This is a genomic window from Parapedobacter koreensis (assembly GCF_900109365.1).
Taxonomy (GTDB): domain Bacteria; phylum Bacteroidota; class Bacteroidia; order Sphingobacteriales; family Sphingobacteriaceae; genus Parapedobacter; species Parapedobacter koreensis.
The window spans coordinates 807,403-863,506 of the sequence record NZ_FNZR01000001.1 but is presented as its reverse complement, the minus strand read 5'-3'; the positions used below and the strand labels follow the sequence as shown (position 1 = coordinate 863,506).

Genomic DNA, 56,104 nt, shown 5'->3' with positions numbered 1-56,104 from the left:
TCGGTGCTGATGGGCGTTCGTCCTTTCGGTGGCATGCGATCCGCATCGCCTTCCGGCAGTATGAGCCGGTGGTATAGTTCACTCGCTTCGGCATCGCCGGGTACTAGCACCTGTCCACTTTCTCCCCCACGCATCAATGCTTCCAAAGTATGCAACGCCAAATCCCCTTCCTGCTTCCTCGTGCCGTGACAGCTTTGGCAGCGTTGGTTAAAAATAGGCTGAATAATATCGGTATATATCGCCGCTTCCTGCACATTTTCGATAACCATCTGTTCGGGCTGCCATCCGAGGAGAAGACGTGCCCGCTCGGGGAGCGCCTCCGTTAGGTAGCCTTCGCCATGCGTGAGTGTGCCGCCGTAATGCCCCGCTACGCTTAGCAAGACCACCAATAAGGTAAGCAAGGCAAAACGGAATCTGCGGAGACGGCTAAGGACATCGCTTTCACCTAATGATTTCCGGTATAACAACCAGCATAGGATACTGACAAGCGCTGCGCTAATGCCCAATCCTTGGTGCAGGGACAGTGCGCTGGAGTTATATCCTCCGCTAAGTGACAACAGGTATCCCGAAATACTGGCTAGTACCGCCGAAACTGCCCCGAACAGCAGCGTAGCAGGTACAGCTGAAGACAACGTGGCATAAGTCGTTTTTCGGCTGAGCAAGGCAAAGGCGAAAGCTAAGATCAACATACCAATGGGAAGATGCACCAACAGGGGGTGCCACCTGCCAAGGAATAGGAGCATGTCGCCGTTGTTTTCCATTAATTGCCGAAACGAGATTTCAACAAATTGAGCATGTATTTATTGATTTCCCACTGGTCGGCCAAGGGTTGCCGTGTATACGGTAAAGTAGGGAGGTAATCAGGTGGGCCAAATTCGGTGGTAATGGTGAGTGGTTTGTGCTGCTCACGATGGGCGGCTGCAATGGTATCCCACCAGGCCAAGTGACGTTGTACGATATCTTGCCATTCCGGTGCGCGGGGATCGTTCACCTGAGGCCCTTCGGGGTGGCCTACGCGTGCATGAATATGTCCAGTCCGTTGTAGGGCAAGGGCTACAGCTTCCGGCTGGTCATCAAGCATGGACTCATGTACTGTGCACCAATGCGAAATGTCCAACGTAAGCTGGAGATAGGGCAACCGTTCCAGGTATTCGCGTGTCACATGGGCGGCAAAACTGAACCGCCCACGGTGTGTCTCGTGTGTAAGTGGAATGCCTGTTACACGGCTTATTGAGTCGGCAACGGCAATGAGGGCCTCATTTTGTGCAAAGCTGAAATGATCCTTGCCGGTATGGCTATTGATGAGTACGGGTTTAAGTGCAGCAGCCTGTATTAAGCCGCTTTTGTAAGCGCCGAGATAGGTATCAAAATCAGGGCCCGAACCCGTGCATAAGAAGATATAAGACAGGTCGTATTTGGTCAATGCGGCTTTCATTTCTTTACGTGTCGTGCTATCGGCGGGTACCCAGGTTTCCACGCCATCGAATCCGGCTTCTTTGACCTGCTTGCAAAATTCGTCCCAAGGGACGCTTCTCCCCCAGTCTGTACAGAAATACGAGATACCAGCAGTATGTGGTTGAGCATGGGCTGCCGAGCATACGCAAGTGGCTATCAGAAGCAGCAAAGTAAAGCGGATACGCATATTCATAGGCTGTATAAATTAAATGAGTGCTTGGATAAGGTGCCCCTCCACGTCGGTGAGCCGGAAGGGCCGCCCCTGAAATTGGTAAGTCAGTTTTTCGTGATCAAAGCCCAGGAGATGGAGCATGGTGGCATGTACATCATGGACGGCGGTACGCCCACTTACGGCAGAAAAGCCTATTTCATCGGTCTCGCCCCATGTCATTCCCTTTTTTACGCCGCCGCCGGCCATCCAGATGGTATATGCATCAGGGTGATGATCGCGCCCCGCGAATGGCATTTCTTGATTGTCTCGGTTTTCCTGCATGGGTGTACGGCCAAACTCACCCCCCCACACAACCAGCGTTTCATCAAGAAGGCCCCGCTGTTTGAGGTCAAGCAACAAAGCGGTCATCGGGCGGTCTATTTGGCGGCATTTGTTGCGGAATCCTAAGTCGAGCGCATCATCGGCACTGGTGCCATGGCTATCCCACCCCCAGTCAAACAACTGTACGAACCGTACGCCCCGCTCCACCAGTTTTCGGGCCAATAGGCAATTGTTGGCAAAGGATTCTTTGCCCGGTTGCGTACCGTAAAGCTCATGGATATATTCCGGTTCATTGCGGAGATCCATGACGTCCGGCACGGCTATCTGCATGTTGTAGGCCATTTCGTATTGGGCGATGCGCGCGAGGATTTCAGGGTCTTTATAGGTCTGATATTCTTCCATGTTGACGGTATTAATGGCGTCGATAGCCTTTCGTTTCAGATCGCGGCTTACTCCGTCCGGATCGCTGATATAAAGTACTGGATCTCCATGCGAACGGCACTGTACGCCTTGATATACCGAGGGGAGAAAGCCGCTGCCCCAGACGCTTTTTCCCGCATCCGGAGTTTTGCCACCAGAAGTGAGCACCACGAAGCCCGGTAAATTGCTATTTTCCGTCCCTAAGCCGTAAGTGACCCAAGAACCGATGCTTGGCCGTCCCAGCCGGGCATGACCAGTGTGCATGAAAAGCTGGGCCGGCCCGTGGTTGAACTGGTCGGTGTGGACGGCTTTCAGGAAGCTCACCTCATCCACTACCTTCGAAAAATGAGGGAGCAGGTCAGAAATCCATGCACCACTTTGCCCATATTGGCGGAATGTAGCTTGCGGTCCCAACATCTTGGGTGTCCCACGGATGAAAGCAAATTTTTTGCCTTCAAGCAACGACGGTGGGCAAAGATGGTTGTGCAGCTTGTGCAATTCGGGCTTATAGTCAAAAAGCTCCAATTGGGAAGGGGCTCCCGCCATATGTAGATAAATCACGTTTTTGGCCCGGGCTGCAAAATGCGGGGATTTAGGGGCAAGTGGGTTCATCGTGTCGATAAGCAGATCTCCGCTGGAGTTGCTTCCAGCACGCGAGCCCATGCATCCGCCAAGCATCGACCCCAAGGCAATGCTTCCTACGCCGGCGACGCATTCTAGGAGGAAATGCCGTCGGGTGACGGCTTTCAACGTTGTTTCCTGTGCTTCCTTGAATAGTTTTTCCATTGTTGCAGCGGGTTAAGATTTCGTAAGGAATTCATCAAGATTTAACAGTGCGCTGGCTACAACGGCATACGCAGCCGTATTGGCATTGTCGGCTGGCGGCCGCTGTATAGCTATGGTACCAAGTAGTTTAGTCGCCTCCTGTGGATGCTTTCGGTAATGTGCCGAAGTTTCCCGGAATAATTTTTCGAACACGCGGTATTTATCTTCGGGCAATGGCCGCTGCATCACGTGTAGATAAGCCGATTGGATGGCTTCTTTGATCTTCCCCTTTCCGGCGGTTTCCATTTGCTTCGCAAGGTGCAGCGCTGCTTCTTGGTACACGGGGTCATTAAGTGTAGTGAGCGCTTGTAGGGGCGTGTTTGTACGGATGCGATCCACCAGGCAAACCTCGCGACTGGAGGCATCAAACGTAATGAACGAAGGGTAAGGACTTGTCCGTTTGATAAAGGTGTATATGCCCCGGCGGTATTGATCTTCACCTTCGCTCTTTTTCCAGCTTTCACCACTGTACACGCTCATCCATACGCCCTCGGGCTGATACGGCATTACACTTGGGCCATACATCTTGGTGCTTAAAAGACCGCTTACGGCTAGTGCCTGATCACGTATTTGCTCGGCAGAGAGTCTGAATCGTGGCCCACGGGCGTAATACTTGTTGCCTGGATCCTTTTCTGCTAGTTCGGGGGGCAATACTGAAGATTGGCGATAGGTTGCAGAAACGACCAATTCCCTCAACAGGCGTTTCACGCTCCAATCCATGTCATGCATAAACTGCAGGGCTAGCCAATCCAGCAGTTCGGGGTGGGTTGGTGGATCACTTTGCGATCCCATGTCGACCAAAGGCTCGACGATGCCGTGGCCAAATAGCTGTGCCCATAGCCTGTTGACCAACGTACGGGCCGTCAGCGGGTTTTCTTCACTCACCAGCCATTGCGCAAACCCAAGGCGGTTACGAGGTGCCTCCTTGGGAAAATCGTGCAGAAATTGCGGCACTTCGGGTTCCACAGCTTTCCCCTGTACCAGCCAGTTTCCCCGTTCAAAGACGTGAGTTTCCCGTCGCATATCTTGCGGGTTTTCAATCATTATAGGGACGGACGGAGTGCGGGTATTCACCAATTCAAGAAAAGTTTGCTGCATCTGCTGATGCTGTGGTTCGTTGTTACCAGGTAATGCTTCCCGAAAAGCCATCCATTCGACCAAACATACTTCATAGTCCGTAGGTATCGACGGGTTTTTGAATTGTAAATAAATATCGCGCTGTCCGCCAAGCACCGCGAGGGGGATGGCAATGGTTTGCATGCCTTGGGTCACCGGCAGAGCGGATTTTGCTAAGAGGGCCCCATTAGGACTGTCTGCGCGTATTTCCAACTGGCCACCGGAAGATCCCGTGCTATAGTTGATATAAAACAGATCCTTGGAATCCAGCATGATGGCTGGCAGCCTGGCGCTGCCGCCATGTCTGATGCCCAGCCATTTGGTGTCTACCAATGCCCCATTGACCAACTGGTCACAAGCATGTGCATGGATTTTCGGCTCAAGCGTGTGCAGAAAGAGGTCAGAAGAAACAACGGCTTCATGGGTGTTATACTTCGCTATCCACTGCTTGATGAGCACGACCTTTGCACTGTCTTCTTCGTTATAAAAGCGGAGTGTGGGATAGTCCCCTGGTGTATCTTCATCCCTTGTATTGTTGAAAAAGGCCATGGATTTGTAGTATTCCTCAAACTTGATGGGATCATAGGTATGGCTATGGCATTGTGCACATTCAAAGGTCGTGGCCAGCCAAGTTTGGTAAGTTGTATTTACGCGGTCAATTACAGCGGCTACGCGAAACTCTTCATCTTCGGTGCCCCCCTCGTCATTGACCATGGTATTGCGATGGAACGCCGTTGCAATCAATTGATCTTTTGAAGGGTTGGGTAATAAATCACCGGCGAGCTGTTCGATGGTGAACGTGTTGAAAGGCATGTCACGGTTAAAAGCTTGGATAACCCAATCGCGATATGCCCATATTTGCCTGGAATTGTCTTTCTCATAGCCTTTGGTATCCGCGTACCGTGCGATATCCAGCCACCATGAAGCCCAGCGTTCGCCAAAGCGTGGTGAGGCCAGCAAGCTATCTACCCGGCGTTCATAGGCATCTTCCCGGATGTCGTTGGCGAAGGCTGCTACCTGTTCGGGTGACGGGGGTAGCCCGATGAGATCTAGCGATAATCTGCGGAGCAATGTGGCACGATCAGCCTCGGCTGCGAAATCCAACTTGAGTTTTTTATGTTTTTCCTGAATAAAATAGTCAATATCGCTATGCAGGGGCTTATTGCCCAAAAAGCTCAATAAGGATGCCATGGTAAGGCGGCCGCGCGGCACTTTTACTACTTTGGGAAGGGAATAGGCCCAATGTTCACCCCATTTGGCACCCTGTTCCACCCATCGGGTGAGTAGTTCGATTTCTTTTTTATCCAATGGCGGTGCATTGTAAGGCATGCGTTCCTCCGGGTCGTTCGCAGTAAGTCGGCGGATAAATTCACTATGTCGGGAATCCCCGGGAATAATGGCAGGTTTGCCGGACTCCGTCTTAGCAAAAGCTTCTTCTTCAAACAGGAGGCTAAAACCACCGTTTTTCTTTACGCCGCCGTGGCAGGTGATGCAATGCTTATTGAGAATCGGTTTTATCTCCGCGCTGAAGTCAACAGGTTCTTCTTTCCATTGCAGTAATGCCAGCATCATAACGGCTAATGCAATACAGACACCAATAGCCGCTTTTCCACGTTTCGCTTTCATGACCATGTTGAGCCTATTTGGGTAAAAGTCTGTTGTTTATTGGTTAAACATCCATCCCTTAAACCAGGATGACGGAAAAACAGATTCCAAGATACATACTTTTGTTGGACTTGCAAGCAAAAAGTTTATGCAATCGATTCCGTAAAAAATACCATTAGATAGTGACATATTACCCGTACATTTCATTATGGCGGGGTACCTTTGTGTCATGATGAATAATACAATTAAGACAATGGATACGACGACATCATTTAGCGCAGCGGTGCATGCTAAATGCCCACGTTGCCGCCAAGGGAATATCTTTATAGGCAAGGCCTATGGGTTGAAGATACAAAAGATGAACGAAACTTGTCCGCATTGTGGTCTACGTTTCGAACGCGAACCCGGTTATTTCTATGTAGCCATGTTTGTGAGTTATGCAATGGTTGTGGCTGAGTTGGTAACGGCTTGCGTGGGTACTTATCTGCTTACGGGATACATGGACGGCCCCTGGCTTTACCTGGTAGTGGCTTTTGCCACAGCGCTGGTGTTTGCACCGTTTAATTACCGGTATTCCCGGGTTATTTTGTTGCACTGGCTTACGCCCGGGCTGCACTACCAGCCGGAAAACAAAAATTAAACCTCCTAAATCCGCAGAAAAATGTTATACTTACAGCCCATGGCACAACAGGGCTATCCGGTATATGATATTGCGGGTTTGGGCACCTATCAGCCCGATATTTTGGTGCAGCCTTTTGCTCCGTATATCCATCGGCATCATAAGCTTCATATGCCCCATCGGCACAGCTTCTACCATATGGTGTACTTTATATCGGGTGGCGGATATCATACTATTGATTTCCAACGGTTTGAAGTCCGTCCGTTCCAATTGTATGCGATGATACCCGGACAAGTGCACCACTGGGATTTTCAGGGAAGTGTAGATGGGTATGTGCTTAATTTTTCAGCGTCGTTTTTCCAGTCATTCCTATTACGGCCCGATTACCTGGAAGAATTTGCTTTTTTCCGGGGCCAAGTGCAGCAAGCGGTACTGGATGTCCCACCATCAATGCGTGCAAAGGTGGCAAGTCTGTTTGGCGAAATGGTGTCATTGGTGTCGTCGTTGAATGCGCTCCATCTCGATCAACTACGCGTGCGTGCCTTGACCCTATTCCTGGAATTGGCAACACTGCAGGAGCGTTCCAGGCTAGCACCGCTTTCCTACAATGCGACCTTGCTCCGAAATTTCCAGAAACTCGTTGATCAGCATTTTGCTGAACTGCGCTTGCCCAAGGATTATGCAGCCCTGTTGTACATCACGCCCAATCACCTTAATGCCATTTGTTCGGACCTATTGGGGCAGTCAGCGGGAGAAGTGATTCGGGATCGTATCGTGTTAGAAGCCAAGCGCTTGTTAGTCAATCCCGAATTTTCGGTAGCAGCCATAGCCGATGCACTCAATTTCAAAGACAACTCCTATTTCAGCAAGTTTTTTAAGAAATACACGGGGAATACCCCTGAAGCATTCCGCAAAACAATAACGGTCGCGTTTGGTTAACTCATTTATTTAGTTGATCATCGTCACTTTTATCCAACCAAAACACCGCTATCTTTGTTATATCAAAAGCAAACAAAAAGTAATTCGATTATGGGAATGTTAATGGATAAGGTAGCTATTGTCACTGGTGCGGCCTCCGGGATTGGCCGGGCGGTAGCACAGGCATATGCGCGCGAAGGGGCGAAAGTGATTGTCTCGGACATCAGCGTGGGCGGTGGCGAAGAAACGGTGAAACTGATTAAAGATGCCGGGGGAGATGCTTTTTTTATTGCTGCTGATACATCCAAAGCCGATGACAATGAACGTTTGGTTAAGCAAACTGTTGAACAGTATGGTGCATTGCATATTGCTTGCAACAATGCCGGCATTGGAGGCCCCTCGGCTCCCACGGGAGAGTACCCCGTTGAAGGGTGGGACAAAGTCATTGCCATCAACCTTTCGGGAGTATTCTATGGCTGCCGCTATCAAATACCTGCCTTGCTGCAGGCTGGGGGTGGGGTCATTGTCAATATGGCTTCCATTTTAGGGCAGGTGGGTTTTGCCAATTCTTCCGCCTACGTGGCTGCCAAGCATGGTGTGGTAGGGCTTACTAAAAACATTGCGCTGGAGTATGCGGCTGGTGGTATCCGTGCCAACGCAGTAGGCCCGGCATTTATTAATACGCCGCTATTGAAAGACATGGATAGTGATACCATCAATTGGCTAGTCTCCAAGCATCCGGTAGGCCGGTTGGGAGAAGCTAATGAGGTAGCCGAACTCGTACTGTGGCTAAGTACAGATAAGGCTTCTTTTGTGAATGGCTCATATTATGCCGTGGATGGCGGCTATTTGACCCAATAAGTTTAACTACGTTAACCTTTATTTTTATATACCCCGGTGCCCAAGAATGCAATCGAAAGGGATTGCATTTGGGCACCTTATTTTCGTTAATCCCTGTCTTTGGAGCCGAAGATACTATTCAGGAGTAATTCAATCAAAGCCACGATGATGGCGAATACCGCCGCCCACCAGAAATTTGCAACGTCGAATTTGCTGCCCATGAAGTAGCTGGTAAGCTGTACCATGAGTACGGTAATGATAAATGAAATAAGCCCCAGTGTGAGCAGGTTGAGTGGAAACGTAAAAAACCGGAGCACAGTGCCGATGGTGGCATTTACGAATCCAATAATAAGTCCGGCTAAAATAGCCCAGCCAAACCCCGCGATGCTTACCGCAGAGTCGGGGAGGATTAAGGCTGCCAAAAAGATAGCCAATCCTGTCAATAATACGTCAATGATGAACCGCATGATGCTGTTTGTTTTGATTTTCTTTCGTCTGTAAAGTTAGTTTATCTAAGTTTGCCAATATAATCCATAAAAGGCAATACTTACGAAATTGTTTAGCTGATAGACAAAAATGATTTCAGAACCTACATATTTGGCTGCCAAGATGGTATCACATCGGATAGCCGCACACTTTTCAAAGCAGGTCAATGCTCCTGAGGCCGAGCATGTGCATGTACCGGATACACCGGTTATTGAAAGTCTTATCGATACTGCTTTTTGGGCGAGCCTACGTAGGGAGGAGGGGTATGAGCCCAAGATATCGCTAGCCTTTGTGCCACCAGATATGGCCGGCAACAGCTTGATTTTTAGCTACCAGCAGCGTTTTACCCCGTACAACCTGGTCAAGCTATCGCCTGCCGTTGTGCAACCGGGCATACACCTTGGAGTATGGTTGGAAGGTGACAATTTCCACATCTGGGGTACAGCTCATGACGTACCCCCACATTGTATGGTCGTAGAAGTGGTAGAGGCGGGTCTGTTGGTGGTGAAACAGAAGCATCACGACGGCACGGGGAAATTCATCAACGTAGCGGTGCTGAAAGGCAATCAGATCAAGGTTATCGATGATAACCATTGGGGTTTGATGGATTGTCCGGGTATGCTTTCTGCTTTATTGGGGCTATCCAATTCATCATCGGCTGATCGGTCAGAGAATATACTGATACAATTGGCTTTGGCAATGCGCAGCCACGGGCGCGGCGCGCTGCTATTGGTAGTGCCCCCCAATAGTTCAGCATGGCTGCACTCTATCGTCAAGCCAATTAATTATTTAGTCGAACCCCATATGATGCTGCCTCCTGATGACGGTGGCATGTTATCCGGCTATAGCTACCTAGATACCTTGCGCAAAATGATCCGTGCTGTAGGAGGATATTCTGCCATTGACGGCGCTACTGTGGTCACCCAAGATCACTGCTTGCTTGCATTCGGTGCGAAAGTAGCCCGCTCTCCCCACTCACTGCCTGTGACCCAATTGATGATTACCGAACCGGTTGAAGAGAGTGTTGTCCAGCTACTTGACGCTACCAATATCGGTGGAACTCGTCACCTCGCTGCCGCGCAATTCGTGCATGACCAGCATGACGCACTGGCCATGGTGGCCTCACAAGATGGTACGTTCACGGTATTTGTATGGTCTGAAAAACAACAAATGGTGCATGGCCATCGCATAGACACCCTGTTAATGTAATGCAGGTAATAATTCTGTGGAACAACCGTTAATTAAAACAAAGCATTTGCCATTGCAAGTTGATTGCAATACCTTAGCGCACTATCGCTACTGAATACAAAATTGTCTAATGAAAACTACCGTAAAGCTGTTAATAACTAATATTACTATTCTTACGTTACTTATTGTTATCCTCGGCGCTTGTACGTCTACGGAGAAAAGAAAAATTAAAGCAGCGCGAAAGCAACACGATAGGGACAGCTTAATGCTGGTATATGATGCAGCGAAAGCTGATTTGAATATAGACGAATTTATGCAGCGATTGCATAGCCGCTCTGGTTTTAACGGTAATGTGTTGATTGCTAAAAAAGGAAAGATTCTTTATCAAAACACATTTGGCTGGGCTGATTATTTGATGAAGGACAGTTTGAAAATTACCTCCCAATTTGAATTGGCGTCCGTGTCCAAGCCATTAACAGCAACGGGCATACTTAAACTTTGGGAAGAAGGCAAAATAAAACTGGAGCAGACTGTCGATGAATTTTTCCCGGATTTCCCGTATTCAGATGTAACCATCAAACAACTACTTACGCATCGATCGGGGCTCAATAATTACCTTTATTTCACGGACCAGGCAGAGATATGGCCAGATAAACATAAAGGCATGTCCAATATGGATGTGATGAATTTGTTCGCAAGGTATAAGCCGGATAAATATGGCAAACCAGATGGACGGTTTTTTTATAACAATACCAATTACATGATCTTGGCAGCGATCATTGAAAAGGTAACGGGCGAGGATTTTGCCATATATATGCAGGAAAATGTATTTGCTCCTGCCGGAATGAAAAACACGGCTGTATACTCCAAAGCGGTATATGAGAAGATACCCACAGGCGTGGTGGGGCATGATCGGGTGTGGCGACGGTCGGTAGTGCAGAATTTTCAGGACGGTCCTGTGGGTGATAAAGGCACCTACAGTACGGTGCAGGATTTATTTCTATTCGATCGTGCGCTGCGCGATGGCCGTTTACTGAAGCCTGAAACGTTGGATTCGGCCTACGCTGGATATAGTACACCTACAAAAGAACTCTTTAACTACGGCTACGGGTGGCGTACATTTGATCCTGGTGATCATAAAGTCGTATACCATACCGGATGGTGGCATGGTTTCCGCAATCTATATATCCGTGACTTGGAAGATGACATCACGATTGTATTGCTTACTAATCTTGCTAATGGCAGTTTACTTCACCTGGATGAGTTATACCAAATTCTTGGAATGCCTGTGATCCGTCAAGCGGCCTACTCCGCCCAAGGAGAATTTATGGCGCAATAAAACGGTCTTTTATCAGTGGCTTGATTCTTGATAATATGCATTAAGATTAATAAATAGGGACTATGAGACGTTCTATTTGGACACGGCTTGGCATATTGTTGATAATGGCGCCACTTTGGCATGCATGTAAGGAAGACAGTCCCCGGCCGGATGACAACAATGAGGTCAGGGGGGAGATGATTGACGATCTGCCGTATGGAGAAGAGAGGCTCCAGCAAATGGACGTGTATCTGCCCGAAGGCCGCTCTACGGCCAATACGGGGGTGATCATTTTGATTCACGGGGGGAGTTTTGTGGAAGGTGATAAGGGGCAGTTAGACGGTATGGCCACGAAATTGCTGGCCAATGGTTTTGCCGTGGTTAATATCAATTATCGTTTAGTAAATAGTGATGGACTATATAATACCCCTCCTTTACACCGTGCAAGTGATATTATAATTGATGATCAGTTGGAGGATGTGTCTGCTGCTATTGAGTTTGCATGGGATGAACGTAATGGTTGGGGAGTAGGCTCGGATAAGTGGTATATAGCTGGGCATAGCGCAGGAGCTACGTTGGCTATGCTGTATGCCTATGGCGACCGCAATGGCGATGCGCGTATAAAGGCGGTGGCTAATTGGGCGGGTCTCACGACTATCGCGTTTTCGGAAGAATCTGAAGTACAGGAACTGGATCCCGAAGCTAAAGAGCTCTTCTATCGAGTGGTAGGCGTTGAAGCCACCAACCAAAACAGGCAGGCTTATAGGGCGGCAAGCCCTTATTGGGTGGCCAGCAATAGCGGCGGTGTGCCTACCATCAGCGTGCGACCAGAAAACAATAGCCTCGATTTTTTGCCGGATTATAGCGAGGCACAGTATGAAAGCCTTACCGACTTGCTCAATAGTCGCGGGTCGGTGAGTACACATGTGATGATTCAAGGTGCCGATCACGCTTTCAACCCACCGAGTAAGCAGGATGAAGTGGTTGAAAAAACAGTGGCTTTTTTTAGGGCTCAATAATCGTGATAGTCTTGCAAGTTATGGAGAAAAAGAAGACGCTTATCCTTGGGGCAACAAACAATCCGGCGCGCTACGCTTACCTTGCTGCACATCGACTGGTGGCGGCTGGGCATGAAATCGTGAATATTGGCATTAAACAAGGAGAAGCAGCGGGAGTGTCTATACAACCTTATGGGGATGCACTGGTCGATATTCATACTATCACGCTTTACATAGGCCCGCAACGGCAGCCTCAGTATTACGATTATATCCTTAAAACGAATCCTAAGCGGATCATTTTCAATCCAGGAACCGAAAATTCTGAATTGGAGGCATTAGCCAAGGAACATGGGATAGCTACCATCCAAGCTTGTACATTGGTCTTGTTAAGTACCGGTCAGTACTGAGGATGGCATAAGCCTCGATTTTCATCAGTCCCTCACCCGTGCCCCATCCGCGTCTCTGCCGTGTCCTATTCGGTATATTCAGTAAAAGTACCTTGCATTTTACACAAATTTAATGTTGTTTTGAATTTGTGGTAGACAAACGATGACACCGAAGAAACCGAAATCAGAAAATAGCATTGTGGATGTTGCTAAAGCGTTGGGGATATCTCCGGCGACCGTATCCAGAGCACTTAACAACAATTCACGCATTAGTGAAGCTACACGTACGCGGGTGAAAGAGAAAGCGGCGGAGATGGGCTATCGCCATAATAGCATGGCTTCTTCCTTGCGAAATCGCCGCTCAAACACTATTGGGTTGATAGTGCCGCGCATATCCATGTACTTTCATGCTTTTTTCATTACCTCGCTGCAACGCCAATTGCAGACTGCAGGATATAACTTAATGATTTGTCAATCTAACGATTCCGTAGATGTGGAGAAAGAACTGGCCAACACCTTGTATTCTGCAAGAGTAGATGCATTGGTGGTATCACTCGCCCTTTATACAGAACATATCGGTCATTTCGATGGCTTTTTACGGCAAGGTATACCATTGGTCTTTTACGACCGGGTGCCTACGCTTCGGACGCAGGCTTACGTCATCAAAGGTGATGACTACAGAGGCGGGTTGCTGGCTGGCAATCATTTGATACAGGCGGGTTGCAAACGCGTCGCATATATCAGCGGCCCGTTATCCTGTAGTATTTACCAGGAGCGCACGCGTGGCTTTATCGATTCATTGACGAAATACGGGGTGCCATTTCGTGAAGAATGGACATACTACCATGAATTAACTGTCGAAAATGCATGGAGCAGCTTACGTCGATTATTTGCAGGCGATGTGATACCTGATGGTCTATTTGCTGCGAACGATACGACAGCCATTGCTGCCGTAGCGTTTGCAAGGGAGCGTGGTATCCGTATCCCGGAGGATTTGAAAATTATCGGTTATTCCAATGATCCAAGAACGGCCATTATTACGCCGGCTATTACTTCGATTGAACAGTACCCCAATGAAATGGCAGATAAAGTAGCAGAAACACTTATCAATGCTCTCCAGCATCGTGGCCCAAGTTCGTCAATTGTTGTCGGCGAACCATTGGTATGTCCCGTGGATTTAGTGCGGAGGATGACGACGTGATGGCACTGAGTTTTGTAGGATTTACTCTTTTTGTAGGGGTCTATGCCTGGATGCGCATGCGTAAAGATAACCTGAATACACAAGATGGTTATTTTTTGGGTGGACGGAGCCTGACGGGTGGTGTGATTGCTGCGTCTATGATCATGACGAATATCTCTACCGAACACTTGGTGGGCATGAACGGATCTGCTTATAAAAATGGATTTGTCATCATTGCCTGGGAGGTTACTTCTGCCTTGGCGCTTATTGTCGCGGCTATCTATTTTGTGCCGAGGTATTTGAAAATGGGGTTGACTACGATACCGGAATACCTCGAAAGGCGATTCGATAAAGGTACCCGTTCATTGATTGCAATGTTTTTGTTGGTTTCGTTTGCAGTGACTCTACTACCTATTGTGCTCTATACCGGAGCCATAAATTTGGAGAGTATTTTCAATATTTCGACCGTGCTGGGCGTAGATCGGGAAACCGGGCTTTGGATTACCGTGATGGTTGTGGGCTGTATCGGTGCGGCATATGCCATCCTCGGCGGGTTAAAAGCCGTTGCTGTATCGGATGTAATTTACGGATATGGCTTGTTGTTCGGTGGCTTGTTGATACCGGTACTTGCACTCATTTATATCGGGGCTGGAAACCCATTCCACGGACTAGCCGAGGTTTTTGAGCACAGCCCAGAGAAGTTCAATGTCATCGGCAAAGAGGATTCCGTAATGCCCTTTAGCACACTTTTCACGGGATTGATTATCAACCAGCTTTATTTCTGGTGTATGAACCAGACTATTGTACAACGGGCGTTGGGTGCAAAGAATCTGAAAGAAGCACAAAAAGGGTTGCTTTATACAGGAATGTTGAAAATATTGGTTCCCTTCATTATCGTATTGCCTGGTGTCATCGGGTATTATTATTTTCAGGAGACCTACTATGACAATCAAGACATGGTATACCCCGAATTGGTCAAGCGTGTCCTGCCGCCGCCATTGTGGGGGCTTTTTGCTGCGGTGATTGTGGGGGCTGTATTAAGTACGTTTAATGCGGTACTTAATAGCGCTTCTACCATTTTCAGTATCGATATTTATAAACGGTTGATCAAAAAAGATGCGCCAGAGCAGACCCTGGTAAGCATGGGGCGCGTCGTGGCAACCCTGCTCGCCATTAGCGCTATCATAGCAGCACCTTTCGTGGCAAATGCACCGGAGGGACTTTATCAACTCTTACAGGAATTGAATGGTATCTTTTTCATACCGATAGCATCCATTATGATTGGTGGTTTCTTTTTCAAAAGTATATCGGCCCAAGGTGCTAAAGTAGCTTTGTTTACTGGTCTGGCATTTTATGTGTGCTGCACCTTTATTTTTGAAATCGACCTTCACTTCGTGCACATCTGGGGGATAGAGTTTCTGTTGAATATGGCGGTGATGATGATTGTATCGCGCTTTTATCCAGCAAAAACAACAGTGGACGAATCCATAAATAGGGATGCGGTGCCCATGGAAGGTTGGCGATATACTCGGCCTTTTGCAGCGGTACTTGTTGCCATCACGCTGATAATCTATCTCTTACTGGGAAATGTCTAATCAGCATCCCGCGTTTGATTTCCTTTGTCTATGTGGGTTAATTTGATATTTTTGAGACGATTACGGGAAAAGCTAAAAATTATAAGGCTAATCGATGAAAAAAATCTTGGTGATCGAAGATGAAGCACATGTTGTCTCATTTATAAATAAAGGGCTGTCAGAAGAGGGGTTTGAGGTCAGTGTGGCTTTTGACGGTAATACAGGACTGCAAATGGCCCGTTCAACGGCGTTTGACTTAGTGATTTTGGACGTGATGCTACCGGACACGAACGGCATCGCGGTATGCAAATCCATTCGGGAAGCGAATGTGCATATTCCCATACTTTTTTTAACGGCATTAGGTACTTCGGAGAACGTGGTAATGGGTTTGGAGGCCGGGGCAGATGACTATCTTGTCAAACCATTTAAATTTATCGAGTTGGTAGCCCGTGTGCGTTCGTTGTTGAGGCGAGCTGCCCAGGCTGGGAATATCGCCGTAGATCCACAAGAGGATTATGTATTCCGCGTGGCCGATCTTGTCCTCAATGATTACACCAAAACGCTGGCACGCAATGGCGATCAGATTTCGCTGACAACAACGGAGTACCGGATGATGTATTTTTTTCTCCAGAACAAAAATAAGGTATTGTCGCGGGCAGATATTCTGGAAAACGTATGGGGCGTCAATTTCGATATGGGTACCAATGTGGTGGATGTTTATGTGAATTACCTCAGGAAAAAAATTGATAAGGTGCCCGGTCGAAAATTGATACACACGGTCATCGGGATGGGATATGTGCTGCGGGAATCCTGATTTTTCATACCCATGAGGACCAATCTGATGAATACGCAAACGAAGATAGCCAGTATGCTTATCGTTGCTTTTCTTGCAATCATCATGCTGTTTAGCGGATGGGTATATCTTTCCATACCTGGTTTTTTACATGACTACTATTACGATGTGCTGGAGATCAGAGCCCTTGCTGCTGGTAAAATGGAGTTGGATAAAGATGAGCGGGGGCTGAATGACCTGAGAAGTGTGTTTTCTGAAAAGTTGATGCATGAACAGGATTATTTCTTCAAAATTGACGTGGCGAAGGATTATAGGCAGGAGGCAGATAGCTTGGATATACCGCTTTCTTTCTTCGAAGCCGTGCTTAGCGAACATAATGCACGCCATCAAGACAACCAACTGTTCTATGTGGGGATAGTTTATTCGAGCAAACAGGGAGACTATATTGTTATCTCCCAAGCGCAGGATTACTTCGAAGAAAACTTTGTGGCCTACTTGAAAAAGACATTGGTGGCAGCTATTATCATTGCGTTTTGCGTGTCTCTTTTCATCGCTGTATATTACTCAAGATATATTTTCAAACCGCTTCGGGAAATTACCGAAAAAGTCCAGCAGATTAGTTCTGAAAATCTGCATCTCCGGCTTGATTCCCGAAACAGCAATGATGAGATGGACGAACTGATTCACACGTTCAATGACATGCTCAATCGTATTGAAACCGCTTTTGAAACGCAAAATAATTTCATCAGCAACGCCTCCCATGAATTGCGTACGCCCTTAACAGCGATCATCGGGGAGGCGGACGTCGTACTATCAAAAGAACGGACAGCAAAGGAATATGTGGAGTCTATCAAGATTATGTTGGAAGAAGCGGAGAAACTCGACGCAAAAACCAATGCGCTGCTGTCGCTTGCACAGACTGGCTTTAATGGCAAAATACAGCGATTTGAACGCCTTCGTATCGATCAGCTGATTTGGGACGTGAAGAATACGGTAGAAAAACTTAATCCAGAGAGCAATCTGCATATTGATATGAGCTTGTTGCCCGAGGACCCTACCAAACTTAAAATAAGGGGTAATGAACAACTACTTCACCTTGCGCTAGCTAATATTATTGCGAATGCCTGCAAATATTCGAACAATCGGAAAGTCAGTGTGTCTCTGGGGGCGTCCGACGATCACGTGGTAATTGTTGTAAAGGATAGGGGGATAGGGATACCGCCAGACGAGTTAAAATATATTTATGATCCCTTCTTCCGTGCATCCAATACCAAGAACTATGCAGGTTACGGTATTGGGCTACCATTGACAAGAAATATCATAAAAATGCACCAAGGGAAAATAAGTGTGTCGTCCTTACAAGATGGCGGGACAACCGTTCAACTGACCATCCCTGCTTGGCGCCGGAATGCCGAGTAATCCAGGTTTTCTCTTTTCTTATCTTTTTTTAATCTTCATGTGTGATTTCTAATGAGGTTTTAATGGTGGTTTTAAGCCAGTCTAATGCCCGTGATCTAATTTTGTTGCAGCGATTGGATTAAATTATTTATTAAAATCAAAATGTAATGGAAAAATACTTATTAATCCCCACTGATTTTACTATTGAATCATTAAATGTTGTAAAATCAGTGCTGAATGACAGGCCTTATGACTGTAAGTACCATATTGTTCTGCTGCATGGCGTTCAACTATCAGACTCAATCACGGATTTACTATTTTATTCGAAGGCTAAGGCGCTCGAAACGTTGAGCAGCCGAGCATTTGATGAGGCCTGTGGGGTTATCAAAAATAAATACGCGTCGGGTATCGCCTCCATGCGGGTCGACTTGTTTAATGGAGCTACACAGGCGGCATTCGACGGCTATTTGTCCGGCAACCGGATTGATGAGATTTACATCCCGGGAAGGTATCGACTTCGTAAACGAAGCGGAAAGAGTGTTGATATCCTTTCTTATATACGGAAATGTAGAAAACCTGTGAAATTGATCGACTGGAACATGGGAGTCATTCTACCAGAGAAGGGAAGTTTAGCAGAAATATTCTATAATGAAGCCACGGCTAGCTAGCAGATTTGCATGATGAAGCGATTGTCGGCAATTTACATCGGCGTGTTTGCGTTGACGCTGATGGGCTTTACTTGGATGATACGTTCGGTTACCAATCCCGAGCAGCTGATTATAGGCGAGTGGAAAGAAACCGGCTGGGTGTATGAGCGGCTCAATAAAGTAGGAGACGAGGAAAAAGTAAACCTACAGGGAAACCGACACGGCAATTTGGTGCTTCATAAGGCAGAGATATGGTCTTTCCTGCCAAAAGGGCGGTTGCAACTGCAGAAGAGCGGCGGTAGGGATGAGACTATTGGATGGGCGATAAAAGGGCGAGGAAATATATTGGAAATCAAATATAATAATGGACATAAGGAGCAGTACGACCTCTCACAACTGGTAGCCGACCGGATGGTGCTGAATTTTGAGCTGGATACGCAGGTGAAAGGGTTAGCCAAATTGACGTTCGAGCGGTTATAAGTACAAGCTTTATTTAAGTGCTAAATTAGAAATCGGTATTACTATGCTTCGTAAATTCAGCAATAGCAGGACATTGGGAGACAATATTAAACTCGGGACACTTACTGCGTTCTCGGCCGGGATGGTCAATGTGGTGTCATTGTTGCTATTCCTTTCGTTCAGTTCCAACGTGACCGGGTACTATGCAATATTGGCGGCAGAGATTGTCAAAGGCAATTGGTACCAAACAGCGATAGTGTTCGCTTGGATTTTTCTTTTCTTTTTCGGTGGTTTCGTTGCCAACTTCATGGTGATACACTTTAATAAGCAGAATAAATACTTTGCCCACTCATTACCTGTTTCGCTTGAAATACTTTGCATGCTTGCAGTCGGTTTTTATGGCGATTTTTTTTATCAGGAGACGCTTTTCGAAACCGAGATTTTGCTCGCGTTGATGCTCTTCGCGATGGGCTTACAAAATGGCCTTACAGCCAGTATATCGAATTTTGCTGTGAAAACTACCCATCTTACTGGTACAACCACGGACTTAGGGGTACTGTTCTCCATGTTTACTAAGGAAGAGTTTCGGTCGAATCCTGTGCTCAAAGGGAGGGCTTGGTTATTGGGTTCAATCATGCTTTCTTATGTCGCTGGGGCGATCGTTGCAGGAATCGCCTATTTCCATATCGGGTTTAAGTTGTTTTATGTCATCAGCCTATTTCTGGTAGTGGTCATCGGTTACGATGCATATAAAATCCGTTTAGTGCGCTATCATTGGAATTCGAGTCGAAAGAAATACCATCGGGCGAGGACAAATGATAAACATCAACGATTGGTAGGAGCACCTGCTCCTGATTTGGAAGAAGAACGGACGGCTTGTTAAAAAAGGGTTACTGACGGATTCATAATTTTTCGTATGTAAACGTTTGCGCTTTTCGGTTAAACGTTTATTTTTGGACGTAATTTAAGCAATGATTACACCATAAATAAACGGGTTATGATAGGATCTTTTTCAAAAAAAGCGGGATTTATGCTGATAGGGGTGTCGCTGGTCATCACAGCATGCCAAAATCAACCAGCTGGAACCACCACCGGTTTACAACTTAGTCATGAATTTATAGTTCAACAGCTTGACGACGCTGTAGCTCAGATTAAGGTATTGGCGGACAGCGTGCCTGCTGATCGGATGCCGCGCACCTTTCAGGGCGATACGATTGTGACGTCAGATACACGGTGGTGGACTTCTGGATTTTATCCTGGTTCATTGCTATACCTTTATGAGCATTCCGGCGATGAGCAATTGCTCCAATTGGCGAAAGATAAGTTGCGTATCCTTGAAAAAGAACAGCATAATAAAGGCACACATGATCTTGGCTTTATGCTGTATTGCAGTTTTGGTAACGCGCTGAGGCTTACAGGTGATACAGCCACCTATAAAACGATATTGCTCACCGGTGCCGAATCGCTAATAAGCCGTTATAATCCTACCGTCAAAGCTATCCGCTCATGGGAAGGATGGACTTACCCCGTCATCATTGATAACATGATGAACCTGGAGTTTCTCGCGCAGGCTTCCACGCTGAGTGGCGACCCAAAGTATCGTGATATCGCAATGACCCATGCCAACACCACGATTAAGAACCATTATCGTCCGGACTACAGCTCTTACCATGTGATTGACTACAATCCGGAAGATGGCAGCATCGTGGCGAAGAAAACAGCGCAAGGTGCATATGATGAGTCGGCATGGGCGCGGGGTCAGGCATGGGGGCTTTATGGTTATATTATGATGTATCGGGAAACAGGGGATGTTACGTACCTTGATTTTGCAAAACATGTCGCTGCATTTATATTAAACCATCCCAACATGCCGGAAGATTTGGTGCCATATTGGGATTTCAATGCGCCAGATCTAACTGCAGATAGTCCGTATGCTGCCAATTACAAAACCAATCGTGATGCTTCCACGGCGACCGTTCTGGCTTCGGCGCTGATTGAATTGAGCACCCATACCGAAAACGAGGAGCATGCAGACTATATGGTTAAAGCAGAACATATCCTCAAAAATCTTTCCACTGCGCCTTATAAAGCTGAAATTGGTACAAACGGTGGATTTATCCTGAAGTATAGCGTAGGCTCCATCCCACATGGTAGTGAAATCGATGTGCCACTTACCTATGCCGATTATTATTATATTGAAGCTTTGATACGATACAAACGATTGTTGGAAGGAAAACCTTTCTCCGGAGAGAAAATTAAAAAATAATTCACTAACTATTTGATACTTAAAGTAAGTTTTCTATCTTTGCCGTCCCTTTTAAGGGGATGGTATGTCTTGAGCGAAGCCCTACTGCTTCGATGGACGTTAATAGATTAATAGAAACATGTCAGGAATTATTGGAAAAAAAGTAGGAATGACCAGCATTTATGACGCTGACGGGAAGAACATTCCCTGTACGGTGATCGAAGCTGGCCCGTGCGTGGTAACGCAGATACGCACGGAAGAAAAAGATGGCTATTCCGCTATTCAACTTGCTTTTGATGAAGCAAAAGAGAAGAACACAACGGCCTCTTTGAAAGGGCACTTCGCAAAAGCGGAGACTACGCCTAAGCGTAAATTGGTAGAATTTAAAACCTTCCCCGACGAGAAAACCCTCGGTGACTTGGTGACTGTTTCCATTTTTGAAGAAGGCGAATACGTAGACGTCGTCGGCACTTCCAAAGGAAAAGGTTTTCAAGGTGTCATGAAGCGCCATGGCTTCGGTGGTGTTGGTGGGGCTACCCACGGGCAACACAACCGCCTGCGCGCGCCTGGTTCATTAGGTGCATCATCATGGCCCTCACGCGTATTTAAAGGTATGCGCATGGCTGGCCGTACAGGGGGTGACCGCGTAAAGATTCAAAACCTGCAAGTGCTGAAGGTTTATGAGGATCAAAACTTGATCGTGGTCAGTGGTTCTATCCCCGGAGCCAAAGGTTCATACGTAATCGTAGATAAATAAGGAGATGGAAGTTAACGTTTTAAATATATCAGGTAAAGAGACAGGTGCCAAGGTGCAACTTCCTGAATCGGTATTTGGGGTAGAACCCAATGACCACGCGATTTACTTGGATGTGAAGCAATACCTCGCTAATCAGCGTCAAGGTACGCACAAGTCCAAGCAACGTAATGAAATTGCTGGCTCTACGCGCAAGCTACATAAACAAAAAGGAACGGGTGGTGCTCGTGCAGGCAGCATCAAATCCCCATTGTTTAACGGTGGTGGTCGTATCTTCGGTCCGCAGCCTCGTGACTATAGTTTTAAGCTCAATAAAAAGCTGAAGGCGTTGGCACGTAAATCAGCGTTGAGCTACAAAGCCAAGGACAATAACATTGTGGTATTGGACGAAGTGAACTTCGATTCCATTAAAACCAAAAACTATGTGAACTTGGTGAATAGCCTAAACATCGCCAACGAAAAAACCTTATTGGTTTTACCTGCGCAAGACAACAACGTTTATTTATCAAGCAGAAATCTGAAAAAAGCGAAAGTAATCACCGCCGGTGAACTGAACACGTATGATGTGTTGAATGCTGGCAAGCTTTTGTTGACCACAGCTTCTGTTAAAACCTTGGAGGAGGCATTTGCCAAGTAGTAATATGGAAATTATCAAGAAACCCGTATTGACTGAGAAAGCATCATTGCTTACGGAAAAATTGAACCGTTATGCTTTCAAAGTGGACCACAGGGCAAACAAGATACAAATCAAACAAGCCGTGGAACAAATGTTCGGCGTGACAGTAGTAGCCGTGAATACCATGGTTATAGCTGGTAAGGCGAAAAATCGCTATACAAAGGCAGGGTTTGTATCGGGAAGAACCCCGAAATATAAAAAGGCCATCATCACAATCAAAGATGGTGAAACGATTGACTTTTACAGTACTATATAATTAGAAATGGCAGTTAAAAGATTCAAACCGGTTACCCCTGGTACTCGTTTCAGAGTAGGAGGAGACTATTCGGATATCACCACCAACGTTCCTGAGAAGTCGTTGGTCGTGAAGATCAAGAAGTCAGGAGGTAGGAATAATTCCGGTAAAATGACTATGCGTTACATCGGTGGGGGACATAAAAAAGCATACCGATTGATAGATTTTAAACGCGATAAGAAAGATATCCCCGCAAAAGTTGCCACAATAGAATATGATCCCAACCGTTCTGCACGTATTGCATTGTTGCATTATGTGGATGGTGAGAAACGCTACATCATAGCGCCTGAGGGATTGAAAGTAGGGCAAACGCTTGTATCCGGTGATACTGTCGCTCCCGAAATCGGCAACACCTTGCCATTGCAAAACATTCCTTTGGGTTCGATTATTCATAACATTGAGTTGAACCCAGGCCAAGGCGGTACCATTGCGCGCAGTGCCGGCACTTATGCCCAACTGTCTGCGCGCGACGGAAAGTATGCCATTATTAAATTGCCATCTGGCGAAACCCGCTTGATCCTGGCGACTTGTCTGGCGACCATCGGTTCGGTATCCAATGCGGAAAAAGCCAATGAAGTATTGGGTAAAGCCGGACGGAAACGCCACTTGGGCCGTCGTCCACGCGTACGTGGTGTAGCTATGAACCCGGTCGATCACCCCATGGGTGGTGGTGAAGGTCGTGCATCCGGTGGACACCCACGGTCACGTAAAGGGTTGCTGGCCAAAGGTTACAAAACCCGTAGTAAGAAAAAGGCATCGAATCGTTACATCATTGAGAGAAGGAAGAAATAATGGCTCGTTCAATTAAAAAAGGTCCTTATATCGACCACAACTTAGAAAGAAAAGTTCTTTCTATGAATGAAATAAACAAAAAATCGGTAATCAAGACGTGGTCTCGTAGATCCATGATTTCACCTGATTTTGTTGGTCATACCTTCGCAGTGCACAACGGCAATAAATTTATTCCCGTATATGTAACGGAAAATATGGTAGGTCATAAGCTCGGTGAATTTGCGCCTACGCGTACATTCCGGGGTCACGCAGAAAAGAAAAAATAATTAGGCATGGAAGCAACACGAAAACTCAAAAAGTCTGTTATCATTAAACAGCGCAAAGAGCAGGAAAAGGCTCAAGTAGGAGGAGCTTCTACTGCCAAATTAGTAAACTGCCCTACCTCGCCGCGTAAGATGCGCTTGGTCGTCGATCTTATCCGTGGCGAAAAGGTGGAACATGCTTTGTATATCCTCAAGCATACCAACAAGGAAGCAGCGATCCGTGTGGAGAAACTGTTGCTCTCAGCTATCAAAAACTGGGAAGCAAAAAATGAAGACAAGTCTGTGGAAGAAAGCGGATTATTTGTGAAGGAAGCTTTCGTAGATGGCGGGCGTCAATTGAAAAGATTGCGTCCTGCACCGCAAGGCCGGGGATACCGCATTCGCAAACGTTCGAACCACGTTACCTTGGTGATAGACAGCAAGAATAACGTAGCACAAAACTAATTTATCAAGTAATGGGACAAAAAGCAAATCCAATAGGTAACAGGTTAGGAATCATCAAAGGTTGGGATTCCAACTGGTTCGGGGGCAAGAACTATTCCGATAAATTAGTTGAGGACGAAAAGATAAGAAAATACTTGTCGGTTCGTATCGCCAAAGGTGGTGTAGCCAAGGTAGTTATTGAGCGTACATTGAAACGCATTACAGTAACTATCCACACTGCGCGTCCTGGAATCGTTATCGGTAAAGGGGGCCAAGAGGTGGACAAAATTAAGGAAGAGTTGAAGAAACTGACGAAAAAAGATGTTCAAATCAACATTTTCGAGATTAAGCGCCCGGAACTGGAGGCTCATTTGGTAGCGGAAGGTGTTGCTAAACAACTCGAAGCACGCATCTCTTTCCGCCGCGCAATGAAGACAGCCATCGCATCAACGATGCGTATGGGTGCAGAAGGAATCAAAATCATGTGTTCTGGTCGTCTCGGCGGCGCTGAAATGGCCCGCACTGAGCAATATAAGGAAGGACGGATTCCCTTGCATACGTTCCGTGCAGACATTGACTATGCATTGGTGGAAGCATTGACCACTTATGGTAAAATCGGTGTGAAAGTATGGATATGTAAGGGTGAAGTCTACGGAAAGCGTGATTTGTCGCCCAATGTTGGACAGACGTCAGGCGTGAAGCAACGTACGGAAGGCGGCCCAAGTGATTTCCGCGGTGATAACCGTCGGGGCGGGGGTGATCGCCGTGGTGGTGACCAACGTCGAGGTGGTGGTGACCAACGCCGTGGTGGTGGCGGCGAACAACGCCGTGGCAATGATCAACGTCGTGGCGGAGCACCTGGACAACAACGCAGCGGTGGGAACCGTGGCGGCCAAAACAGGAGAGGTTAAGTTATTTTTTAGATTTAGATGACAACTGCGATAGGCAGTGTTAATTAAGATACGAACATGTTACAGCCAAAAAGGACAAAGTTCAGAAAGATGCAGAAAGGCCGCATGAAAGGCAACGCTACCCGCGGGTCGGAGTTGGCCTTCGGTTCTTTCGGTATCAAATCAATGGAGCCGGCATGGATTACCAGCCGTCAGATTGAAGCGGCCCGTATTGCGGTTACCCGTTATATGAAACGTGAAGGTCAAGTATGGATTCGCGTTTTTCCGGATAAACCCGTGACCAAGAAGCCAGCGGAAGTACGGATGGGTAAAGGTAAAGGTGCTCCCGAGTATTGGGTTGCGGTAGTACGTCCTGGACGTATGTTATTTGAAGCAGAAGGTGTACCGTTGGAAGTGGCCAAGGAAGCCTTGCGCCTCGCCGCACAGAAGTTACCTGTGCAAACGAAGTTTGTGATACGTAGGGACTACGTGTAAGCATAGACGTAACTGGCGCTGTCTGCCATTGGTCTTGCCGCCGTTACCGGCAAGCCGCCTCGGGGTATTAACCGTGGAAGTACGCTGATGGGGACATCCAGTAAAACAATAAATAGAAATGAAAAATTCAGAAATTGTAGAATTGTCAACGGGGGACTTGATAGCCAAAATCGCTGAAGAGAAGGCTGCCCTCACCAAATTGAAGTTTGCTCATGCTGTTTCAGCAATAGAGAACCCCAATCGGATCAAATATACGCGCAAAACCATTGCACGTCTATTAACCGAATTGACGAAGCGTAAGCATGCTGAGAAGGCGGCCAACGCTGCTAATGAAACAGCCGCTGAGGCATAAAAATCAACGTCGGAAATGGAAAGAAATTTAAGAAAAACAAGGATCGGCTTGGTAGTGAGCAACAAAATGGACAAGTCCATCGTGGTGGCTGTAGAACGTAAAGTGAAGCACCCCATTTATGGAAAGTTCGTGAAGAAGACTACCAAATTTAAGGCTCATGACGAAAACAATACGTGCGGTATCGGCGACACAGTATTGATCATGGAAACGCGTCCGCTGAGTAAGACCAAAAATTGGCGTTTAGTAGAAATTTTAGAAAGGGCTAAGTAACATGGTACAACAGGAATCAAGACTCAATGTGGCCGACAATAGTGGAGCTAAGGAAGTATTAGTGATCCGTGTATTGGGCGGTACCGGCAAGCGTTATGCATCGATTGGAGACAAGATCGTTGTTACCGTGAAAAGTGCTTTGCCTTCAGGGAACGTAAAGAAAGGAACCGTTTCTAAAGCAGTGGTCGTAAGGACGAAGAAGGAAATCCGACGTAAGGATGGATCGTATATACGCTTCGACGACAATGCCGCTGTATTGTTGAATAATCAGGATGAACCCCGCGGAACACGTATCTTTGGCCCAGTAGCTCGGGAATTGCGTGAAAAGCAGTTCATGAAAATTGTATCATTAGCACCGGAGGTATTATAATCATGGGACAGACAAAGACATCGACACATAAGATTAAAATCCGAACGGGAGATTTGGTAAAGGTCATTTCTGGCAATTCCAAAGGATCCCAAGGTAAGGTGTTGGAGGTATTTATAGCCGAAAATAGGGCTATTGTAGAGGGAGTGAATATTGTAAAGAAGCACACTAAACCGAGTGCTGCCAATCCTAATGGAGGCATTATCGAGAAGGAAGCTCCTATCCACATTTCCAATCTCGCTTATATCGATCCTAAAAGCGGTAAACCAACCCGCGTTGGACGTAAAGTGACTGAAGTAAACGGCAAGAAAAAAATCGTTCGCGTAGCGAAAAAATCAGGGGAGGTGATTGACTAATGGCATATGTACCAAGATTAAAGGCTAAGTATAAGGAGGAAATCCGTACTGCGCTAAAAGAAAAATTTGAATATAAGAGCGTCATGCAGGTTCCGAAGCTCGAAAAGATTGCTGTGAGCCAAGGCATCGGTGCTGCAACTTCTGACAAGAAGTTGATTGACAATGCAATCAATGAAATGACCATGATTACAGGTCAAAAAGCTGTAGCTACCCGGTCAAAGAAAGACGTCTCCAATTTTAAGCTCCGCAAAGGAATGCCAATAGGTGTACGGGTGACGCTCCGGGATAGTAAAATGTATGAGTTCCTTGACCGGCTGGTTGCGGTGGCACTTCCCCGTATTCGTGATTTCAGAGGAATCAACGATAAGGGTTTTGATGGAAGGGGTAACTATACGTTGGGTATTACAGAGCAAATCATTTTCCCGGAGATTGATATTGATAAAATCAATAAAATCCAAGGGATGGATATTACCTTTGTAACCAGTGCAAAGACTGACGTCGAAGCATTGGAATTGTTGAAACAATTTGGATTACCATTCAAGAATCAAAATACAGTAACTAATGGCTAAAGAAGGAATTAAAGCACGCGAGATAAAACGCGCTAAACTGGTAGCAAAGTATGCAGAAAAACGCGCGGCCCTAAAGGCAGCCGGTGATTATGTTGCACTTGATAAGTTGCCAAAGAATGCGTCGCCTGTGCGTTTGCACAACCGCTGCAAATTGACCGGACGTCCAAAAGGCTATATGCGCCAGTTTGGCATTTCACGGGTGACGTTTCGTGAAATGGCTGTGGCCGGGAAAATCCCAGGAGTGAAGAAAGCTTCCTGGTAAGATAAGAGTCGGGAGTCGCAAGTTGAGCGTAGCGGTTTGTTGCCGAAAGCTGATGACCGAATGTGAGAAAAAAAGAATTTTTAACAGGTAATAGGTCCTAAAGCCACGGTGGCCGAAGGAAACCGTTATCACAAATGAATACCATAAATGAATACAGATCCAATAGCGGATTACCTTACCCGAGTAAGGAATGCCATTAAGGCCAACCATAGGGTTGTAGAAATTCCTGCATCAAACCTTAAAAAAGAGATCACGAAAGTACTCTTTGATAAGGGCTACATTACGAATTACAAATTCGATGAAGACACCGTACAAGGTACTATCAAAATTGCATTGAAGTATCACCCGGTGAGCAAAGTCCCGGCAATCCGCACCTTGAAACGTGTGAGCAAACCTGGTCTGAGGAAATATGCAGGAGTGGATGACATGCCGCGTGTGTTGAATGGCTTAGGAATCGCTATCCTTTCAACTTCGAAAGGTGTAATGACCGACAAAGAAGCCCGTCTTCAGAATGTTGGTGGCGAGGTTTTATGTTACGTATATTAATCAGGAGGAACACACAAGATGTCAAGAATTGGAAAAGCACCTATCGCTATCCCCGCTGGGGTGACGATTACGATATCGGATAAAAACTTAGTGACCGTAAAGGGGCCGAAAGGTGAATTAACGCAACAGGTTGATAAAGATATCACCGTAGGACAGGAAAACGGTCAGTTGTTGGTAAAGCGCCCTACGGATCAGAAAAGGCATAAAGCGCTTCATGGCTTGTATCGCTCGCTGCTGAATAACATGGTCATTGGCGTTACCGAGGGTTACAAAACTATTCAAGAATTGGTAGGGGTTGGTTATCGCGCCAATGCGCAAGGAACTACCCTTGATCTTACACTCGGATTTTCACACCAAGTTGTACTCATTCTCCCAAAAGAGGTGAAGGTAACGACGACGGCCGAAAAAGGAAAGAATCCTACCATTACATTGGAGTCTATAGACAAACAATTGCTGGGACAGGTTGCCGCTAAGATCCGATCATTGCGCGCACCAGAACCATATAAAGGAAAAGGTATTAAGTTTGCTGGTGAGCAGTTGAGGAGAAAAGCAGGCAAATCAGCATCTAAAAAATAGTAACGATCATGGCAGGAAAAAAAGTATCGCGTAGGGAGCGTATCAAAAAGGGGATTAGGAAACATCTATCCGGATCGCCGGAACGCCCACGCTTGTCTGTATATAGAAGCAATAAGGGGATCTATGCTCAGGTGATTGATGACAAAGCTGGAGTGACATTGGTTTCGGCGTCATCTTTAGCTAAAGATTTTTCGGCATCAGGCAACAAAGTTGAGCAGTCTAAGGCTGTTGGAAAGTTGATAGCTGAGAAAGCGTTGGCAGCCGGAATTAGTAAAGTAGTTTTTGACCGTAACGGATATTTGTACCATGGACGGGTGAAGTCACTTGCCGAAGGTGCCCGTGAAGCTGGTTTGGATTTTTAATCATCGAGAACATGTCATTAAGCAATATAAAACGAGTAAAATCGAGCGAAATCGAATTGAAGGATCGCTTGGTGAGTATCCAACGGGTAGCTAAGGTAACCAAGGGTGGCCGTACATTTAGCTTTTCAGCCATTGTGGTTGTCGGCGATGAGAATGGAGTGGTAGGCTATGGCCTTGGAAAAGCCAAGGAAGTTACGGAAGCCATTACCAAAGGGATTGATGATGCCAAGAAAAACTTAATCAAAGTGCCTATTATCAAAGGCACCGTGCCCCATGAGCAAAATGGCAAGTTTTCTGGAGGCAATGTGTTGATTAAACCTGCGGTACATGGTACAGGTGTATTAGCGGGTGGTGCGATGCGCGCTGTTCTGGAAAGTGCTGGCGTAACGGATGTATTGGCTAAGTCACTGGGGTCATCTAACCCGCATAACGTAGTAAAGGCAACCATTGATGCGTTGCTGAAGATGCGTGATGCTTATACGGTGGCTCAGCAACGTGGTGTTGATTTAAATAAGGTATTTAACGGATAACTGTCATGGCAAAGATCAAAATTACGCAAATCAAGAGTATCATTGATAGAAGTGAGCGCCAAAAGCAGACCATGAAAGCATTGGGCCTCCGCAAAATCAATCATACCATCGAGGTAGAAGCAACTCCATCGATTATCGGTATGGTGCGTAAGGTGAATCACCTTATCGCAATAGAAGAAGTATAATTACGTTTAATCGTTGTACCTGTATAGTGAAAGCGAAGGTATGACACAATATCAGATTCAGATGAATTTAAGTAATCTAAAACCCGCAAAAGGATCAATTAAAAGTAAGAAACGCATAGGCCGTGGTACAGGATCTGGTCGTGGCGGTACGTCTACGCGGGGACATAAGGGAGCGCAATCCCGTTCTGGGCATACTTCAAAAGTAGGTTTCGAAGGTGGGCAGATGCCTTTGCAACGCCGCGTGCCTAAATTTGGTTTTAAAAATCCTAACCGCATTGAGTATGTTGGGATCAATTTGGACGTGCTTCAGGGATTGGTCGAAAAATTTGAATTGTCTATTATAGACTTCGAAACGCTAAAATCGCATGGATTGGTTTCCAAAAATGATTTGGTGAAAATTTTAGGTAGGGGAGAACTAACGTCTAAGATAGAAGTAAAGGCGCATGCGTTTTCTGCTACTGCACAGCAAGCGATTGAAGCTGTTGGGGGTTCGATTGTAAAACTTTAATACATGAAGAAGCTAATCACAACCTTAACCAATATTTGGAAGATCGATGATCTGAGGACGCGTATATTGAATACGCTTCTATTCCTTTTGATCTATCGTGTTGGATGCCACATCGTGTTGCCCGGTGTCAATCCTGCTGCGCTTCAGCATGAAGCAAAGGAAGGATTGCTTGGCTTGCTCGATATGTTTGCTGGGGGATCTTTTTCCCGGTCGGCGATATTCGCATTGGGTGTAATGCCTTATATCTCGGCGTCTATTGTGGTTCAATTGCTTGGAATAGCAGTACCGTATTTCCAAAAAATGCAGAAAGAAGGTGAAAGCGGTAGAAAAAAGATGAACCAGATTACCCGGTATCTTACGTTAGCTATCACGTTGGTACAGTCTATCGCCTATGTCCGCACACAAATTGATGGCGGAGCCAAGATGATTGCAGACCCTATGTTTACCATATTAACTGCTTTTGTTTTGACGGCAGGAACACTCTTTGTCATGTGGTTGGGCGAAAAGATTACCGACAAGGGTATCGGAAACGGTATCTCATTGATTATCATGACTGGGATTATTGCCCAACTGCCTAGCGGTATTACAGCTGAATGGTTTTCCAGAATGAGTACTGGTGGAGGAGGTCCTATCCCCTTATTGTTGGAGTTTATAGCCTTGTTTTTTGTTGTGATTTTCACTATTCTTATTGTGCAAGGCGTACGCAAAATACCGGTGCAATATGCAAAGAAAATTGTTGGTAATAAGCAATACGGTGGTGTCAGACAGTATATACCGTTGAAAGTAAATGCTGCAGGGGTAATGCCGATTATCTTTGCACAGGCCATTATGTTTGTGCCGATGAGCCTTAGCCAGTTTTTTCCAGATTTACAGTCATCTTTCCTGACGTCGTTGAGCAACTATACATCCGTAGCATATAACGTAACTTTTGCTGTCTTGATCATCGCATTTACGTTTTTCTATACGGCTATCATGGTCAATCCACAGCAGATGTCCGAAGACATGAAAAAGAATGGTGGGTTTATCCCCGGCGTAAAGCCCGGACAGGCTACTAATTTTTATATAGACAGCGTGATATCAAAGATCACGTTACCTGGAGCGATTTTCTTAGCTGTTATTGCCATCTTGCCTGCAATTGCTAGTTTATTCGGCGTGAATAACCAGTTTGCTCATTTTTACGGCGGGACATCGTTACTTATTTTAGTAGGCGTTGTATTGGATACATTACAACAAATTGAAAGCCATCTATTAATGCGTCACTATGATGGGCTGATGAAGACCGGCCGCATAAAAGGACGTACTCCTGTGGCTTCCGGCCCCACCCAATCGGTGATATAACCTCCATGTCTAAAGTATACTATAAGTCGGCCGAGGATATTGAACAACTGCGAAAGTCAGCTACAGTGCTTTCGCAGTTGCTTGGTGAAATAGCCAAGGAGATCAAACCGGGGATTACCACCCTATCTTTGGATAAGTTGGCTTATGACTATATCCATGATCATGGTGGTCGGCCAGCTTTTTTGAATTACAACGGATTTCCTAATTCGTTATGTATTTCAGTGAATGATCAGATTGTTCATGGTATTCCAAGCAATTATGAGCTTCGGGATAGTGATATTGTGTCTGTGGATGGTGGAGTTGATTTGAATAATTTCATCAGCGATTCGGCATATACGTTTGCTGTAGGTGAAGTGAGGCCAGAGGTAGAACAACTTCTCCGCGTGACATTGGAGTCGCTTAATTTGGCTATCAAACAGGCTGTTGTAGGGAAGCGAGTAGGCGATATAGCCTATACGGTACAAGAACATGTAAACCAATATGGCTATGGTATCGTTCGTGAGTTGGTAGGTCATGGGGTGGGATACAAACTTCATGAAAAACCGGAAGTTCCTAATTATGGGAAACGGGGTACGGGAACCAAGTTGGAAATGGGATTAGTCATCTGTATAGAGCCCATGATTAATATGGGCAAGGCAGGCGTGAAATTTTGGGATGATGGGTGGACAGTAAGCACAAGTGATGGTAAGCCTTCAGCCCATTATGAGCATATGGTGGCCGTACGCAAAGGGACACCGGACGTATTGACTACTTTTGCTTATATTGAAGAAGTTTTGAATAAAAGGGGTTGATATTCAATTTTTTTGCTTATCTTTGCATCCCTGTTTGTGCAGGGGCATAATTAGATAATAATCAAGACTATATGGCTAAACAAGCCTCAATTGAACAAGACGGGGTTATTAAGGAAGCACTTTCCAATGCGATGTTTCGTGTGGAGTTAGAGAATGGGCATGAAATCATCGCTCATATTTCAGGAAAAATGCGCATGCACTACATCAAGATTTTGCCAGGTGATCGTGTAAAATTGGAAATGTCTCCTTATGATTTAACAAAAGGAAGAATAACGTATCGATATAAATAAAGAGGAAGCAACAGTGCTTCGTTAGTAATATAAGATCATGAAAGTCAGAGCATCCATCAAGAAGCGTAGCGCGGATTGTAAGATTATCCGTCGCAAAGGCAAGGTATTTGTAATCAACAAGAAGAACCCGAAATTTAAGCAACGGCAGGGATAGGGAATCGTAAATCACTAAAATAGTATATGGCACGGATTGCAGGTATAGATTTACCTAAAAACAAAAGAGGCGAGATAGGCCTCACATACATTTACGGGATCGGCCGCTCGACGGCACAACGTATTTTGACAAAAGCAGGCATCGATTTTGATGTCAAGGTACAGGATTGGGATGATGACCAATTAGCGGCCATTCGTGCCGTGATCAACGATGAGATTAAAGTGGAGGGTGCGCTCCGTTCGGAAGTGCAGTTGAATATCAAACGCTTGATGGACATTGGTTGTTACCGTGGGCTTCGCCACCGTAAGCACTTGCCAGTTCGAGGCCAACGGACAAAGAATAACTCACGTACCCGCAAAGGGAAACGTAAGACTGTCGCAAATAAGAAAAAAGCTACTAAATAATAATTGAGAAGAGACAATGGCTAAGAGTAAAAAAGTAAGCAAGAAGCGTATTGTTGTCATTGAGGCGGTTGGCCAGGCACACATAAACGCTACTTTTAATAATATCATCGTTACGCTTACCAACAATCAAGGACAGACCATATCTTGGTCAAGTGCTGGCAAAATGGGTTTTAAGGGCTCTAAGAAAAATACTCCTTATGCTGCTTCTCAAGCAGCCTCTGATTGCGGCAAAGTAGCACATGATTTAGGATTACGCAAAGTGGAAGTATTCGTAAAAGGTCCTGGTGCAGGGCGCGAATCTGCTATCCGGACATTGCAAAATTCGGGTATTGAGGTGATGGCTATTAAGGACATTACGCCGCTACCGCACAACGGTTGCCGTCCACCAAAACGTAGGAGAGTATAATACAATTTTTTAAAGCTAAGATTCGTCAGCTATAGGCTGAACGATACTTTAAAACCAACAACTATATGGCGAGATATACAGGACCAAAGTCCAAAATTGCCCGTAAATTTAGAGAACCTATTTTCGGGCCTGACAAAGCACTGGAACGTAAAAACTATCCTCCAGGGCAGCATGGGGTTTCAAAACGCAGGGGTAAACAATCTGAATATGCCGTTCAATTGCTTGAAAAACAAAAAGCAAAATATACTTACGGTGTTTTGGAGCGTCAATTTGCTAACCTGTTTGCTAAAGCTTCTTCCAAACATGGAATCACCGGTGAGGTATTCTTGAAACTTTTGGAAGCTCGGCTAGACAATACCGTTTATCGTTTGGGAATTGCCCCTACCCGTTCTGCGGCTAGGCAATTGGTAGGCCACAAGCACATTACTGTAAATGGGGAAGTGGTAAACATCCCTTCATACAGCCTTCGTCCCGGCGATATCATTGCTGTGCGCGAACGTTCTAAATCTCTTGAAGCTATTACGAATGCCGTAGCTGGCCGGAAAATAAATAAATTTAGCTGGTTGGAGTGGGATGCGAATGAATTAAAAGGTAAGTTTCTGAATTATCCAGAACGTACCGAGATCCCTGAAAACATCAAGGAAAACTTAATTGTCGAGTTATACTCCAAATAAGTAACGACTACAAAAAGCATAGCCTGCAATGGTTATGCTATTTCTGTGGTTTGGCATTTTTTGTAAACAAACATTAAGAATAAGTAAATGGCAATCTTAGCATTTCAAAGACCTGATAAAGTTATCATGCAGAAATCAACGGATTTCGATGGCACGTTTGAATTTCGTCCATTAGAGCCGGGTTTCGGTGTGACCATCGGTAATGCTTTACGCCGTATTCTATTGTCCTCGCTTGAAGGATATGCAATTACGTCGGTTCGTTTCTCAGGTGTATCACACGAGTTTTCTACCATTAAGGGTGTCGTGGAGGATGTTACCGAGATTATTCTGAACCTGAAGCAGGTTCGCTTCAAGAAAACCGGAGAAATGGGTGATTCTGAAAAAATCTTTATGGTTGTCAATGGACAAGATCAGCTGACTGCCGGGGATATCACCAATTTCTCTAACAACTTTACCGTGTTGAATCCTGATTTGGTGATCTGCAATATGGAAAGCTCCGTTACCCTCGAATTGGAACTCAATGTGACAAAAGGGCGTGGGTATATTAATGCAGAGGAAAATAAGGTTGTAGACGGGCCTGTTGGTCTTATTGCGGTGGATTCGATTTTTACGCCGATAAAAAACGTAAAATACACAATCGAGAATTATCGCGTAGAGCAGAAGACAGACTACGAAAAGTTGTTGTTGGACATATCAACCGATGGGTCTATTCATCCGGAAGATGCGTTGAAAGAAGCTGCGAAAATCCTTATACAGCACTTCATGCTATTCTCAGATGAGAATATGTTGCTTGAATCACAAGCCAAGGAAGAGACGAAAGTGGTGGATGAGGAGATCCTGCATATGCGTAAAATTTTAAAGACCGAATTGGTGGATTTAGATTTATCTGTACGTGCACTTAACTGCCTAAAAGCAGCAGATATCCGTACGCTAGCCGAATTAGTAACGTATGATGTGGCGGATATGCTCAAATTCAGGAACTTCGGTAAAAAATCATTGAGCGAGATCCAAGAGTTAGTAAAATCTAAGGGGTTGTCATTTGGAATGAACTTGTCCAAATACAAGCTTGATGAAGAATAATAAATAATTAGCGACCTGTTGCATAATTCCCCCCGATAATAGTAATAGTAGGGGACGGTATGCACAAATTTTAAAGAAAAATGAGACACGGAAAGAAAATTAACCATTTAGGCCGCACAGCAAGTCATCGCAAAGCGATGTTGGCAAACATGGCCACTTCGCTGATTAAGCACAAGCGTATTACCACTACGTTGGCCAAAGCTAAGGCATTGCGCCAGTATGTGGAGCCATTGATTACCAAATCCAAAGAGGACACTACGCATTCACGTCGGACCGTATTCAGTTATTTGCAGGACAAGGAAGCAGTGACCATATTGTTTCGGGAGATTTCTGAAAAGGTAGCCAATCGCCCGGGCGGGTATACACGTATTATCAAGTTGGAAAACCGTTTGGGGGACAACTCCGAAATGGCATTTATCGAATTGGTTGATTACAATGAGGTGTACAAGAAAGATGGAGTTGCAACCGAACGTAAATCTACGCGACGACGTGGTGGTAAGCGAAAAGCTGATGCAGGAGCTACTGAAACGGTCGTTGCCGAACCAGTAGAAGTTGAATCTCCGGCTGCATCGGAAGAGGCAGTTGCCGAAGCAACTGATGTGCAAGAAAACACCACAGAAACGGAAGAAACTCCAAAAGAAGATAAGAAAGAGGATTAAGCAATTAATCAAGTGTAAAGAGTTGAGCCCGTTTTTTGATATCAAAAAACGGGTTTTTTTATGATGATTGAATATTTGGTGACTATTTTAATTTTTTATAACACATGAACCTATTTGACGTATATCCTATTAATCCCATTGCTATCACCAAAGCGAAAGGCAGCATTGTATGGGATGCCCAAGGAAATGAATATCTTGATTTATACGGCGGTCATGCCGTGATTTCTATTGGCCATACCCATCCTCATTATGTAAATCGAATCACTGAGCAGTTGAACCAAATCGGCTTTTATTCCAATTTTATTGAGATACCCCCGCAACGGCAGCTGGCAGATTTGCTGGGAAGGGTTTCGGGTAAACAGGATTACCAGTTGTTTCTGTGCAATTCGGGCGCGGAGGCAAATGAAAATGCATTGAAATTAGCATCGTTCCATAATGGCAGAAAGAAGGTCATCGCTTTTACGGGTGCATTCCATGGACGTACATCTTTGGCGGTGGCAGCTACAGATAACCCGAAGATCGTCGCTCCCGTGAACGAGACGGACAACGTTGTTTTTTTGCCTTTCAACGATGTTGAAGCATTGGAAGCTGCTTTTGCTGCATACGGTGAAGACATATCTTCCGTTATTATCGAGGGAATTCAGGGAGTTGGAGGGATCCGAGTGGCTTCTGATGAATTTTTAAGGAGTATCCGGGATTTAACCGAACGATATGGTGCGGTGTTCATCGCTGACGCTGTACAATGTGGGTACGGGCGGACAGGCAAATTTTATTCACATGACCACGCGGGGGTGGAAGCAGATATCTATAGCATGGCCAAAGGCATGGGCAATGGGTTTCCTATCGGTGCCATTGCCATATCGCCCAAGATTCAACCTTGGTTTGGTATGTTGGGTACCACATTCGGCGGCAACCACCTTGCCTGTGCTGCCGCATTGGCTGTATTGGAAGTCATGCAGGAGGAAGCGTTGATTCACAATGCTGCTGAGGTGGGCAGTTACCTAATCGGCGAACTACGTGGATTTGATCACATACAGGAGATACGTGGTCGTGGATTGATGATTGGTATTGATCTTCCGGCGGAGTTAAGTCCGATCAAGAAAGATTTGTTGGTTAAAAACCGTATCTTCACCGGCGAAGCCAAGCCGAATGTGATCCGGCTGCTTCCAGCCTTGAGCATGACCAAATCTCATGCAGATCGCTTTTTGGAAGCGTTGGATGAGCGGCTAAAAGAATTTTAGATTGACCATTTTTGATACAGTCAATAGTTAGTACCCATGAAGCAATTTTTTTCGGTCGCGGACGTAGCTGACCTTTCTAATATCGTGGATGAAGCCCTGCGCTTAAAAAGCAATCCCTTTGCTTATGAACATTTAGGTAAACGGAAAACCTTGGGCTTGGTTTTCCTGAATCCGAGTTTGCGTACGCGCTTGAGTACGCAGAAGGCAGCGATCCATCTGGGTATGGATGTGATGGTCATGAACATGGATAAAGATGGATGGGCGCTTGAAACAAGAGATGGGATAGCCATGAATGGCACCACTGTAGAGCATATCCGGGAGGCTGCAGCTGTTATGGGGCAATATTGTGACATATTAGGCATACGTTCATTCCCGAAGTTGGAGGATCGCGATGTTGATTATGGTGAGGATTTGTTCCGGAAATTTATAGCCTTCTGTGGTGTGCCGGTGGTCAGCCTGGAAAGCGCTACCCGTCACCCATTGCAAAGCCTTACCGATCTCATCACGATCCGTGAGCATTGGCACCAACCCCGGAAACCGAAGGTTGTGATGGCATGGGCACCTCATGTGAAGGCGCTACCGCAAGCAGTACCCAATTCATTTGCCGAATGGATGTCCAGGGCGCAGGCGGAAGGTCTTATGGATTTCACGATAGCTCATCCACCGGGATATTCGTTGTCCGAGCAATTTACCCAAGGTGCTACAATGACCAATTTATTGGATGAAGCATTGGAGGGTGCTGACTTTGTATATGTGAAAAATTGGTCATCTTACGAAGATTACGGAAAGGTTCAGCACATAAGCGAGTCGTGGATGCTGGATCATGCTAAACTGGCATTGACGAACCAAGCTAAGGTCATGCATTGCCTACCTGTGCGCCGCGACGTGGAATTGGCCAGTGAAGTATTGGATGGGCCGCACTCATTAGTCATTCAGGAAGCGGGTAACCGCGTATGGGGTGCTCAGGTTGTACTGAAGCGAATGCTTGAACAATTATTGTTAGACAAATAAGTATTAAAATGTCAACAAAATTATGGGTGATTAAGATCGGTGGGAATATTATCGACCATCCCGAAGGGCTAAGTCGTTTTCTCGAGCGCTTTTCTTACCTGAAAGGGAATAAGATTTTGGTACATGGGGGGGGCAAGATTGCAACCCGGATGGCTGCTGACCTTGGCATCGAAGCTAAACTAGTAGCTGGTCGTCGCATTACCGATGAGGCCATGTTGCGTGTGGTTACGATGGTATATGCTGGTTTAACGAATAAACAATTGGTGGCGGAGCTACAATCACACAGGTGCAATGCTATCGGACTGAGTGGCGCGGATGGAAATGCCATTAAGGCCGTGAAGCGGCCAGTAAAAGAGATAGACTATGGATTTGTTGGCGATATCCTGCCTAATTCGGTGGATGCAGATGCCATAGCGACGTTGCTGGAGAATGATTTTGTACCCGTGTTTTCCGCAATTACCCATGATGGTCATGGGCAGTTGCTCAATACCAATGCGGATACCATTGCTTCGGCCTTAGCGGTGGCTTTATCTGCCCGGTATCTCACTTCCTTGGTGTACTGCTTTGAGAAACAGGGCGTACTCCGTGATATTAATGATGAAACTTCGGTCATACCCGAGATAAGGGCCGGAGAGTTTGAACAGCTAAAGGAATCAGGTATCATTGCAGATGGCATGGTGCCCAAGTTGCATAATGCATTTGATGCGATTGCCAAAGGGGTGAGCGAAGTATGCATCGGGCATGCTGATGATTTACATTTATTGCGCGAACAGCAGTTCGGCACACGGATGGTCCGGTGATTACGACTTTAGACTTATAACTTACGACTTAAAAAGATGAGCAAGATAACCATTATCGGAAGCGGTAACATCGGCCTTTCGTTGGCAAGGGGATTGGTAAACAAAAAATATTGCCAACCGGGAGAAATTACCCTAACGCGGAGAAACCTGAAATCATTGGGAGAAGAGGCTGCCAAGGGCTTCAAAGTGAGTGACAACAATAAAGTCGCCATTTATGATGCTGAGGTCATCGTACTGGCAGTGTTGCCTCAGCAACTGAAAAAAGTACTGGAAGAAATAGCACCTGCTGTATCACCCGAAAAACAAATTGTCGTATCTGTGGTATCAGGCGTCAGTTGTGCTAATGTACGTGATAAGTTGGGCAATAACATACAGGTTATCCGTGCAATGCCCAATACGGCCATTGCCATTGGCCAATCAATGACCTGTATTGCCTCTGATAATGCTTCTGATGAACAGCTTGACAGGGTGAAGCAGCTATTTGAAACGGTGGGCGCTGTAGTTGCCATTAATGAAGACCTCATGACTTCGGCTACGGCATTGTGTGCTTGTGGTATCGCCTTTTTCCTGCGCAGTATCCGCGCTGCATCACAAGGAGGGGTTGAGATCGGATTCCACGCCCACGATGCGCTGAAAATGGCTATCCAAACTGCTAAAGGTGCAGCCGATTTATTGTTGCAGACACAAAGCCATCCCGAAAGCGAAATAGATAAAGTGACCTCACCCAAAGGCTGTACGATTGCGGGGCTGAATGAAATGGAGCATAACGGTTTCAGTTCGGCATTCATTAAAGGTATAAAACTATCCGCACTCAAAGCCGGAGGACTGTATAATGATTGAGAAACTCATTCAGGATAGTACAAATCTATTGCGTGATCTTATCCGTATTCCTTCTTTTAGTAAAGAAGAAGGTCAAACCGGGGACGCCATTGAGCGGTTTTTGCAACAACGTGGGGTACGCACCAACCGTAAGATGAACAACGTATGGGCATATAATAAATTTTTCGATCCGACTAAACCCACCATCCTGCTCAACTCCCATCATGATACAGTAAAACCGAATACAGGCTATACCCGTAATCCGTTTTCGCCCGATATTGAAGATGGTAGATTATATGGATTGGGAAGCAATGATGCCGGTGGATGCCTGGTATCGTTATTGGCTACCTTTCTCCATTTTTATCCGCAGGAAGGGCTTAAGTACAATTTTTGTATTGCCGCGACAGCGGAAGAGGAAATCTCCGGCACGAACGGGTTGGAATTGGCCATCCCCGATTTGGGGCCATTGGATTTTGCAATCGTGGGCGAACCTACGCTCATGCAACTGGCAGTGGCCGAAAGGGGATTGATGGTGTTAGATTGCACAGCATATGGTAAAGCCGGCCACGCCGCCCGTGAAGAGGGAGATAATGCTATCTATAAGGCGCTTAAGGATATTGAGTGGTTTATAAGTTATCGTTTTCCTAAGGAATCTGAAGAGTTTGGTCCGATCAAAATGAGCGTCACGGTGATCCACGCAGGTTCGCAACACAATGTGGTACCCGCCACCTGTGAGTTTGTAGTAGATATCCGTGTAACGGATGCTTACCGTAATGAAGAAGTCCTTGATATCATCCGGCAACATGTAAGTTGTGAAGTAAAACCACGTTCCGTACGGCTCAAACCTTCATCCATACCCAAGAATCACCCCGTAGTGCAGGCCGGTCTTGCGTTCGAACGCACCACATATGGCTCGCCCACTACCAGCGATCAGGCGCTGCTTGATATTCCATCGCTCAAGCTTGGGCCGGGCGATTCTGCACGTTCGCACATGGCCGACGAGTTTATCTACCTGGATGAAATAGGCGAAGGTATCCGATTATATATTGCCATACTTGATAACGTGGTGGGTGGGTAAGCAACGTTAATTTTTTTTTCATGATTGGATAGGGGTAAGCCGCCTTTAGATTGTCTTGGTTTGAAATCAAGAACAACAAAAATATATGATCATGAAAAAAGTAATCTATTTAACGGCGCTAATGGGTGTTGCATTGGGACTATTGACAGCTTGTGATAAAGAAAGTATCGTGTCTGTTGATGGGCTTCCAGCCAATGCGCAAACTTATATTACGCAACATTTCCCGAGCTATGAAATCCTCCAGGTTATAAAAGAGCGGGATGATTTGAAAACCACGTATGAAGTGTATCTTAGTGAAGGGTATCACCTTGATTTTGACAAAAAGGGCAGTATACTGGGCATAGAAGGGACAAACAAATTGCCAGACAGTGTGGTGCCTGAAAAAATACTAGCTTACGTAGAGGCTACCTATCCCAGTGAATTTATTTTGGACTGGGAATTGGATAGCCGACGACAAGAAATAAAGTTGTCCAACCGGATGGAACTTGAATTTGACTTGAACGGTAATTTTCTGCGAATAGATTAATCAATACGTTGATCATGTAACTTTTTTCTTCGCTAGGCATCCAATTATAAAACGGATTGCTATGTTAGTTACGACAACACCTCAGGTAGAAGGAAAAAAAATTGTAAAATATATTGGCTTGGTCAGTGGGGAGACCATCATTGGAGCTAATTTTTTCAGGGATATTTTTGCTGGTATACGTGATATTGTAGGTGGGCGTTCGGGTTCATATGAAAAGGTGTTACGTGAAGCTAAAGAAACGGCTGTTTACGAAATGCAACAATATGCAGCTTCTTTAGGGGCTAATGCAATAGTTGGGGTAGACCTTGACTATGAAACCGTTGGCAGCGGCGGTAGCATGCTTATGGTAACCGCCAGCGGTACCGCCGTCGTTATTGAATAATGGTCGGGCTGTAAAAACGTTGCAGCCCTTTTATAAAGCTAAGTTGGCCTGTATCCATGTGGTCTAAGAAATTATAAATAAATGCGTTCAGGTACAAGTTTGGAATAGTGCGGTTGTTAAATAGGACGGTCAATTTTTGTATAGGGACAGTAGTCCATTCGTCATTTTCAAGACCACCAGCTGATATGATGACGTTCAATTTGTCCTTGGGACTATTTGAGGCAAGTCGTTCGGACAACTGATAGAGATAGAAATCGTTGTACCAGAGTGTGGGACTTGCTGATACGATATTGGCGAAAACCATTTGACGTTCTTGGGCTTGTTGCAACAGTGTGTAAAGTGCGAAGTAACCGCCAAACGAGTGTCCAAGAAGTGTGCGTTGTGTGGTATCCACCCGCAAATCAGCTTCCAAATGGGGTAAGAGTTCTTCAGTGATGAATCGATAGAAATTCAAACCTCCACCCGGAGCGTTTATCTCATCAGATTCCATTGCCTTAGGATAAAGGAAATCCCGTACCCGTAATGAATCCATTTTTTGAAAGTCGTTGTAACCAATGCCCACCAAAATAATTGGGAGCAATAATCCTGTCATTTCATATTGACGCGTTAAAGGTGCCATTGTAGGAAAATAAAAATCCCCATCCAGCAACAAGGCAATGGGGTAATGCCTGTTTGGCTCGGTTGAATATTCCTTGGGCTTTTGAATGCTTATAGTAAATGTGTCCTTTACCGCAGTTGAATAAAATTTAAAGGTTTGGGAAATCGCATAATTCTCAGGTTGATCCAGCTGTGCTATACCTGATAGCGGCGAAAATGAGAGCATTAGGAAAATAACGATATTTTTTTTCATGGTCTGCTGATTAATCGAGGATAAAAATAATCAGCTAACTCGCAGAAAAATAGTCATTTAACGTTTTTAACAACTTTTACATTTTTTAACAAAAACGCTGGTCAATGTGGTAAGGGTGGTTTGGCTCGTAGGTATTGGTCAGGCCAGGGGATATCTTCGCCCATTTCAATAGTGGCATGTAGCGCGAAATACGGATCACGGAGCAGCTCACGAGCGAATAGCACCACGTCGGCTTTGCCTTCGGCGAGAATAGCCTCTGCTTGCGGAGCGGTGGTAATAAGCCCTACAGCGGCTGTGCGTATGCCGCTTTCTTTACGGATACTTTCTGAAAAAGGTACCTGGTAACCTGGGCTTGTGGGAATGGCTACTCGGGGTACCATCCCTCCGGACGATACGTCCATCATATCTACACCAAGCTTGTTCAATAGGGAGGCCAGTTGGATACTCTGAGATAGATTCCACCCATTCTCCGCCCAATCGGTAGCCGAGATACGTACCCATAAGGATACATCCTTTGGGATGGTCGATTTGATGGCGTTTACTACTTCAAACAGCAAGCGGATGCGATTATTGAACTGTCCACCGTAATCATCCGTGCGCTGATTGGATAGTGGCGATAGAAACTGATGGAGCAAGTAGCCGTGGGCGGCATGTATCTCGATGAGTTGGTAACCTGCGTATACTGCACGTTGCGCTGCTGCGACGAAATCTTCCACCACTTTTGCGATAGCTGCGGTACTCATGGCCTGTGGTGTGTCGTCGTCTTCCGAAAAAGGAATGGCCGATGGAGCAAGTGTCCGCCAAGCACGTTCGCCCGTCTTGATTTGTTTGCCGCCGAACCAAGGCTTTTCTGTGCTGGCCTTCCGTCCGGCATGGGCGAGCTGGATGCCGGGAATAACTCCATGTTGCTTGAGGAATGCAGTAATGCGATGAAGGGCAGTTATGTGGTCATCTTTCCAGATGCCTAAATCGGCATATGTGATACGCCCTTCAGGGCTCACGGCAGTGGCCTCCTGGATGATGGCCGATACACCGCCGACTGCCCTACTGCCGAGATGGACAAGGTGCCAGTCGTTGGCATATCCATCTTCAGCGCTGTATTGGCACATGGGAGATACGACAATACGGTTTTTCAAGGTTATGCCGCTGTAGGGCAATGATAGTGGTGTAAATAATAATGCGTTCGATGACATATCCAAACTGATACTTGTGGCTCAAATGTAGCAATATCAGCTGTAGGATATGTCATCAGCTTGTCGTCTTATGGTTGGCCAAACGTAAGGGATTTGAAGTTAAAGCCTCCGGTTTCAGCGGTGATGCGCACCATGTGCTTTCCCATAGTAAACGCAGGTATTTGCACTACGAGGGTGGTCCATGTCTGGCCACTACCCGTGGCTGGCACGGCAATCGGTTCTGGCAGTGTTTCTCCGTTGACTGCCACCCTAATACGACCGCCGCCAGTTTCGCTATTTACCGCTAATCCCAGGTACATAATCCCCTCTTCCATTACATTCAGTGTGTATTGTAGCCATTCGCCGTCTTCAATGTGGAAGATGTGGTAACCCGAGGAATCCGGTTGGATATCTACTCCATCGTTGCGGTAGCTTCGGCCACGGTTGCCCTGCGTATCCATGCCGGGGGTATAGTGGTAGCTAGCGGTATCCGTGTCATAATAAGCCACGCGTTGCCGACCCAAGTCGAAGTCTATCGCGTGCAGTACCGAACCTTCGCGGACAGCATTCTCTTTGAAGGGGATGGCACCATGTGTGTAGACTTGCCGAAACATGGCATCCACCACATCGGGATGGAAAATGTTATTTTCCAGTTTGATGTTTTCCAGCCATTCGTTCAGGATACGTTGCGCGTCTTCATGCGAAGGTTTGCTGCCCCTGCCGGACCAATAGTCTAGCAAGGACGCATAACCTTCGGGCTGTTTTATTTCCAACGGCTGGTTGATACCCATCTTTTTATTTTGCCACCAAGCCCATCCGATGCCATTGCGTTCGCACAACTCGATAGCTTCTGTGAACCATGTATTCGAGTTTTCGCCCGATTCGCCCAACCACAGCGGGATATCATGTTCCTCGCGCAGATCGAGGAAGCGTTGGATGGACGCTTCGGTATTCGGATTGCCGTATTTGTGAAAACTCAACACCAAGTTGTCATCCCATTTCGGGAAAATGCCGTTATAGTTGTTGGCAAAGCCATTACCTTCCAAGAAGATAATGTGGTTGGTATCCACCTCGCGTATGGCACGGGTGACGTCTACAAGGAATTGCCGAAGAGGGACGTTTGTCTGCTCGGCTGTACCCCTGAAATCTGTAGAATCCTCGAATCCCCAATTCGTTTCATTGAGTACATCGTAACCGCCTATCCATTCTTCATCAACATAGCGGTCAGCGAGCTTACGCCAAAGAGCGATGGTCTTCTCACGGTTGGCCTCGCTCTCCCAGAAAGAGGGCTTATCCGGATTGCGATCGGAGATGTTTAGGTCGTTGCCCTGCCCCCCGGGAGCGGCGTGGAGGTCAAGGATGAGATACATTCGGTTAGCTTTGCACCATGCGAGCAGGCTGTCCGTCATCGCAAATCCTTTTTCCAGCCACGTGTTTTCGCCATCAACGGGTTCGTCTTCTACGGGTAGCGTATACAGGTTGTAGTGCATGGGTAACCGGATGGAGTTGAACCCCCAGGCAGCCATCGAGTCAATATCCACCCGGCGGGTATGGTTGGCCAGCCATTGCTCATAAAACCGATCTGTCTCCTCCTTGCCAATAATATCTTCAATGCTTTCACGGATACGATACTGACGTCCGAGAAAGCTGATTCTGAACATGTAGCCTTCCTGTAACATCCATCCTCCAAGGCCCATGCCGCGGAGAATGATGGTATCCCCGTGTCCATTCACGATATGATGACCCTGAGCGTGGAGGAAATTTTTTTTAGGAGTTTCGCAGGACATGAACAGGATACAACAAAATAGAGCTGCTAATGCGGGGAAGATGATAGGGCTCGCAGGAGGTTTAATGTGCGTGTTCATCAGAAAATACGGTTATATGTGTCAAAAATCTTGGTTTTTGTAACGTTAATCGTTTGGGATTCATCACCAATGGTGACGATAAATTTCCCTTCTTCGGTAATCCGATGGAGCTCATAATCGACAAACGAGAGATCTTTGCCATTCAGTTTGAAGATCACTTGCCGCGATTCTCCCGGTTGCAGTTCGATTTTTTCAAAGCCCCGTAGGCGTTTGTTGTCTGGTGTGATGGTAGCATATTCATCAGAGGTATAGAGCTGTACCACTTCTTTGCCGGCACGGCCTCCGGTATTGGTCACCGTCACGTTGACTGTGAAGTCCTCATCAGGAGCGATGGTTTTTCTGTCAAGCGTTAAACTGCTATACACGAACTCGGTATAGCTGAGCCCATGGCCAAAAGGATATTGGAACTCCACCGAATTTTGATAATTATAGACCCCATCCATGACCGTCTGTACTTCCGATGGCTTATAATCGTAGGTAATCAGGGCATTCGGATATTTGGGATAAGAGTAGGGAAGCTTACCGGATGGATTGATTTGCCCAAAAAGGATGGCGGATAGGGCATCACCACCGTAGTTACCGGGTAAATAGGCTTGTATTACCGCCTGCATGCCCGCTTCGAAGCGGCGGATAAGTCGCGGTCTACCTTCATTCAGCACGAGGACGATGGGTTTGCCGGTTGCTATCAGTGCTAAGGCCAGTTTTTCTTGATTTTCCGAGATGTATAGGTCGTTGAAGTTACCTACGGATTCGGTATAGGAGTTTTCGCCCAAACATAGGATAACAGCGTCTACACCTTGTGCGGCAGTAACAGCTGCATCGATGTCGATTTGATGCTCTTCATACCAGTCACCGTCGTCTTTATAGGATACGCCTGCTACATAAGTAGTATTGGCTTCGCCATTTTCCAACCGGATAGCATCGTAAATGGTATGGTAAGCCGAGGAGAACTCATAGACTTTTTCGCCTTGCCATGAATAGGACCAACCACCGTTGAGTGTGCGCATAGAATGGGCGTTAGGACCGGTAACAAGTAGTTTGTTCCCCGGTTTTAAAGGGAGGAAGTTATCCTTGTTTTTCAGGAGCGTGATGGATTCCGCGGCGGCATTGAAGGCCTCCTGCTGTGCCTGAGCGGAAGCAAACTCCGGATAATCAGTTTTTGCGGGCATGGGTTTCTCGAAGAGCCCCAATTCGACCTTAAGTCTCAGGATGCGCCTCACAGCGTCGTCTATGCGTGCCATGCTGACTTCCCCTTCTTTGACCAATGCAATGAGGTGATCACAAAAGTTAAAATTATAGGGTACCATGGACATGTCAATGCCAGCATTAATGGCGAGTTTGACCGCTTCCTTGTGGCTACTAGCGGCTTTATCTCGATTGTGTATATTCTCAATGTCTGCCCAATCAGTCACAATAACGCCTTTGAAACCCAACTCTTCGCGTAGCAGCTTGGTGAGCAGGCGGGGATTGGCGTGTACAGGTAGGCCGTTGATGACCCCTGAATTGATCATGATACTATGTGCCCCTGCTTGAATGGCCACCTTATAACCATCGAGAAAATATTCACGAAATTGGACTTCAGAAAACCAGGTAGGTGTGCGGTCTTTGCCCGATCGCTCGGCACCATAAGCTGGGAAATGTTTGATGGTGGACGCCACGGCTTTGGGACTGGACAGGTCGTTATCAGGACCTTCGTAACCTTTGATACTTGCTTCACCCATCTTTGCTACGAGGTAGACATCTTCGCCATAGGTCTCCCACATACGGGGCCATCGCGGATCGCGGGCCACATCCAGCAGTGGGCTGAAATTCCAAGGAATGGCAGAAGCGCGAGTTTCGTAGGCCGTGATTTCTGAACCTTTGCGGGCAAATGCAGTATCCCACGTAGCAGCGATACCGATTTGCTGTGGAAAGAAGGTTGCTCCTGCGGTATAGGTGACGCCATGGATGGCATCAATCCCATAAATGATGGGGATTCCCGTCTCTTGGATGGCCTTTTGCTGGATCTGGCCAATGATTTCATTCCACACATCCACCGTGCGGGCACGGTTGTTGGCTGTATTGAGCACGGAGCCGACCTTGTATTTGGCAAATGCAATATCAAGTTGTTGCGGATCCAGTACCAACGGTTCATCGCTGGCGAAGACATTCGGCCCTTTAGTGAGTACATCCAGGGTCACCTGAGTCATCTGGCCCACTTTTTCTTCCAAGGTCAGCTTTTGAAGGATCGCTTCTACCCGTTCGTCTATGCCTATTTCTTGGTTTGCGGTTAATAGTGATAGCGCGGCTGCTAAGGTGAAAGATTTCATGATTCGGTATTCATTTAATTTTCAATCATATTGTATACACGGACATAGTCTACTTCCATGCTGGCTGGAAAAGCGCTATCGTCTACCCCTTGTTGGCCACCCCAGTTCCCGCCCACGGCGATATTGACTAGCCAATGGAATTTTTTATCGAATGGCCATGCCCGGAATCCGGTACCCTCATTTGAAAAACTGAAGATTTGCAGATCATCCACATACCCACGTATATAGTTTGGGGTCCAGTCTATACGGTAGCGGTGAAAATCTGTCGTTGCATTTTCAATTCTCTTGGTGGAAGTCTTTTGGGTACCGATAGCATGGTTATATGCTTCAGTATGTACGCTGATGTGTACCACATCCTGATCGTAGCCAACATGTTCGAGGATGTCGATTTCACCAGATGCAGGCCAGCCACCGTACGCCCAATCGGTGGGCAACATCCACACGGCAGGCCAAGTACCGATGCCGGGAGGTACCTTAGCCTTTACCTCAAACCGGCCGTATAGAAAATCAGCTTTGCCGCGGCTTACTAACCGTGCCGAAGTGTAATCAAGACCCTCATAATCCTCCTTGATGGCTGTGATGGTGAGTACGCCATCTCCCACACGGACGTTTTCCAAACGCTTTTCGGTATAATATTGCAACTCATTGTTGCCCCAACCATTGTTTTCAGAGCCGATATCATAGCCCCACTTGCTTCCATCAGGAAGCCCTTCATAATCAAATTCGTCAGACCAAGACGGTGTATTTTCAAAGGTATATTCCTTAGCTTGCGGCGGTTCAGGGGCAGGGATATTTGGTTTTCTAACCTCTTTACTACAGGCAAAGAGCAATAGTGGAAATAATAAAAAGCTTGTCATGTGATAAGTATTCATCGGATATGTAGTGTGTGATTGTCCATGTCCTGCAGGCATAAAAGCAATCCAACGCGTACTAGTCGCGCCGGATTGCCGAACCAACCTAATTAATCGAACGTAAAGTGAATGTCCACCAGCCCGCACCGCCGATGTTTACGCCGATTTTTAAGATATCATAGCCCTCGCCATTTACGTTTTGTTCCATCGCAATGATGTCATAGGTGACCGAGTTGCCTACCGGGCCTCCCGGTGTTTCACCGCCGTTATGGGCTTTCTTTACGCCGATGTGTGCCCCGCGTCCGTTCAGCCGCAGTTGGCCAAGACCATTGATACCGGCACCTTCAATAACAGAAAAGGAGAATGTACCGGAATTCCAGGCCGCTTGGTCGCCAGTGAGATTGCTCGCTGGTTCGCATGCGGTTGAACCACTACCGAGGTAGCCATCGGCGAAGAAATCCCCCTTATTATCATAAGCGAACGTGCCTTGAGCATCAAACTTAAATGTAAATTCATCATTGAATTCACAAGCGCGCCCTGTGACTTCTGCAGCACCGCTTGACCACCAGTTGCCTGCATCTGGCCCCTGGTCGCCAACTTTGAATGCACCTGCCTCGGGGTTAAGGCGCCATACTTTCTCTGTACAGCCGGCAATGAAGCCCAGAGGCCTATCGGGGTTGCACGCGGTGGGATCGTTTTGGGCGATGGTGACTTGTTTTGTCACGGTTGTCGTGCCACCTTGACCAGCCACTAACAAGGTAACGTCATAAGTGCCTTCAAAGGTAAGGCGCACACTTGCGGTATCCCCCTGAAAGGTTTGACCCGTATTCTCAACTGTCCAATAGGCAATTGTGGGCACAGAAGTCGTATTAATCAGCTGTACTGTATTACTGCCTTCTGCAACCACAGCCTCGAAGTCGGCGTTGGGTAATTGACCGAGTGTAAGATCCTCATTTTCGTCTGAACATCCTGCCAGCGACGTGAACATCGTGGCTATATATAGCGTTTTTAAGACAACGCGTTTAATTCGTTTTTGATGAATGTGTATCATGGTTTTTTGATTGAGTGATTTCGATCTGTTATTTCGTTCCTCCCCACTCTATGCTCTGTTCGATTTGTGTATTCTCAAGTTCGAGTAGCGGAATGGGTAAAATTTCATGCTTTCCGGCGACGAAGCCCCGTGATGCCAATGCCGTGGCAGCGTCGCCCCACCGGATGAGGTCGAACCAGCGATGCCCTTCGCCCACCAGTTCCAGGCGACGTTCGCGTTTGATGTTTTCAAATGTTGCCGCTACCGGGCCCAAGCCTATGCGATCTCTTACAGCGTTGAGCAAGGCAGCCGCTCGCGTGGCATCGCCACCACCACGAACCAGTGCTTCCGCTTCGAGCAGGTAGGTATCAGCAAGTCGTATCTCGTACATGTTTTGTGGGAAGTTGAGCTCGGGGCTACCAGCGCCCGTCCAACGGTCTTTTTCCCGTCCAGCAAATTTTTCAAGGAAGTAGCCAGTATTCATGTATCCTTTCTCGTAAGTAGCTAGGTTATTGGCTTCCAAGCTGTCCAAATTGGCTACGGTATGTGGGTTGCGCGGATCGTAATGGATTTCAGCAAACAATTCCGGCGTGATGGGGAGGAAGCTCCAGCCGGAGACATAGTCGGGTGCGCCCGGTGTGGGATTGTAATTGCGGGGACCTACCATGATGTTCATCACATTACCTTCGGTACAAGCCACGCAACCCCAGTCGCCTACGGACGTGTTGGTAAATGATATTTCGAGAATAGATTCGCTGTTAAATTTATTGGACACTTCAAACAGATCCCCGAAATTGTCAAGTAGCTTGTACCCATATTGGCTGGTGCTGCCGGGCTGGCCATTTACTTGGGCTAGCTGTTCCGCCGCGGGAGCGAATTTTTCTTGTTGTAGGTACACTTTTCCCAGCAAGGCTCTGGCCGCACCTTCAGTAGCGCGGCCACCTTCTGTCGCCACAGGTACAGTAGATGGGAGTGCAGGCATGGCGTCAAGCAGATCTTGCTCGATCAGCGCATATACCTCTGTGGGGGGGACTTGGGTCACGTCATACATCTGATCGGTAGACACCGGTTCGATAAATAGTGGAATATTTTTGAATAAGCGCACCAAATCAAAATAAAAATACGCCCGCAGGAATTTGGTCTCCGCTATAAAGCGGGATTTTTCATTTTCATCCATGGGAATATCGGGTAGTTTCTGAAGTAAGATATTGGCCCGGAATATACCCGAAAATCCTTTGCGCCACAGTTCTTCTTGTGGTCCTTGTGCAGGACTGAGTGAATAATCCGACCACACTTGCAAGTTCGTTATGTCATTCGGGCCACCGCCGCCAGCATAGTGGTCGTCTGATGCAGCACTCACTGCATTGATTTTGGTGACATAGCCCCCGCCTTGCCAGCCGACTACATCGTAAACGGCCACCAAACCATTAAAAGCTTCCTGCCTGTTGCGATAGTAATTCGCTTCGAGATCAGTTCCCCGAGGTTTCACATCCAGGAATGAGTCGCTACATGCACCTCCCACTATAGCGATAGTGCAGCTGTAGAAGAAATATTTTAAAGTCTTATTCATCGTAATCTATCTTAAAAACCAACATTTAATCCAATCATGAACGAACGTGCCTGTGGATAAATCCCCCGGTCGATGCTCATCACTCCGCCACCTATCTCCGGGTCGTAGCCGGTATATTTGGTCAACGTAAAGAGGTTTTCACTCATGATATAAATCCGCGTTTTCTGTAGTCCCATTTTTTTAGTTAATTGAGCCGGCAATGAGTAGCCCAATTGGAGCGTTTTCAACCTGAAATAAGCACCATCTTCAAGGTAAAAGTCGGATGGGTTCGTGAAGTTGTCATTTGGATCGGCATCGTTCAAACGCGGAAAAGTATTGCTGGAGCCCGATCCGGTCCATCTACCCAGCGCTTTGCGTTGATAGTTAGCGGTAGTCATATCCAAGCGACGCAGCCCTTGGAAAATCTTGTTGCCTGCCACGCCTTGGCCAAAGATGACGGCATCAAAACCGCGCCATGCCAAACTGAGCGTGAGGCCATAGGTCCAATTGGGTGTTGGGTCGCCGATAAATGTACGGTCGTCTTCGGTAATGGAGCCATCGCCATCGATATCGGCCCATTTGAAATCACCAGGACTTGCATTGGGCTGGATCAAACCACCCTCGTTATTGACATAATTGCTGATCTCTTCTTGGGTCTGGAAAATACCCAATGTTTGAAAACCGAAGAACGAGTTAAACGCCTCGCCCAAAGCGGTACGTGTAATGGGGTAACTGGACGACTGGAAGCCTTGCCCACCCGAGAGGTAGCTAATACCAGTTCCCAGGTTCGTTACCTCATTCTTGAGGTAAGACACGTTGCCGTCTATGGAGAAGTTAAATTCACCCAATTGATTGCGGTATCCCAATTCCAGCTCTACGCCCGAATTGCTCATATCGGCAATGTTGGCAGCTGGATTTGAAATTGCTCCTACATAGCCAGGAATACGCGGATTCTGCAGGATGCCTGAGGTTACCTTACGGTACCAATCGAAAGTCAGGTTGAAGTTGCGCAGAAATATGGCGTCGAAACCAATATTAGTCTGGCTGGTCTCTTCCCAACGCAAATCGGGATTTGAGGGTGCATTGGGACTATATCCCACAAGGTAGCTGCCCGAATTGCCGATGGCATAATTCCTGCCACTTCCAATGGTGGACAGGAAAGCGAAATCGCCGATGTTGTCATTCCCAACTATACCATAGCCACCACGGATTTTCAACAAGTTGATGAGTTCACTGCCAGCGAAGAATTCTTCATTGGATACATTCCACCCCAATGAGAAGGAGGGGAAAACACCATACCGATTGTTGGATCCAAATCGGGAAGAACCATCACGGCGCACTAATGCTTCCACGATATAACGCTCTTGGTAGTTGTAATTTACACGGGCAAAGAGTGAGGATACTGTATGTCCTGAACCTTCCGATCCCGATGAATTCCGCTGATCCGTGGGTACGTTGTAATTGAGTGATGCGTCATCGAAATTATCAGCAGGTACGTTGAAGTAGGTCACGCTGAGCCCACGCGCTTGGCTGTCTTTATATGCACCTTGGCCTACCAGGAAGGTGAAGTTATGATTGTTAAATGCATGTGTGTAAGACACTGTGTTTTCGAGGTTCCAATCAAATCCGCGGTTCATTCCTCTGTTAAAGGAAGTCTGCGAACTGATGGTTGTGGGATTGAGGTAAAAGATAGGTGTGAAATTTTCCGAACCCCAATAAGATAGCTTGGTGCCGAACGTCGAACGGAATGTAAGCCCCTCGATGGGCGATATTTCGGTGTACACATTTCCTACGATATTGTCCGACCATCCGTTATTGCCCAAGCGGGTTTGGATGTAAGCCAGCGGGTTGGTCATCTCTTGTGCCACGATATCCGAAATGCCATAGGGGTTGCCGAATGCATCACGCACCACCGGATTATTTGCATATTTGGAGGCCGCCGCTTCCGCCGGGTCGGTAATCACCGCTTTTGTGATGGGATCCAGATTGATTGCTGAACTTAACGGACCACCAAATTCGCTGTTTGTATTACCTAGTCCGATAGATTTATCATGGGCATATCCCAAATTTTGTCCAATTTTCAGCCAATTCGTGATTCTATGCTCGGAATTGAGACGGATGTTCGTTCGGCGGTATTTGGAAATATCGGTGGCCACGATACCGTCTTGACCGAGGTATCCAAACGAAGCATAGAAGGTAGAACGGTCATTGCCCCCACTGATACTAAATTCATGGTTGTGCCGTTGAGCATTGTCATTAAAGATTTGCCCTTGCCAATCCGTACCTACGCCGTAAGATGCCGGATCGGGAAAAGGCATGCCATTTCCAGCGGCCATGGAAGCCTCATTACGTAAAGTCGCATATTCGGTGGCGTTGAGTAGACTGAGCTTTTTTGCCGGGGCAGATACCCCATAAAAACCATTGTAATTAATCCGGATGTCACCTGCTTGACCTTTCTTCGTAGTGACCAGGATAACCCCGGCAGCGGCGCGCGCACCGTATATCGCTTGAGAGGATGCGTCCTTCAGTACTTCGATGGATTCGATGTCTGATTGATTGAGGTAGCCGATACCGCCGGCATCTACGACCACGCCATCTACGACCCACAGTGGGTTGTTATTGCCGAAAGTGGTCATACCCCGCACGCGTATTGTCGAACCCGATCCAGGCTGGCCCGAGCTGGAAGCGATGGTGAGGCCTGAGGTACGCCCTTGTAGCGATTGTTCAATCCGTGTAATGGGCATGGTTTCGAGGTCGCTGGCCTTCACGCTGCTGATAGCACCGGTAACAACGCTTTTTTTCTGTGTACCATAACCTACGACGACGACCTCGTCCAAGGTGCTTGATTCTTCTTCTAAGATCACGTTAATGGGGCCACTTTGCTCGACCTCGATGTGTTGTGTCACCATTCCCAATTGGCGAAAGACCAATGTAGAACCAGCTGCTGGTACGGTAATGGTGTAATAACCGTCGTCATCGGTGCTGGTAGCTGTGGTTGTACCCTGAACAGTTACCGTGACGCCAGACAACGGCGTTCCATCCGTGGCTGCCGTGATCTTGCCTGTCACTTGCAAGGTCTGTGCGGCAAGTACAAACGGAGATAAGCAGGTACACAGCACCATGAATGCATGTAGAACTCCTTTTTTCATAATAGCTAAACTTGATTATTAATATGGTTAAAAAATTGGTTTCACTTTTATCCACACGATGGCGAAAAAAGCAAGAGCAAAACTATAAGGTAGGATTCGAATAGACGATATTCAGCAATCTACAATACCCCTACAAAATCTCGGTGATCAGCTTTTAAGCAGGGAAATACGCCTACAATACCACTACAATGTGGTTGTAATTTGTTGTTTATTAGTTTGTTGTGTTTGCTTACAGTACGGTAAGTAAAAAGAGCAATTATTTACCCTTTACCGGCCGGAATCTGGAGCAGAAATTCATAAAGGTTTTGTTCGGGCTCCAATTTGATTTTTTTACGTAGCCGGTATCGGCTTACTTCCACAGCCTTAATGGTAATGTTCATCAATTGGGCAATTTCTTTCGATGAGAGATTCATACGCAAGAAAGCACATAATTTCAACTCGTTGGGTGTTAGATCGGGGTACTGTTCTTTAAGGTTGGTAAAGAATCCTTGATTGACATGATTGAAATGGACGCTGAACTGTTCCCAATCTTCCTCGGTACGTTCAGCAGTACGGATAAGGCGGATCAGTTGCCTAAAATTGATGGTGCTATCCGAGAAGTCATGCCTTTTGACGACAGCTAATATCGTTTCCTTGATTTTAGTGAGTACTTCGCCACGCTGGATAAGATGCATCGTCATGTTGGCCAACTCTTTATTTTTAAAAGCAATTTCCGCCCCCAACTTTTCATTTTGGAGCCGTACCACTTCTTTTTCGCTCCTATCCAGCTCCAACTGGCTCAAGTACAATTCATGATCATGCCTGCGTTGCAGTTTTTTCCTTTGCCATTTGAAGAGTAGCAAAATAAGTAATCCGATTAAAACACCATAAACCGTATAACTTATTGGATTGCCGTACCAAGGTGGGGAGATAATGAACGAATAGGTGTCGATATCCGACTCGTTGCCATTGCTGTTCCTTGACTTAACCTTAAAAACATATTCACCTGGAGGAAGGTTGGTATATTCTTTTTCACTCCGATTGCTCCATGTAGCCCATGCCTTGTCAAAACCTTCCAACAGGTAGCTAAATTCAACGTTATCTTGTTGATCATATAGGGTAGTAGAAAAGGAAAAGTGTAGTGAGTTCGAACGATAGTGGAGTGTGGGTGCCGCCATGTTGGCGATACGGTGCCCACCGTATAATACCTGCGCTTGTTCCCCACTGTTGATTAGATTAATCTGGTTTAATAAGATATCAGGT

General features: G+C 46.4%; 65 protein-coding genes (2 of these 65 running past the window's edge). 51 read left to right on the top strand and 14 right to left on the bottom strand.

Annotation, left to right across the window (positions count from 1 at the left end; genetic code table 11):
* The 4 genes in view from BMW65_RS03640 to BMW65_RS03625 are tightly spaced (at most 17 nt apart) and all read right to left on the bottom strand, a layout consistent with a single transcriptional unit that may run on beyond the window.
* On the bottom strand, nt 1-743 hold the 5' portion of the coding sequence (locus BMW65_RS03640) for a c-type cytochrome domain-containing protein (protein WP_245747480.1). 643 nt of this gene lie to the left of the window's left edge; only the first 743 of its 1,386 coding nucleotides appear in the window; the start codon lies at nt 741-743; the stop codon falls past the left edge of the window.
* Nucleotides 744-760: 17 nt separating this feature from the next.
* Nucleotides 761-1,648 carry a sugar phosphate isomerase/epimerase family protein gene (locus BMW65_RS03635; protein ID WP_218145331.1) on the bottom strand — a complete coding sequence of 296 codons (888 nt, stop codon included), beginning with the start codon at nt 1,646-1,648 and terminating at the stop codon, nt 761-763.
* 12 nt (nt 1,649-1,660) lie between these two features.
* The gene (locus BMW65_RS03630; RefSeq protein WP_090602801.1) at nt 1,661-3,154 is read right to left on the bottom strand and encodes a DUF1501 domain-containing protein; all 1,494 of its coding nucleotides are present in this window, start codon (nt 3,152-3,154) and stop codon (nt 1,661-1,663) included.
* 12 nt (nt 3,155-3,166) lie between these two features.
* The gene (locus tag BMW65_RS03625) at nt 3,167-5,935 is read right to left on the bottom strand and encodes a DUF1553 domain-containing protein (protein WP_090603002.1); all 2,769 of its coding nucleotides are present in this window, start codon (nt 5,933-5,935) and stop codon (nt 3,167-3,169) included.
* 232 nt (nt 5,936-6,167) lie between these two features.
* On the opposite strand from BMW65_RS03625, the gene BMW65_RS03620 reads away from it, so the two are divergent.
* From BMW65_RS03620 to BMW65_RS03610, 3 genes are all read left to right on the top strand, one after another.
* Entirely contained in the window at nt 6,168-6,554 is a 387-nt protein-coding gene (locus BMW65_RS03620; protein WP_090602799.1) for a DUF983 domain-containing protein, read from the top strand.
* 21 nt (nt 6,555-6,575) lie between these two features.
* On the top strand, nt 6,576-7,472 hold the full coding sequence (locus tag BMW65_RS03615; RefSeq protein WP_245747479.1) for a helix-turn-helix domain-containing protein: 897 nt from the start codon (nt 6,576-6,578) through the stop codon (nt 7,470-7,472).
* Nucleotides 7,473-7,562: 90 nt separating this feature from the next.
* Nucleotides 7,563-8,312 (top strand): SDR family NAD(P)-dependent oxidoreductase, encoded by a 750-nt coding sequence (locus BMW65_RS03610; RefSeq protein ID WP_218145330.1) that lies wholly within the window; start codon nt 7,563-7,565, stop codon nt 8,310-8,312.
* 86 nt (nt 8,313-8,398) lie between these two features.
* On the opposite strand, the gene BMW65_RS03605 is transcribed toward BMW65_RS03610, so the two are convergent.
* Nucleotides 8,399-8,758: a phage holin family protein gene (locus BMW65_RS03605; protein ID WP_090602795.1), complete on the bottom strand. Its 360-nt coding sequence runs from the start codon at nt 8,756-8,758 to the stop codon at nt 8,399-8,401.
* Between the two features lie 109 nt (nt 8,759-8,867).
* Between BMW65_RS03605 and BMW65_RS03600 the strand changes: the two genes are divergently transcribed.
* From BMW65_RS03600 to BMW65_RS03365, 48 genes are all read left to right on the top strand, one after another.
* Nucleotides 8,868-9,986 carry a putative sensor domain DACNV-containing protein gene (locus tag BMW65_RS03600; protein WP_090602793.1) on the top strand — a complete coding sequence of 373 codons (1,119 nt, stop codon included), beginning with the start codon at nt 8,868-8,870 and terminating at the stop codon, nt 9,984-9,986.
* A gap of 109 nt (nt 9,987-10,095) precedes the next feature.
* On the top strand, nt 10,096-11,304 hold the full coding sequence (locus BMW65_RS03595) for a serine hydrolase domain-containing protein (RefSeq protein ID WP_090602792.1): 1,209 nt from the start codon (nt 10,096-10,098) through the stop codon (nt 11,302-11,304).
* A 62-nt stretch (nt 11,305-11,366) separates the two neighbouring features.
* Nucleotides 11,367-12,302, top strand: coding sequence for an alpha/beta hydrolase (locus tag BMW65_RS03590; RefSeq protein WP_090602790.1), 936 nt, complete (start codon nt 11,367-11,369; stop codon nt 12,300-12,302).
* Nucleotides 12,303-12,322: 20 nt separating this feature from the next.
* Nucleotides 12,323-12,688, top strand: coding sequence for a CoA-binding protein (locus BMW65_RS03585; protein WP_090602788.1), 366 nt, complete (start codon nt 12,323-12,325; stop codon nt 12,686-12,688).
* A gap of 142 nt (nt 12,689-12,830) precedes the next feature.
* Nucleotides 12,831-13,868 (top strand): LacI family DNA-binding transcriptional regulator, encoded by a 1,038-nt coding sequence (locus tag BMW65_RS03580; RefSeq protein WP_090602786.1) that lies wholly within the window; start codon nt 12,831-12,833, stop codon nt 13,866-13,868.
* Complete coding sequence (locus BMW65_RS03575) at nt 13,832-15,442, top strand: solute:sodium symporter family transporter (RefSeq protein WP_090602784.1); 1,611 nt, start codon at nt 13,832-13,834, stop codon at nt 15,440-15,442. Before BMW65_RS03580 ends, BMW65_RS03575 begins: the two co-directional genes overlap by 37 nt.
* Before the next feature lie 94 nt (nt 15,443-15,536).
* The gene (locus tag BMW65_RS03570) at nt 15,537-16,235 is read left to right on the top strand and encodes a response regulator transcription factor (protein WP_090602783.1); all 699 of its coding nucleotides are present in this window, start codon (nt 15,537-15,539) and stop codon (nt 16,233-16,235) included.
* A gap of 12 nt (nt 16,236-16,247) precedes the next feature.
* A complete protein-coding gene (locus BMW65_RS03565) occupies nt 16,248-17,633 on the top strand; it encodes a HAMP domain-containing sensor histidine kinase (RefSeq protein ID WP_090602781.1) in 1,386 nt (461 codons plus the stop codon).
* 146 nt (nt 17,634-17,779) lie between these two features.
* Nucleotides 17,780-18,280: a hypothetical protein gene (locus tag BMW65_RS03560; RefSeq protein WP_090602780.1), complete on the top strand. Its 501-nt coding sequence runs from the start codon at nt 17,780-17,782 to the stop codon at nt 18,278-18,280.
* 9 nt (nt 18,281-18,289) lie between these two features.
* Nucleotides 18,290-18,739, top strand: coding sequence for a hypothetical protein (locus tag BMW65_RS03555; RefSeq protein WP_143053784.1), 450 nt, complete (start codon nt 18,290-18,292; stop codon nt 18,737-18,739).
* Nucleotides 18,740-18,782: 43 nt separating this feature from the next.
* The gene (locus BMW65_RS03550; protein ID WP_090602777.1) at nt 18,783-19,601 is read left to right on the top strand and encodes a YoaK family protein; all 819 of its coding nucleotides are present in this window, start codon (nt 18,783-18,785) and stop codon (nt 19,599-19,601) included.
* A gap of 114 nt (nt 19,602-19,715) precedes the next feature.
* Complete coding sequence (locus tag BMW65_RS03545; protein WP_245747478.1) at nt 19,716-20,984, top strand: glycoside hydrolase family 88 protein; 1,269 nt, start codon at nt 19,716-19,718, stop codon at nt 20,982-20,984.
* Nucleotides 20,985-21,102: 118 nt separating this feature from the next.
* Nucleotides 21,103-21,720, top strand: a complete 618-nt coding sequence (gene rplC, locus BMW65_RS03540; protein ID WP_090602775.1) for a 50S ribosomal protein L3 — start codon at nt 21,103-21,105, stop codon at nt 21,718-21,720.
* A gap of 4 nt (nt 21,721-21,724) precedes the next feature.
* On the top strand, nt 21,725-22,354 hold the full coding sequence (gene rplD, locus BMW65_RS03535) for a 50S ribosomal protein L4 (RefSeq protein ID WP_090602773.1): 630 nt from the start codon (nt 21,725-21,727) through the stop codon (nt 22,352-22,354).
* 4 nt (nt 22,355-22,358) lie between these two features.
* Nucleotides 22,359-22,649, top strand: coding sequence for a 50S ribosomal protein L23 (rplW, locus tag BMW65_RS03530; protein ID WP_090602772.1), 291 nt, complete (start codon nt 22,359-22,361; stop codon nt 22,647-22,649).
* A 6-nt stretch (nt 22,650-22,655) separates the two neighbouring features.
* Nucleotides 22,656-23,480: a 50S ribosomal protein L2 gene (rplB, locus tag BMW65_RS03525; protein ID WP_090602770.1), complete on the top strand. Its 825-nt coding sequence runs from the start codon at nt 22,656-22,658 to the stop codon at nt 23,478-23,480.
* Nucleotides 23,480-23,746, top strand: a complete 267-nt coding sequence (gene rpsS, locus BMW65_RS03520; protein ID WP_090602769.1) for a 30S ribosomal protein S19 — start codon at nt 23,480-23,482, stop codon at nt 23,744-23,746. The genes rplB and rpsS overlap by 1 nt, the downstream gene beginning before the upstream one ends.
* Before the next feature lie 6 nt (nt 23,747-23,752).
* Nucleotides 23,753-24,187, top strand: a complete 435-nt coding sequence (rplV, locus tag BMW65_RS03515; protein WP_090602767.1) for a 50S ribosomal protein L22 — start codon at nt 23,753-23,755, stop codon at nt 24,185-24,187.
* An 11-nt stretch (nt 24,188-24,198) separates the two neighbouring features.
* Nucleotides 24,199-25,077, top strand: a complete 879-nt coding sequence (gene rpsC / locus BMW65_RS03510; protein WP_090602766.1) for a 30S ribosomal protein S3 — start codon at nt 24,199-24,201, stop codon at nt 25,075-25,077.
* A 57-nt stretch (nt 25,078-25,134) separates the two neighbouring features.
* Nucleotides 25,135-25,551, top strand: a complete 417-nt coding sequence (gene rplP, locus BMW65_RS03505) for a 50S ribosomal protein L16 (protein ID WP_079714790.1) — start codon at nt 25,135-25,137, stop codon at nt 25,549-25,551.
* 118 nt (nt 25,552-25,669) lie between these two features.
* Nucleotides 25,670-25,903: a 50S ribosomal protein L29 gene (gene rpmC / locus BMW65_RS03500; protein ID WP_090602764.1), complete on the top strand. Its 234-nt coding sequence runs from the start codon at nt 25,670-25,672 to the stop codon at nt 25,901-25,903.
* Between the two features lie 15 nt (nt 25,904-25,918).
* Entirely contained in the window at nt 25,919-26,173 is a 255-nt protein-coding gene (gene rpsQ, locus BMW65_RS03495; RefSeq protein ID WP_079714792.1) for a 30S ribosomal protein S17, read from the top strand.
* 1 nt (nt 26,174) lies between these two features.
* Nucleotides 26,175-26,543, top strand: a complete 369-nt coding sequence (rplN, locus tag BMW65_RS03490) for a 50S ribosomal protein L14 (protein WP_073405786.1) — start codon at nt 26,175-26,177, stop codon at nt 26,541-26,543.
* Nucleotides 26,544-26,545: 2 nt separating this feature from the next.
* Nucleotides 26,546-26,896, top strand: a complete 351-nt coding sequence (rplX, locus tag BMW65_RS03485; RefSeq protein WP_090602762.1) for a 50S ribosomal protein L24 — start codon at nt 26,546-26,548, stop codon at nt 26,894-26,896.
* A complete protein-coding gene (gene rplE, locus BMW65_RS03480) occupies nt 26,896-27,465 on the top strand; it encodes a 50S ribosomal protein L5 (protein WP_090602760.1) in 570 nt (189 codons plus the stop codon). Before rplX ends, rplE begins: the two co-directional genes overlap by 1 nt.
* Nucleotides 27,458-27,727: a 30S ribosomal protein S14 gene (gene rpsN / locus BMW65_RS03475; RefSeq protein ID WP_090602759.1), complete on the top strand. Its 270-nt coding sequence runs from the start codon at nt 27,458-27,460 to the stop codon at nt 27,725-27,727. The genes rplE and rpsN overlap by 8 nt, the downstream gene beginning before the upstream one ends.
* Nucleotides 27,728-27,874: 147 nt before the next feature.
* A complete protein-coding gene (gene rpsH, locus BMW65_RS03470) occupies nt 27,875-28,273 on the top strand; it encodes a 30S ribosomal protein S8 (RefSeq protein ID WP_090602757.1) in 399 nt (132 codons plus the stop codon).
* Between the two features lie 18 nt (nt 28,274-28,291).
* The gene (gene rplF, locus BMW65_RS03465) at nt 28,292-28,849 is read left to right on the top strand and encodes a 50S ribosomal protein L6 (RefSeq protein WP_090602755.1); all 558 of its coding nucleotides are present in this window, start codon (nt 28,292-28,294) and stop codon (nt 28,847-28,849) included.
* 8 nt (nt 28,850-28,857) lie between these two features.
* A complete protein-coding gene (gene rplR / locus BMW65_RS03460) occupies nt 28,858-29,211 on the top strand; it encodes a 50S ribosomal protein L18 (RefSeq protein ID WP_090602753.1) in 354 nt (117 codons plus the stop codon).
* An 11-nt stretch (nt 29,212-29,222) separates the two neighbouring features.
* Nucleotides 29,223-29,741, top strand: coding sequence for a 30S ribosomal protein S5 (gene rpsE / locus BMW65_RS03455; protein ID WP_090602752.1), 519 nt, complete (start codon nt 29,223-29,225; stop codon nt 29,739-29,741).
* Nucleotides 29,742-29,746: 5 nt separating this feature from the next.
* Nucleotides 29,747-29,926 carry a 50S ribosomal protein L30 gene (gene rpmD / locus BMW65_RS03450; protein WP_090602751.1) on the top strand — a complete coding sequence of 60 codons (180 nt, stop codon included), beginning with the start codon at nt 29,747-29,749 and terminating at the stop codon, nt 29,924-29,926.
* Between the two features lie 61 nt (nt 29,927-29,987).
* Complete coding sequence (rplO, locus tag BMW65_RS03445) at nt 29,988-30,434, top strand: 50S ribosomal protein L15 (RefSeq protein ID WP_090602998.1); 447 nt, start codon at nt 29,988-29,990, stop codon at nt 30,432-30,434.
* Nucleotides 30,435-30,437: 3 nt separating this feature from the next.
* Nucleotides 30,438-31,772, top strand: coding sequence for a preprotein translocase subunit SecY (gene secY, locus BMW65_RS03440; protein ID WP_090602750.1), 1,335 nt, complete (start codon nt 30,438-30,440; stop codon nt 31,770-31,772).
* A gap of 5 nt (nt 31,773-31,777) precedes the next feature.
* Nucleotides 31,778-32,563 (top strand): type I methionyl aminopeptidase, encoded by a 786-nt coding sequence (gene map, locus BMW65_RS03435; protein ID WP_090602748.1) that lies wholly within the window; start codon nt 31,778-31,780, stop codon nt 32,561-32,563.
* Between the two features lie 71 nt (nt 32,564-32,634).
* Nucleotides 32,635-32,853 carry a translation initiation factor IF-1 gene (gene infA / locus BMW65_RS03430; RefSeq protein ID WP_013665023.1) on the top strand — a complete coding sequence of 73 codons (219 nt, stop codon included), beginning with the start codon at nt 32,635-32,637 and terminating at the stop codon, nt 32,851-32,853.
* A 37-nt stretch (nt 32,854-32,890) separates the two neighbouring features.
* On the top strand, nt 32,891-33,007 hold the full coding sequence (gene ykgO / locus BMW65_RS03425; protein WP_013665024.1) for a type B 50S ribosomal protein L36: 117 nt from the start codon (nt 32,891-32,893) through the stop codon (nt 33,005-33,007).
* Nucleotides 33,008-33,033: 26 nt separating this feature from the next.
* The gene (rpsM, locus tag BMW65_RS03420) at nt 33,034-33,411 is read left to right on the top strand and encodes a 30S ribosomal protein S13 (protein WP_090602746.1); all 378 of its coding nucleotides are present in this window, start codon (nt 33,034-33,036) and stop codon (nt 33,409-33,411) included.
* 16 nt (nt 33,412-33,427) lie between these two features.
* Nucleotides 33,428-33,817 carry a 30S ribosomal protein S11 gene (gene rpsK, locus BMW65_RS03415; RefSeq protein WP_090602744.1) on the top strand — a complete coding sequence of 130 codons (390 nt, stop codon included), beginning with the start codon at nt 33,428-33,430 and terminating at the stop codon, nt 33,815-33,817.
* 65 nt (nt 33,818-33,882) lie between these two features.
* Complete coding sequence (rpsD, locus tag BMW65_RS03410) at nt 33,883-34,491, top strand: 30S ribosomal protein S4 (RefSeq protein WP_090602742.1); 609 nt, start codon at nt 33,883-33,885, stop codon at nt 34,489-34,491.
* Between the two features lie 87 nt (nt 34,492-34,578).
* The gene (locus tag BMW65_RS03405; protein ID WP_090602741.1) at nt 34,579-35,571 is read left to right on the top strand and encodes a DNA-directed RNA polymerase subunit alpha; all 993 of its coding nucleotides are present in this window, start codon (nt 34,579-34,581) and stop codon (nt 35,569-35,571) included.
* 80 nt (nt 35,572-35,651) lie between these two features.
* On the top strand, nt 35,652-36,230 hold the full coding sequence (rplQ, locus tag BMW65_RS03400; protein ID WP_090602739.1) for a 50S ribosomal protein L17: 579 nt from the start codon (nt 35,652-35,654) through the stop codon (nt 36,228-36,230).
* A 104-nt stretch (nt 36,231-36,334) separates the two neighbouring features.
* Nucleotides 36,335-37,471: an aspartate aminotransferase family protein gene (locus BMW65_RS03395; RefSeq protein ID WP_090602737.1), complete on the top strand. Its 1,137-nt coding sequence runs from the start codon at nt 36,335-36,337 to the stop codon at nt 37,469-37,471.
* A 36-nt stretch (nt 37,472-37,507) separates the two neighbouring features.
* Nucleotides 37,508-38,482, top strand: coding sequence for a Rossmann-fold NAD(P)-binding domain-containing protein (locus BMW65_RS03390; protein WP_090602736.1), 975 nt, complete (start codon nt 37,508-37,510; stop codon nt 38,480-38,482).
* Nucleotides 38,483-38,490: 8 nt separating this feature from the next.
* On the top strand, nt 38,491-39,282 hold the full coding sequence (gene argB, locus BMW65_RS03385; RefSeq protein ID WP_177180979.1) for an acetylglutamate kinase: 792 nt from the start codon (nt 38,491-38,493) through the stop codon (nt 39,280-39,282).
* 36 nt (nt 39,283-39,318) lie between these two features.
* Nucleotides 39,319-40,122 carry a pyrroline-5-carboxylate reductase gene (gene proC, locus BMW65_RS03380; protein ID WP_090602732.1) on the top strand — a complete coding sequence of 268 codons (804 nt, stop codon included), beginning with the start codon at nt 39,319-39,321 and terminating at the stop codon, nt 40,120-40,122.
* Nucleotides 40,115-41,179 carry a M20 family metallo-hydrolase gene (locus BMW65_RS03375; RefSeq protein WP_090602731.1) on the top strand — a complete coding sequence of 355 codons (1,065 nt, stop codon included), beginning with the start codon at nt 40,115-40,117 and terminating at the stop codon, nt 41,177-41,179. The genes proC and BMW65_RS03375 overlap by 8 nt, the downstream gene beginning before the upstream one ends.
* A gap of 91 nt (nt 41,180-41,270) precedes the next feature.
* Nucleotides 41,271-41,705 (top strand): PepSY-like domain-containing protein, encoded by a 435-nt coding sequence (locus BMW65_RS03370; protein ID WP_090602996.1) that lies wholly within the window; start codon nt 41,271-41,273, stop codon nt 41,703-41,705.
* A gap of 61 nt (nt 41,706-41,766) precedes the next feature.
* On the top strand, nt 41,767-42,087 hold the full coding sequence (locus BMW65_RS03365) for a heavy metal-binding domain-containing protein (protein WP_090602729.1): 321 nt from the start codon (nt 41,767-41,769) through the stop codon (nt 42,085-42,087).
* Here BMW65_RS03365 and BMW65_RS03360 read toward each other — a convergent pair.
* From BMW65_RS03360 to BMW65_RS03320, 9 genes are all read right to left on the bottom strand, one after another.
* Nucleotides 42,077-42,937, bottom strand: a complete 861-nt coding sequence (locus tag BMW65_RS03360; protein ID WP_090602728.1) for an alpha/beta hydrolase — start codon at nt 42,935-42,937, stop codon at nt 42,077-42,079. The two genes, BMW65_RS03365 and BMW65_RS03360, sit on opposite strands and share 11 nt — an antisense overlap.
* A 101-nt stretch (nt 42,938-43,038) precedes the next feature.
* Nucleotides 43,039-44,130, bottom strand: coding sequence for an NADH:flavin oxidoreductase/NADH oxidase (locus BMW65_RS03355; protein ID WP_090602726.1), 1,092 nt, complete (start codon nt 44,128-44,130; stop codon nt 43,039-43,041).
* A gap of 68 nt (nt 44,131-44,198) precedes the next feature.
* Nucleotides 44,199-45,974 carry a cellulase family glycosylhydrolase gene (locus tag BMW65_RS03350; protein WP_245747477.1) on the bottom strand — a complete coding sequence of 592 codons (1,776 nt, stop codon included), beginning with the start codon at nt 45,972-45,974 and terminating at the stop codon, nt 44,199-44,201.
* Nucleotides 45,974-48,283, bottom strand: coding sequence for a glycoside hydrolase family 3 N-terminal domain-containing protein (locus BMW65_RS03345; RefSeq protein WP_090602723.1), 2,310 nt, complete (start codon nt 48,281-48,283; stop codon nt 45,974-45,976). The genes BMW65_RS03350 and BMW65_RS03345 overlap by 1 nt, the downstream gene beginning before the upstream one ends.
* A gap of 14 nt (nt 48,284-48,297) precedes the next feature.
* Nucleotides 48,298-49,140, bottom strand: a complete 843-nt coding sequence (locus BMW65_RS03340) for a glycoside hydrolase family 16 protein (protein ID WP_090602995.1) — start codon at nt 49,138-49,140, stop codon at nt 48,298-48,300.
* Nucleotides 49,141-49,240: 100 nt separating this feature from the next.
* Nucleotides 49,241-50,185, bottom strand: a complete 945-nt coding sequence (locus tag BMW65_RS03335; RefSeq protein ID WP_177180978.1) for a hypothetical protein — start codon at nt 50,183-50,185, stop codon at nt 49,241-49,243.
* A gap of 28 nt (nt 50,186-50,213) precedes the next feature.
* The gene (locus BMW65_RS03330) at nt 50,214-51,734 is read right to left on the bottom strand and encodes a RagB/SusD family nutrient uptake outer membrane protein (protein ID WP_090602720.1); all 1,521 of its coding nucleotides are present in this window, start codon (nt 51,732-51,734) and stop codon (nt 50,214-50,216) included.
* Nucleotides 51,735-51,745: 11 nt separating this feature from the next.
* A complete protein-coding gene (locus tag BMW65_RS03325; protein ID WP_090602719.1) occupies nt 51,746-54,862 on the bottom strand; it encodes a SusC/RagA family TonB-linked outer membrane protein in 3,117 nt (1,038 codons plus the stop codon).
* A 260-nt stretch (nt 54,863-55,122) separates the two neighbouring features.
* A protein-coding gene (locus BMW65_RS03320; protein WP_245747476.1) for a triple tyrosine motif-containing protein crosses the window boundary here: on the bottom strand, nt 55,123-56,104 show its 3' end. The gene runs 1,925 nt beyond the window's last position; 982 of the gene's 2,907 nt are visible here — the last part of the coding sequence; its start codon lies beyond the right edge, outside the window; its stop codon occupies nt 55,123-55,125.

What these genes read in the sequence shown, in the direction of transcription:
- BMW65_RS03635 (WP_218145331.1), bottom strand. Translation starts at nt 1,648, where the DNA reads ATGAATATGCGTATCCGCTTTACTTTGCTGCTTCTGATAGCCACTTGC.
- BMW65_RS03630 (WP_090602801.1), bottom strand. Translation starts at nt 3,154, where the DNA reads ATGGAAAAACTATTCAAGGAAGCACAGGAAACAACGTTGAAAGCCGTC.
- BMW65_RS03625 (WP_090603002.1), bottom strand. Translation starts at nt 5,935, where the DNA reads ATGAAAGCGAAACGTGGAAAAGCGGCTATTGGTGTCTGTATTGCATTA.
- BMW65_RS03620 (WP_090602799.1), top strand. Translation starts at nt 6,168, where the DNA reads ATGGATACGACGACATCATTTAGCGCAGCGGTGCATGCTAAATGCCCA.
- BMW65_RS03615 (WP_245747479.1), top strand. Translation starts at nt 6,576, where the DNA reads ATGTTATACTTACAGCCCATGGCACAACAGGGCTATCCGGTATATGAT.
- BMW65_RS03610 (WP_218145330.1), top strand. Translation starts at nt 7,563, where the DNA reads ATGGGAATGTTAATGGATAAGGTAGCTATTGTCACTGGTGCGGCCTCC.
- BMW65_RS03605 (WP_090602795.1), bottom strand. Translation starts at nt 8,758, where the DNA reads ATGCGGTTCATCATTGACGTATTATTGACAGGATTGGCTATCTTTTTG.
- BMW65_RS03600 (WP_090602793.1), top strand. Translation starts at nt 8,868, where the DNA reads ATGATTTCAGAACCTACATATTTGGCTGCCAAGATGGTATCACATCGG.
- BMW65_RS03595 (WP_090602792.1), top strand. Translation starts at nt 10,096, where the DNA reads ATGAAAACTACCGTAAAGCTGTTAATAACTAATATTACTATTCTTACG.
- BMW65_RS03590 (WP_090602790.1), top strand. Translation starts at nt 11,367, where the DNA reads ATGAGACGTTCTATTTGGACACGGCTTGGCATATTGTTGATAATGGCG.
- BMW65_RS03585 (WP_090602788.1), top strand. Translation starts at nt 12,323, where the DNA reads ATGGAGAAAAAGAAGACGCTTATCCTTGGGGCAACAAACAATCCGGCG.
- BMW65_RS03580 (WP_090602786.1), top strand. Translation starts at nt 12,831, where the DNA reads ATGACACCGAAGAAACCGAAATCAGAAAATAGCATTGTGGATGTTGCT.
- BMW65_RS03575 (WP_090602784.1), top strand. Translation starts at nt 13,832, where the DNA reads ATGTCCCGTGGATTTAGTGCGGAGGATGACGACGTGATGGCACTGAGT.
- BMW65_RS03570 (WP_090602783.1), top strand. Translation starts at nt 15,537, where the DNA reads ATGAAAAAAATCTTGGTGATCGAAGATGAAGCACATGTTGTCTCATTT.
- BMW65_RS03565 (WP_090602781.1), top strand. Translation starts at nt 16,248, where the DNA reads ATGAGGACCAATCTGATGAATACGCAAACGAAGATAGCCAGTATGCTT.
- BMW65_RS03560 (WP_090602780.1), top strand. Translation starts at nt 17,780, where the DNA reads ATGGAAAAATACTTATTAATCCCCACTGATTTTACTATTGAATCATTA.
- BMW65_RS03555 (WP_143053784.1), top strand. Translation starts at nt 18,290, where the DNA reads ATGATGAAGCGATTGTCGGCAATTTACATCGGCGTGTTTGCGTTGACG.
- BMW65_RS03550 (WP_090602777.1), top strand. Translation starts at nt 18,783, where the DNA reads ATGCTTCGTAAATTCAGCAATAGCAGGACATTGGGAGACAATATTAAA.
- BMW65_RS03545 (WP_245747478.1), top strand. Translation starts at nt 19,716, where the DNA reads ATGATAGGATCTTTTTCAAAAAAAGCGGGATTTATGCTGATAGGGGTG.
- rplC (WP_090602775.1), top strand. Translation starts at nt 21,103, where the DNA reads ATGTCAGGAATTATTGGAAAAAAAGTAGGAATGACCAGCATTTATGAC.
- rplD (WP_090602773.1), top strand. Translation starts at nt 21,725, where the DNA reads ATGGAAGTTAACGTTTTAAATATATCAGGTAAAGAGACAGGTGCCAAG.
- rplW (WP_090602772.1), top strand. Translation starts at nt 22,359, where the DNA reads ATGGAAATTATCAAGAAACCCGTATTGACTGAGAAAGCATCATTGCTT.
- rplB (WP_090602770.1), top strand. Translation starts at nt 22,656, where the DNA reads ATGGCAGTTAAAAGATTCAAACCGGTTACCCCTGGTACTCGTTTCAGA.
- rpsS (WP_090602769.1), top strand. Translation starts at nt 23,480, where the DNA reads ATGGCTCGTTCAATTAAAAAAGGTCCTTATATCGACCACAACTTAGAA.
- rplV (WP_090602767.1), top strand. Translation starts at nt 23,753, where the DNA reads ATGGAAGCAACACGAAAACTCAAAAAGTCTGTTATCATTAAACAGCGC.
- rpsC (WP_090602766.1), top strand. Translation starts at nt 24,199, where the DNA reads ATGGGACAAAAAGCAAATCCAATAGGTAACAGGTTAGGAATCATCAAA.
- rplP (WP_079714790.1), top strand. Translation starts at nt 25,135, where the DNA reads ATGTTACAGCCAAAAAGGACAAAGTTCAGAAAGATGCAGAAAGGCCGC.
- rpmC (WP_090602764.1), top strand. Translation starts at nt 25,670, where the DNA reads ATGAAAAATTCAGAAATTGTAGAATTGTCAACGGGGGACTTGATAGCC.
- rpsQ (WP_079714792.1), top strand. Translation starts at nt 25,919, where the DNA reads ATGGAAAGAAATTTAAGAAAAACAAGGATCGGCTTGGTAGTGAGCAAC.
- rplN (WP_073405786.1), top strand. Translation starts at nt 26,175, where the DNA reads ATGGTACAACAGGAATCAAGACTCAATGTGGCCGACAATAGTGGAGCT.
- rplX (WP_090602762.1), top strand. Translation starts at nt 26,546, where the DNA reads ATGGGACAGACAAAGACATCGACACATAAGATTAAAATCCGAACGGGA.
- rplE (WP_090602760.1), top strand. Translation starts at nt 26,896, where the DNA reads ATGGCATATGTACCAAGATTAAAGGCTAAGTATAAGGAGGAAATCCGT.
- rpsN (WP_090602759.1), top strand. Translation starts at nt 27,458, where the DNA reads ATGGCTAAAGAAGGAATTAAAGCACGCGAGATAAAACGCGCTAAACTG.
- rpsH (WP_090602757.1), top strand. Translation starts at nt 27,875, where the DNA reads ATGAATACAGATCCAATAGCGGATTACCTTACCCGAGTAAGGAATGCC.
- rplF (WP_090602755.1), top strand. Translation starts at nt 28,292, where the DNA reads ATGTCAAGAATTGGAAAAGCACCTATCGCTATCCCCGCTGGGGTGACG.
- rplR (WP_090602753.1), top strand. Translation starts at nt 28,858, where the DNA reads ATGGCAGGAAAAAAAGTATCGCGTAGGGAGCGTATCAAAAAGGGGATT.
- rpsE (WP_090602752.1), top strand. Translation starts at nt 29,223, where the DNA reads ATGTCATTAAGCAATATAAAACGAGTAAAATCGAGCGAAATCGAATTG.
- rpmD (WP_090602751.1), top strand. Translation starts at nt 29,747, where the DNA reads ATGGCAAAGATCAAAATTACGCAAATCAAGAGTATCATTGATAGAAGT.
- rplO (WP_090602998.1), top strand. Translation starts at nt 29,988, where the DNA reads ATGAATTTAAGTAATCTAAAACCCGCAAAAGGATCAATTAAAAGTAAG.
- secY (WP_090602750.1), top strand. Translation starts at nt 30,438, where the DNA reads ATGAAGAAGCTAATCACAACCTTAACCAATATTTGGAAGATCGATGAT.
- map (WP_090602748.1), top strand. Translation starts at nt 31,778, where the DNA reads ATGTCTAAAGTATACTATAAGTCGGCCGAGGATATTGAACAACTGCGA.
- infA (WP_013665023.1), top strand. Translation starts at nt 32,635, where the DNA reads ATGGCTAAACAAGCCTCAATTGAACAAGACGGGGTTATTAAGGAAGCA.
- ykgO (WP_013665024.1), top strand. Translation starts at nt 32,891, where the DNA reads ATGAAAGTCAGAGCATCCATCAAGAAGCGTAGCGCGGATTGTAAGATT.
- rpsM (WP_090602746.1), top strand. Translation starts at nt 33,034, where the DNA reads ATGGCACGGATTGCAGGTATAGATTTACCTAAAAACAAAAGAGGCGAG.
- rpsK (WP_090602744.1), top strand. Translation starts at nt 33,428, where the DNA reads ATGGCTAAGAGTAAAAAAGTAAGCAAGAAGCGTATTGTTGTCATTGAG.
- rpsD (WP_090602742.1), top strand. Translation starts at nt 33,883, where the DNA reads ATGGCGAGATATACAGGACCAAAGTCCAAAATTGCCCGTAAATTTAGA.
- BMW65_RS03405 (WP_090602741.1), top strand. Translation starts at nt 34,579, where the DNA reads ATGGCAATCTTAGCATTTCAAAGACCTGATAAAGTTATCATGCAGAAA.
- rplQ (WP_090602739.1), top strand. Translation starts at nt 35,652, where the DNA reads ATGAGACACGGAAAGAAAATTAACCATTTAGGCCGCACAGCAAGTCAT.
- BMW65_RS03395 (WP_090602737.1), top strand. Translation starts at nt 36,335, where the DNA reads ATGAACCTATTTGACGTATATCCTATTAATCCCATTGCTATCACCAAA.
- BMW65_RS03390 (WP_090602736.1), top strand. Translation starts at nt 37,508, where the DNA reads ATGAAGCAATTTTTTTCGGTCGCGGACGTAGCTGACCTTTCTAATATC.
- argB (WP_177180979.1), top strand. Translation starts at nt 38,491, where the DNA reads ATGTCAACAAAATTATGGGTGATTAAGATCGGTGGGAATATTATCGAC.
- proC (WP_090602732.1), top strand. Translation starts at nt 39,319, where the DNA reads ATGAGCAAGATAACCATTATCGGAAGCGGTAACATCGGCCTTTCGTTG.
- BMW65_RS03375 (WP_090602731.1), top strand. Translation starts at nt 40,115, where the DNA reads ATGATTGAGAAACTCATTCAGGATAGTACAAATCTATTGCGTGATCTT.
- BMW65_RS03370 (WP_090602996.1), top strand. Translation starts at nt 41,271, where the DNA reads ATGAAAAAAGTAATCTATTTAACGGCGCTAATGGGTGTTGCATTGGGA.
- BMW65_RS03365 (WP_090602729.1), top strand. Translation starts at nt 41,767, where the DNA reads ATGTTAGTTACGACAACACCTCAGGTAGAAGGAAAAAAAATTGTAAAA.
- BMW65_RS03360 (WP_090602728.1), bottom strand. Translation starts at nt 42,937, where the DNA reads ATGAAAAAAAATATCGTTATTTTCCTAATGCTCTCATTTTCGCCGCTA.
- BMW65_RS03355 (WP_090602726.1), bottom strand. Translation starts at nt 44,130, where the DNA reads ATGTCATCGAACGCATTATTATTTACACCACTATCATTGCCCTACAGC.
- BMW65_RS03350 (WP_245747477.1), bottom strand. Translation starts at nt 45,974, where the DNA reads ATGAACACGCACATTAAACCTCCTGCGAGCCCTATCATCTTCCCCGCA.
- BMW65_RS03345 (WP_090602723.1), bottom strand. Translation starts at nt 48,283, where the DNA reads ATGAAATCTTTCACCTTAGCAGCCGCGCTATCACTATTAACCGCAAAC.
- BMW65_RS03340 (WP_090602995.1), bottom strand. Translation starts at nt 49,140, where the DNA reads ATGACAAGCTTTTTATTATTTCCACTATTGCTCTTTGCCTGTAGTAAA.
- BMW65_RS03335 (WP_177180978.1), bottom strand. Translation starts at nt 50,185, where the DNA reads ATGATACACATTCATCAAAAACGAATTAAACGCGTTGTCTTAAAAACG.
- BMW65_RS03330 (WP_090602720.1), bottom strand. Translation starts at nt 51,734, where the DNA reads ATGAATAAGACTTTAAAATATTTCTTCTACAGCTGCACTATCGCTATA.
- BMW65_RS03325 (WP_090602719.1), bottom strand. Translation starts at nt 54,862, where the DNA reads ATGAAAAAAGGAGTTCTACATGCATTCATGGTGCTGTGTACCTGCTTA.